At 72.6% G+C, this 42,781-nt stretch carries 37 protein-coding genes and 1 tRNA gene; 31 read left to right on the forward strand and 7 right to left on the reverse strand.

Annotation, left to right across the window (positions count from 1 at the left end; all coding sequences use genetic code 11):
• The first annotated feature begins 1,057 nt into the window (after positions 1-1,057).
• Positions 1,058-2,494, forward strand: a complete 1,437-nt coding sequence (locus tag KBX06_RS26420; protein ID WP_374225678.1) for an HAD-IIA family hydrolase — start codon at positions 1,058-1,060, stop codon at positions 2,492-2,494.
• Between the two features lie 22 nt (positions 2,495-2,516).
• On the opposite strand, the gene KBX06_RS26425 is transcribed toward KBX06_RS26420, so the two are convergent.
• The gene (locus KBX06_RS26425) at positions 2,517-2,855 is read right to left on the reverse strand and encodes an SCP2 sterol-binding domain-containing protein (protein ID WP_210839727.1); all 339 of its coding nucleotides are present in this window, start codon (positions 2,853-2,855) and stop codon (positions 2,517-2,519) included.
• Between the two features lie 113 nt (positions 2,856-2,968).
• Between KBX06_RS26425 and KBX06_RS26430 the strand changes: the two genes are divergently transcribed.
• The 13 genes from KBX06_RS26430 to KBX06_RS26490 all read left to right on the forward strand — a co-directional run bounded on the left by KBX06_RS26430 (position 2,969) and on the right by KBX06_RS26490 (position 18,709).
• Positions 2,969-3,604 carry a phasin family protein gene (locus KBX06_RS26430; protein WP_210839690.1) on the forward strand — a complete coding sequence of 212 codons (636 nt, stop codon included), beginning with the start codon at positions 2,969-2,971 and terminating at the stop codon, positions 3,602-3,604.
• A gap of 28 nt (positions 3,605-3,632) precedes the next feature.
• On the forward strand, positions 3,633-3,941 hold the full coding sequence (locus tag KBX06_RS28390; protein WP_210839691.1) for a hypothetical protein: 309 nt from the start codon (positions 3,633-3,635) through the stop codon (positions 3,939-3,941).
• 21 nt (positions 3,942-3,962) lie between these two features.
• Positions 3,963-4,823: a TlyA family RNA methyltransferase gene (locus KBX06_RS26440; protein ID WP_210839692.1), complete on the forward strand. Its 861-nt coding sequence runs from the start codon at positions 3,963-3,965 to the stop codon at positions 4,821-4,823.
• A gap of 73 nt (positions 4,824-4,896) precedes the next feature.
• The gene (locus tag KBX06_RS26445) at positions 4,897-5,781 is read left to right on the forward strand and encodes an NAD kinase (protein WP_210839693.1); all 885 of its coding nucleotides are present in this window, start codon (positions 4,897-4,899) and stop codon (positions 5,779-5,781) included.
• Positions 5,782-5,908: 127 nt separating this feature from the next.
• The gene (gene recN, locus KBX06_RS26450; RefSeq protein ID WP_210839694.1) at positions 5,909-7,666 is read left to right on the forward strand and encodes a DNA repair protein RecN; all 1,758 of its coding nucleotides are present in this window, start codon (positions 5,909-5,911) and stop codon (positions 7,664-7,666) included.
• A gap of 119 nt (positions 7,667-7,785) precedes the next feature.
• Positions 7,786-8,964, forward strand: a complete 1,179-nt coding sequence (steA, locus tag KBX06_RS26455) for a putative cytokinetic ring protein SteA (protein WP_210839695.1) — start codon at positions 7,786-7,788, stop codon at positions 8,962-8,964.
• 27 nt (positions 8,965-8,991) lie between these two features.
• Complete coding sequence (locus KBX06_RS26460) at positions 8,992-9,927, forward strand: copper transporter (RefSeq protein ID WP_210839696.1); 936 nt, start codon at positions 8,992-8,994, stop codon at positions 9,925-9,927.
• A 61-nt stretch (positions 9,928-9,988) separates the two neighbouring features.
• Complete coding sequence (locus tag KBX06_RS26465) at positions 9,989-10,855, forward strand: hypothetical protein (RefSeq protein WP_210839697.1); 867 nt, start codon at positions 9,989-9,991, stop codon at positions 10,853-10,855.
• A 1-nt stretch (position 10,856) separates the two neighbouring features.
• Positions 10,857-12,557: a murein biosynthesis integral membrane protein MurJ gene (gene murJ, locus KBX06_RS26470; protein WP_210839698.1), complete on the forward strand. Its 1,701-nt coding sequence runs from the start codon at positions 10,857-10,859 to the stop codon at positions 12,555-12,557.
• A gap of 55 nt (positions 12,558-12,612) precedes the next feature.
• A complete protein-coding gene (locus tag KBX06_RS26475; protein WP_210839699.1) occupies positions 12,613-13,773 on the forward strand; it encodes a glycosyltransferase family 4 protein in 1,161 nt (386 codons plus the stop codon).
• Entirely contained in the window at positions 13,773-16,145 is a 2,373-nt protein-coding gene (locus KBX06_RS26480) for a hypothetical protein (RefSeq protein WP_210839700.1), read from the forward strand. The genes KBX06_RS26475 and KBX06_RS26480 overlap by 1 nt, the downstream gene beginning before the upstream one ends.
• Before the next feature lie 150 nt (positions 16,146-16,295).
• Entirely contained in the window at positions 16,296-18,074 is a 1,779-nt protein-coding gene (locus tag KBX06_RS26485; RefSeq protein ID WP_210839701.1) for a CTP synthase, read from the forward strand.
• A complete protein-coding gene (locus KBX06_RS26490; protein ID WP_210839702.1) occupies positions 18,071-18,709 on the forward strand; it encodes an NUDIX hydrolase in 639 nt (212 codons plus the stop codon). Before KBX06_RS26485 ends, KBX06_RS26490 begins: the two co-directional genes overlap by 4 nt.
• A gap of 68 nt (positions 18,710-18,777) precedes the next feature.
• Here the strand turns inward: KBX06_RS26490 and KBX06_RS26495 are convergent, their stop codons facing one another.
• Positions 18,778-19,053: a TM2 domain-containing protein gene (locus KBX06_RS26495; RefSeq protein WP_210839704.1), complete on the reverse strand. Its 276-nt coding sequence runs from the start codon at positions 19,051-19,053 to the stop codon at positions 18,778-18,780.
• A 292-nt stretch (positions 19,054-19,345) separates the two neighbouring features.
• Here KBX06_RS26495 and ald point away from each other — a divergent pair, with 292 nt between their 5' ends.
• The 11 genes from ald (at position 19,346) to KBX06_RS26550 (ending at position 29,978) form a co-directional block, all read left to right on the forward strand.
• Positions 19,346-20,461 carry an alanine dehydrogenase gene (ald, locus tag KBX06_RS26500; protein ID WP_210839706.1) on the forward strand — a complete coding sequence of 372 codons (1,116 nt, stop codon included), beginning with the start codon at positions 19,346-19,348 and terminating at the stop codon, positions 20,459-20,461.
• A gap of 11 nt (positions 20,462-20,472) precedes the next feature.
• A complete protein-coding gene (locus KBX06_RS26505; RefSeq protein ID WP_210839729.1) occupies positions 20,473-21,465 on the forward strand; it encodes a site-specific tyrosine recombinase XerD in 993 nt (330 codons plus the stop codon).
• A gap of 311 nt (positions 21,466-21,776) precedes the next feature.
• A complete protein-coding gene (locus KBX06_RS26510; protein WP_121397670.1) occupies positions 21,777-22,700 on the forward strand; it encodes a ParA family protein in 924 nt (307 codons plus the stop codon).
• A 26-nt stretch (positions 22,701-22,726) separates the two neighbouring features.
• Positions 22,727-23,971 (forward strand): ScpA family protein, encoded by a 1,245-nt coding sequence (locus KBX06_RS26515; protein ID WP_374225679.1) that lies wholly within the window; start codon positions 22,727-22,729, stop codon positions 23,969-23,971.
• Positions 23,968-24,960, forward strand: a complete 993-nt coding sequence (scpB, locus tag KBX06_RS26520) for an SMC-Scp complex subunit ScpB (protein ID WP_210839711.1) — start codon at positions 23,968-23,970, stop codon at positions 24,958-24,960. Before KBX06_RS26515 ends, scpB begins: the two co-directional genes overlap by 4 nt.
• Positions 24,947-25,717, forward strand: a complete 771-nt coding sequence (locus KBX06_RS26525; RefSeq protein WP_210839712.1) for a pseudouridine synthase — start codon at positions 24,947-24,949, stop codon at positions 25,715-25,717. The genes scpB and KBX06_RS26525 overlap by 14 nt, the downstream gene beginning before the upstream one ends.
• 157 nt (positions 25,718-25,874) lie before the next feature.
• On the forward strand, positions 25,875-26,555 hold the full coding sequence (gene cmk, locus KBX06_RS26530; protein WP_210839713.1) for a (d)CMP kinase: 681 nt from the start codon (positions 25,875-25,877) through the stop codon (positions 26,553-26,555).
• Complete coding sequence (der, locus tag KBX06_RS26535) at positions 26,552-27,955, forward strand: ribosome biogenesis GTPase Der (RefSeq protein WP_210839714.1); 1,404 nt, start codon at positions 26,552-26,554, stop codon at positions 27,953-27,955. The genes cmk and der overlap by 4 nt, the downstream gene beginning before the upstream one ends.
• A gap of 196 nt (positions 27,956-28,151) precedes the next feature.
• A tRNA-Pro gene (locus KBX06_RS26540) sits at positions 28,152-28,225 on the forward strand.
• A 119-nt stretch (positions 28,226-28,344) separates the two neighbouring features.
• Positions 28,345-29,493: a tyrosine-type recombinase/integrase gene (locus tag KBX06_RS26545; RefSeq protein ID WP_210839715.1), complete on the forward strand. Its 1,149-nt coding sequence runs from the start codon at positions 28,345-28,347 to the stop codon at positions 29,491-29,493.
• 239 nt (positions 29,494-29,732) lie between these two features.
• On the forward strand, positions 29,733-29,978 hold the full coding sequence (locus KBX06_RS26550) for a helix-turn-helix domain-containing protein (protein ID WP_210839716.1): 246 nt from the start codon (positions 29,733-29,735) through the stop codon (positions 29,976-29,978).
• Between the two features lie 197 nt (positions 29,979-30,175).
• Here KBX06_RS26550 and KBX06_RS26555 read toward each other — a convergent pair whose 3' ends face one another.
• The 4 genes from KBX06_RS26555 to KBX06_RS26570 form a co-directional block, all read right to left on the reverse strand.
• Positions 30,176-30,829, reverse strand: a complete 654-nt coding sequence (locus tag KBX06_RS26555) for a nucleotidyl transferase AbiEii/AbiGii toxin family protein (protein ID WP_210839717.1) — start codon at positions 30,827-30,829, stop codon at positions 30,176-30,178.
• Complete coding sequence (locus KBX06_RS26560) at positions 30,829-31,179, reverse strand: hypothetical protein (RefSeq protein ID WP_210839718.1); 351 nt, start codon at positions 31,177-31,179, stop codon at positions 30,829-30,831. Before KBX06_RS26560 ends, KBX06_RS26555 begins: the two co-directional genes overlap by 1 nt.
• Before the next feature lie 447 nt (positions 31,180-31,626).
• Positions 31,627-32,115, reverse strand: coding sequence for a hypothetical protein (locus KBX06_RS26565; RefSeq protein ID WP_247686728.1), 489 nt, complete (start codon positions 32,113-32,115; stop codon positions 31,627-31,629).
• Positions 32,116-32,629: 514 nt separating this feature from the next.
• Positions 32,630-32,989, reverse strand: coding sequence for a hypothetical protein (locus KBX06_RS26570; protein ID WP_210839719.1), 360 nt, complete (start codon positions 32,987-32,989; stop codon positions 32,630-32,632).
• A gap of 564 nt (positions 32,990-33,553) precedes the next feature.
• Between KBX06_RS26570 and KBX06_RS26575 the strand changes: the two genes are divergently transcribed.
• The 6 genes from KBX06_RS26575 (at position 33,554) to KBX06_RS26600 (ending at position 41,629) form a co-directional block, all read left to right on the forward strand.
• Positions 33,554-33,805: a hypothetical protein gene (locus tag KBX06_RS26575; protein ID WP_210839720.1), complete on the forward strand. Its 252-nt coding sequence runs from the start codon at positions 33,554-33,556 to the stop codon at positions 33,803-33,805.
• Positions 33,802-35,262: a relaxase/mobilization nuclease domain-containing protein gene (locus KBX06_RS26580; protein ID WP_210839721.1), complete on the forward strand. Its 1,461-nt coding sequence runs from the start codon at positions 33,802-33,804 to the stop codon at positions 35,260-35,262. Before KBX06_RS26575 ends, KBX06_RS26580 begins: the two co-directional genes overlap by 4 nt.
• On the forward strand, positions 35,259-36,329 hold the full coding sequence (locus KBX06_RS26585) for a hypothetical protein (RefSeq protein WP_210839722.1): 1,071 nt from the start codon (positions 35,259-35,261) through the stop codon (positions 36,327-36,329). Before KBX06_RS26580 ends, KBX06_RS26585 begins: the two co-directional genes overlap by 4 nt.
• Entirely contained in the window at positions 36,326-36,841 is a 516-nt protein-coding gene (locus KBX06_RS26590; RefSeq protein WP_210839723.1) for a DUF4913 domain-containing protein, read from the forward strand. Before KBX06_RS26585 ends, KBX06_RS26590 begins: the two co-directional genes overlap by 4 nt.
• A gap of 147 nt (positions 36,842-36,988) precedes the next feature.
• Positions 36,989-37,384 carry an IS110 family transposase gene (locus KBX06_RS26595; protein ID WP_247686739.1) on the forward strand — a complete coding sequence of 132 codons (396 nt, stop codon included), beginning with the start codon at positions 36,989-36,991 and terminating at the stop codon, positions 37,382-37,384.
• Between the two features lie 699 nt (positions 37,385-38,083).
• Positions 38,084-41,629 (forward strand): ATP-binding protein, encoded by a 3,546-nt coding sequence (locus KBX06_RS26600; protein WP_210839725.1) that lies wholly within the window; start codon positions 38,084-38,086, stop codon positions 41,627-41,629.
• Positions 41,630-41,910: 281 nt separating this feature from the next.
• On the opposite strand, the gene KBX06_RS26605 is transcribed toward KBX06_RS26600, so the two are convergent.
• Positions 41,911-42,603 (reverse strand): hypothetical protein, encoded by a 693-nt coding sequence (locus tag KBX06_RS26605; protein ID WP_247686730.1) that lies wholly within the window; start codon positions 42,601-42,603, stop codon positions 41,911-41,913.
• Positions 42,604-42,781: the final 178 nt, after the last annotated feature.

Genomic DNA, 42,781 nt, shown 5'->3' on the forward strand with positions numbered 1-42,781 from the left:
GTGAGGGTGGTTTCCGTTCGGGTCCGCCGCGTGAGGGCGGTTTCCGTGGTGGTGACCGTCGTGAGGGTGGTTTCCGTTCGGGTCCGCCGCGTGAGGGCGGTTTCCGTGGTGGTGACCGTCGTGAGGGTGGTTTCCGTTCGGGTCCGCCGCGTGAGGGCGGTTTCCGTGGTGGTGACCGTCGTGAGGGCGGCGATCGCCAGGGTGGCTTCCGTGGTGGTGACCGCGAGGGCGGTTTCCGTGGCGGCGAGCGTCGCGAGGGTGGCGATCGCCAGGGTGGTTTCCGTTCGGGTCCGCCGCGTGAAGGTGGCTACCGCGGTGGTGACCGTCGTGAGGGCGGCGACCGTCCGGGTGGTTACCGGAGCGGTGGCGACAGGCAGGGCGGCTTCCGCGGTGGCGACCGTGAGGGCGGCTACCGTGGCTCAGAGCGTCGTGACGAGCGGCGGGAGCGCCCGGAGGCGGAGCGGGAGCGTGCGGCGTCCCCCGTGCTGCCCGACGAGATCGTCGCGACCGACCTCGACAAGGACGTCCGGGCTGAGCTGCTCTCGCTGGCGAAGCCGGTCGCCGAGACGGTCGCCCGGCACCTGGTGGCGACGGGTCAGCTGATCGACGAGGACCCCGCCGAGGCGCTGGCGCACGCGTTGGCGGCCCGTCGGCTGGCGTCCCGGATCGCCGCCGTCCGCGAGGCGGTCGGCCTGGCCGCGTACCACGCGGGGGAGTGGCAGACCGCGATCGCGGAGCTGCGCACATACCACCGGATGAGCGGGTTGCAGAGCCACCTGGCGGTGCTCGCGGACTGCGAGCGGGCGCTGGGTCGGCCGGAGCGGGCGATCGACCTGTTCCGTGGTGCGGACCGGGAGAAGCTGGACCAGGCCGTGGCGATCGAGCTGCTGATCGTGGCGGCCGGGGCGCGCGGTGACCTGGGCCAGAAGGACGCCGCCGTGGCCATGCTCCAGGTTCCCGAGCTGACGAGCGAGACGGCTGAGCCGTGGACGGCGCGGCTGCGTTACGCATACGCCGACGCGCTGCTGGCCGTCGGTCGTCGCGAGGAGGCTCGGGAGTGGTTCTCCCGGGCGGCCGATGTCGACGCCGAGAGCGAGACCGACGCCGCCGAGCGGCTGCTGGAGCTCGACGGTGTGGTGATCGAGGGCGACGAGGAGGACGAGGAGTCCGCCGAGGAGTCTGCCGCCGGCCCCGGCAACCCGGGTGCGGTATTGGCCCGGCCGGACACCGACACCGCCGACGCCGACGCCGAGGACACCGACACCGCCGACACCGACACCGCCGACACCGCCGACACCGACGCCGACAGCGACGGCGAGGACGACGAGCCGCAGGCCGCGGTCGCGGCGGGGCCGGCGGGCGACCTGACCGACGACGAGGCGGATGGCGGCGCCGCCGGACGGGTCGGCGACGACAACGGGGCCGGCGCCGGTGGTGGCGAGCCCACCGTCTCCGGCGGGTCGGACACCGCGAAGCGATGACGACGGATGCCGGGGAACGGCTGGTCGACGGGTACGCCCTGGTCGTCTTCGACCTGGATGGCGTGATCTACCTGATCGACCGGCCGATCCCCGGCGCGGTCGAGGCGGTGGGCCGGCTGCACGCCGAGGGCCGGTCGGTGGCGTACGCGACCAACAACGCCTCGCGCCGCTCCAGCGAGGTGGCCGACCTGCTCACCGGGATGGGCGTGCCCGCCCGGCCCGAAGAGGTGCTCACCTCCGCGGCGGCCGCCGCCGAGCTGCTTCGCGACCGGCTTCCGGCCGGCGCCGCGGTGCTGGTCGTCGGCACCGAGGCACTGCGGGCCGAGCTGGGCGCGGTGGGGCTCAGCCCGGTGTCCCGGGCCGACGAGTCCCCGCTCGCGGTGGTGCAGGGGTTCGGCCCGCAGGTCTGCTGGGCGGACCTGGCCGAGGCTTCGGTGGCCGTACGTGGCGGCGCGACCTGGGTCGCCACCAACGCCGACCCGACCCTGCCCAGTGGCCGGGGGCCACTGCCGGGCAACGGTTCCCTGGTCGCCGTGCTGCGCACGGCGCTCGGCCGGGATCCCGACGTGGTCGTCGGCAAGCCCGAGCCGGCCCTGTTCACCACGGCGGCCCGCCGGGCCGGGCAGGGCCGGACGTTGCTGGTCGGCGACCGGTTGGACACCGACATCGAGGGCGCCCGGCGGGCCGGCCTGGACAGCCTGCTGGTGCTCACCGGCGTGAGCGACGCGGCCGAACTGCTCGCCGCTCCGGCGCACCGCAGGCCGACGTACGTCTCGATGGACCTGGCGGGGCTCTTCGACCCGGCCGCCGTCGTGCGGGTCCCGGGCCCGGCGAACGCCGGCGGATGGTCGGTGGCCCCGCGGGGCGACACGCTGGAGCTGTCCGGGGCTGGCCGCCCGCTGGACGCCCTGGCGGTGCTCTGCACGGCCGCCTGGTCGGCGCGGTCGGCGCGGATCCGGCCCGGGTCGGCCGAGGCGGAGAAGGCACTGGCCGAACTCGGCCTGTCCGGCTGACCGCCTGCGGGCCGGCGACCGTTCAGAGCAGCTTGCGCAGCTTCATCAGGTCGAGCGGGTTCGCCTTGATCGACACCCGTCGGGACGTGACCGCGCGGGTGATGTCGAGTTCGCCGCGGACCAGCGCGAGCAGGTCGTCACTGCCGGTGCTCAGCGCGATCTTGGCTTTCGGGTCGTCGCCGTCGGCCAGGTCGACCAGCCGACCGCCGCAGAGCCGGCCGTGGAAGGCGGTCCCGATGTCGGTGACGCGGCAGGCCAGCGTCCGCTCGAAGTCGACCTTCTCCCGCACCGTCTCCGCGTCGCGGTCCAGCCTGGCCGCCAGATCCCGCAGCGCCTGCCGGCATTCGTCCACGCTGGCCACGACCGCCCCCTCACCGCTCACCACGCCGTCCCCGGCACCGTACCGCACGGGGCGTCGCGGGGTGCCCGGTAGCGTGGCACCTGCACACCCCCGCCCCGCGGAAGGAATCAGGCATGCAGGACGCGTGGCGCGCCTACCTCGAGCTGGCCATGGGCCTGACGGAGGCGCCCCGGAAGAAGGCCCAGGACGCGGTTCGCCGGGCTGTCGGCTCGGGCGGGGCGACCGCCGCCCAGTTGCAGACCCTCGCCGAGGAGTTGGTCTCCACCGGCGCGGCCAACCGTGAGTCGCTGACCAAGCTGGTGCGGTTCGAGGTGGATCGTGCCCTCGGCGCGGTGGGGCTCGCCACCGCCGACGAGGTCGCCGAGTTGACGCGCCGGGTGCACGAGCTGGAACGTCAGCTCCGCGACGCCAAGGCGACCCCCGGTGCCCCGCTGCCGGTGCCCGCCGATGGCGCGGAGTCGTCGAACCCCGGGGCAGCCGCTGCCGGGTCCTCGGTGGTCCCGGGCGCCGCCGAGCCGGCCGTGCCGACCTCGGCGGCCCCCGTGGCGGTCGCGGGGCCTGCCGTGGCGAAGAAGGCGCTGGCCGAGAAGGCCGTCGCCAAGAAGGCCGTCGCCAAGAAGGCCGTGGCCAAGAAGGCCGTCGCCAAGCGGGCGCCGTCCGCCCTCGCCCCCGCCGAGGGCGCGGCGGAGCCGGCCCGTCCGGCGAAGAAGGCGCCGGCCCGCAAGCGGCCGCCGCAGGGCGAGGCGTGACCCGCCCGGCCCTGGCCGGGGGCGGGTCGTGAGCGGTCCCTTCCGCCCCGGGCCGCCGCCCGGCGCCCGTCCCGGCCCGCCGGGTGCCGGCCACGGGCCCGCGTCCGGCTTCCCGCGGCCCGGGCCGGCGCCCACCGCCCGGCCGGGCCCGCGTCCCGGCCCGCCGCCGCTGCCGGAGCCCGCCGAGGATCTGGGCGACGACCGGCATCCCGCTGTGGACGCCGCAGTACGGGCGCTGGCCAACGCCGCCACGCTCGCCCCGGCGGACCAGATCGCGCAGTACGAGGCGGCGTACGAGACGCTGCGGGAGACCCTCGCGACCATCGACCAGGCCTGACCGACCGGAGAAGAACCACGCATGGCACGTCGTAACCGGCTGGACGCCGAACTCGTCCGCCGCGGCCTGGCCCGGTCCCGGGAACAGGCCGCCGCGCTGGTGGAGGCCGGCCGGGTCCAGCTGCGCGGCGTGCCGGCCCGCAAGCCCGCCGCGATGGTCGACCCCGCCGATCCGCTCCTGGTCACCGGCGAGGACCCCGGCTCGGAGTACGTCTCCCGGGGCGGGCACAAGCTGGCCGGCGCGCTGGCCGCCTTCGCGCCGGGTGGGCTGGCGGTGGCCGGCCGGCGCTGCCTCGACGCGGGCGCCTCCACCGGCGGCTTCACCGACGTGCTGCTGCGCGCCGACGCGGCGGAGGTGGTCGCGGTCGACGTCGGCTACGGGCAGCTCGCCTGGCCGCTGCGCAACGACCCCCGGGTACGGGTCTTCGAGCGCACCAACGTCCGTACGCTGACGCCGGAGGTCGTCGACGGGCCGGTCGACCTCACGGTCGCCGACCTGTCGTTCATCTCGCTGCGGCTGGTGCTGCCGGCGCTGGCCGGGTGCACCCGGCCCGACGGCGACCTGGCGCTGATGGTGAAGCCGCAGTTCGAGGTCGGCAAGGAGCGGGTGGGTGCCGGCGGGGTGGTCCGCGACCCGCTGCTGCGGGCGGAGGCCGTGCTCGACGTGGCCGCCGCGGCGGCCCGGCTCGACCTCGGCCTGGCCGACGTGGCCGCGAGCCCGTTGCCGGGGCCGAGCGGCAACGTCGAGTTCTTCGTATGGTTACGCCGGGACGCACCGCCGGCCGACCCGGAGCGGGTGCGCGCGGTGGTGACCGCCGGGCCGGGTGGCCCGGTGCGCTCCGGTGACCGGCCGGACGCGGCGACGGAGGAGGTGGCCGGGTGAGTGAGCTGGCGAGCCCCGCGGTCGCGGGCGTGCTGCGCGGACGCCGCGCGGATGTGACGGGGCGGCGGTCCCGGTGAGCCGCACGGCACTGCTGGTGACGCACACCGGTCGTCGGCGCAGCACGGAGCACGCCCGTGCCGTCGCCGCCGACCTGATCTCGGCCGGCTTCGAGGTGCGCGTCGTGGCCGAGGAGGCCGAGGACCTCGACCTGCCCGGGGTGGTCCCGACGACCGGCCTGGAGGCGGCCGAGGGCGCGGAGATCGTCTTCGCGCTCGGCGGGGACGGCACCTTCCTGCGCGCGGCGGAGCTGGCCCGCCCGGCGAAGGTGCCGCTGATCGGCATCAACCTGGGCAAGGTCGGCTTCCTCGCCGAGGCCGAGATCGACGACCTGGACAGCGCGGTGCGCGACGTGGTCGAGCGCAACTACACCGTCGACGAGCGGCTCACCCTCGACGTGACCGCCGAGTTCGACGGCGGCCCCACCATCGAGTCGTGGGCGCTCAACGAGATCAGCGTCGAGAAGGGCGAGCGCGCCCAGATGCTGGAGCTGCTCGTCGACGTCGACGGCCGACCGCTGTCCCGCTACGGCTGCGACGGGGTGGTCTGCGCGACCCCCACCGGCTCGACGGCGTACGCGTTCTCCGGCGGCGGGCCGGTGGTCTGGCCGGAGGTGGAGGCCCTGCTGCTGGTGCCGATCAGCGCGCACGCGCTGTTCAGCCGGCCGCTGGTCACCGCGCCCACGTCCACGTTCGTCATCACCGTCGACCCGTTCACCACCCTCGCGGTGCTGTCCTGCGACGGCCGGCGGGTCTACGACCTGCCGCCGGGGGCGCGGGTCACGGTGCGCCGCGGCGCGCTGCCGGTGCGCGTCGTGCGGCTGCGGGACCGCCCGTTCACCGACCGGCTGGTGGCGAAGTTCGACCTGCCCGTGCAGGGCTGGCGCGGCAACCGTCGGTGACCCTGCGGCGGGCCGCCGCCGGCCGTCCACGCCCGGGCGGCCCCGGCGGCGGTGTCGGCGGGCGGACGCACCGGCACGCCAACGCCGGCTGGTCAAGTGTCGGGGGCCGCGTCTACTGTCGGTTGCTGTGCTGGAAGAGCTGCGCATCACCGGACTGGGCGTCATCGAGGACACCACGCTGCCGCTGACCGGCGGCATGAACGTCATCACCGGCGAGACCGGTGCGGGCAAGACCATGGTGGTCACCGGTCTCGGCCTGCTCTTCGGCGGGCGTGCCGACGCCGGCCGGGTGCGCGCCCAGCCGGGCCGGGCGGTGGTCGAGGGCCGCCTGCGGCTCGCGGGCCGCGTCGCCGCCACCGTGCACGCGCGGATCACCGACGCGGGCGGCGAGCCCGACGAGGACGGCTCGGTGCTGCTGAGCCGCACGGTCACCGTGGAGGGGCGCTCCCGCGCGCATCTGGGCGGGCGGAGCATGCCGGTGTCGATGCTCGGTGAGGTGGGCGAGCAGGCGGTGGCCGTGCACGGCCAGTCCGACCAGCTGCGGCTGCTGCGGCCGGCCGAGCAGCGGGCCGCGCTCGACCGCTTCGCCGGCGCGGAGCACGAGAAGCTGCTCGACGCGCTGCGCGAGGCGTACGCCCGCTGGCGCGCGGTGGTCGACGACCTGACCGACCGGCGGCGCAACGCCCGCGAGCGCAACCAGGAGGCCGACCTGCTGCGCCTCGGCCTCGACGAGATCACCCGGGTCGACCCGCAGCCCGGAGAGGACGACGAGCTGAAGGCGGAGGCACAGCGGCTGGAGCATGCCGAGGGGCTGCGTACCGCGGCACAGGTGGCCCACCAGTGCGTGGCCGGCGGCGTGGAGGCGACCGACGAGACCCCGGACGCGGCAACGCTGCTCGGCACCGCCCGGCGCACCCTGGAGGCGCAGGCCGGCACGGACCCGGCGCTGGGCGAGCTGGCGGGGCGGCTGGAGGAGGCGGCGACGCTCGTCACGGACGTCTCGGCCGAGCTGTCGGCCTACCTCGCCGCGCTCGACGCCGACCCGGCGCGGTTGCAGACCGTCTACGAGCGGCGGGCGGCGCTGCGTGCGCTCACCCGCAAGTACGCCGACGACGTCGACGGGGTGATCGCCTGGGCCGAACGTGCCCGCACCCGCCTGTCCGACCTCGACACCTCCGACGACCTCCTGGACGAGCTGGACCGGGAGGCAGCCCGGCTGGCCGGCGAGGTGGCCGACCTGGCCGGCCGGGTGTCGACGTCGCGACAGGAGGCGGCGACCCGCTTCGCGGAGCAGGTCACCGTCGAGCTGGCGGGGCTGGCCATGCCGCACGCCCGGATCGAGGTGGCGGTGCTGCCCCGCGCCGCCGGCCGCGCCGAGCCGACCCTGCCGGTCAACGGCACCGAGGTCGGTGTCGGCCCGGACGGCGGCGACGAGGTGGAGCTGCGGCTGCTGGCCCATCCGGGCGCTCCCTCGCTGCCGTTGCAGCGCGGCGCCTCCGGCGGCGAGCTGTCCCGGGTGATGCTCGCCATCGAGGTGGTCTTCGCCGGCTCGGGTGGGCCGCCCACGTTGGTCTTCGACGAGGTCGACGCCGGGGTCGGCGGGCAGGCCGCGGTGGAGATCGGCCGGCGGCTGGCCCGGCTGGCCCGCAGCCACCAGGTGCTGGTCGTCACCCACCTGCCGCAGGTGGCCGCGTTCGCCGACCGGCATCTGGTGGTGGCGAAGGACACGGGCGGGGCGGTCACCACGAGCGGGGTGCGGGTGGTGGAGGACACCGAGCGCGCCCGGGAACTGGCCCGGATGCTCGCCGGTCTGCCCGACTCCGACCTGGGTATCGCGCACGCCGAGGAGCTGCTCGCCGTGGCGGCCAGGGAAAGGCGCCCGTGAGGTCGGCGATTGTGAGCACAGGCACACCGGCCTGCGCGGTAATGTGCTTCCCTGGGTAGGCGGCCCTGCTCAGGCATGTCGCGACAGATTTGCCTGCCTCACATGCCAGGATGGTCACGATGCGTCTACCCACGTTGCGCCGGACCCGGAACGCGGAACCGGGCAGGATCTTCGGCACCGCGCGCCTCGACCGCCGGACAAAACGCCTGGTCGGCCGGCTCCGCCCCGGTGACATCGCGGTCATCGACCATGTCGATCTCGACCGGGTCGCCGCCGACTCGCTCGTCGCCGTCGGTGTCGGCGCCGTGCTCAACGCGAAGCCGTCGGTCTCCGGCCGATATCCGAACCTTGGGCCGGAGGTGCTGGTCGCTGCCGGTATTCCTCTCCTGGACGACCTGGGGGAGGGGGTCTTCGAGCGGATCCGCGAGGGCGACACCGTCCGGATCGAGGGCAACACCGTCTTCGTCGGCGACGAGCCGATGGCGCACGGCAGCCTCCAGGACGCCGAGACCGTGGCCAAGGCCATGGCCGACGCCCGGGAGGGGCTCTCGGTGCAGTTGGAGGCGTTCGCCGCCAACACGATGGACTACCTCCGTCAGGAGCGCGACCTGCTCCTCGACGGCGTCGGCGTGCCCGAGATCCAGACCGAGATGCAGGGGCGGCACTGCCTGATCGTGGTGCGCGGCTACGACTACAAGGCCGACCTGGACGTGCTGCGCCCCTACATCCGCGAGTTCAAGCCGGTCCTGATCGGCGTCGACGGCGGCGCGGACGCGCTGGTCGAGGCCGGCTACCCGCCGGACATGATCATCGGAGACATGGACTCGGTCACCGACGACGTGCTGCGTTGCGGCGCCGAGGTGATCGTGCACGCCTACCCGGACGGTCGCGCGCCCGGCCTGGCCCGGGTCAACGGCCTCGGCGTACCGGCGGTGACCTTCCCCGCGGCGGCCACGAGCGAGGACCTTGCCATGCTGCTGGCCGACGAGAAGGGCGCCTCGCTGCTCGTCGCCGTCGGCACCCACGCCACGCTGGTCGAGTTCCTCGACAAGGGCCGCGGCGGGATGGCCTCCACGTTCCTGACCCGGCTCAAGGTCGGCGGCAAGCTGGTCGACGCCAAGGGCGTGAGCCGGCTCTACCGGCAGAGCATCTCCGGGTCGTCGCTGCTGCTGCTGGTGCTCTCCGCGATCGCGGCGATGGCGTCGGCCGTGGCGGTCTCCACCGTCGGCAAGGCGTATTTGGGCGTGGTCTCCGAGTGGTGGAACAATTTCGTGTTCCAGCTCGAACAGCTTTTCTAGCGTCCCACCGACCAAGAGGCGACAGGTGTGATCAACTTCCGGTACCACGTGGTTTCCCTGACCGCGGTCTTCCTCGCGTTGGCGATCGGTCTCGTGGTCGGCACCGCCGCCCTGAACGGCCCGGTGGCCGACTCGCTCAAGGAGAACGTCAACGCGCTGCGCAAGGACAACCAGCAGATGCGCCAGGCGGTCCAGAGCATGGAGAAGGAGCTGGAGCTCGAGGAGGAGTTCGCGGCCCAGACAGCGGAGTTGTTGTTGCCCGGCAAGCTGACCGACAAGCGGGTGCTGGTCGTCGGCCTGCCCACCGGGCGCGACCACACCGAGGGCGTGGTCAAGATGCTCCAGCTCGCCGGGGCCCAGGTGAGCCGCGTCGACCTGCAGGACAAGTTCATCAACCCGGACAACAACAACAACCTGCTGGAGCTGGCAGTCACCGCCGCGCGCCCCACCAGCGCGCCGACCGCCGACCTGCCGAGCAACAGCAACGGTGTCGAGACGTCCAGCGCGCTGCTGGCCAGCGTCCTGCTCGACCGGGCGGCCGGCGCCACCCCCGTCACCGAGGCCGACCGGCGGGCGGTGCTCGCCGCCTACGTCAACGCCAACTACCTGACCACCGAGAAGCCGGTCACCGCGTCGGCGGAGGCCGCCGTCCTGGTCAGCGGGCAGCCGTACGTGGACAAGGACTCGGCGAAGAAGGACGAGTCGGTGCTGAAGGTCGCCGAGCAGTTCGACCAGGCCGGGACGCTCGTCGTGGGCGGCAACGGCTCGGCCGGTGGAAACCTGGTGGCCGCCGTGCGCAGCGACCCCGTGCTGGTGCAGACCATCTCCACCGTCGACAACGCCAACACCGTCCAGGGCCAGCTGGTCACCGCCCTCGCGCTGGTGCAGCAGGTCACGGAGAAGAAGGCCGGGCAGTACGGCGTCGCCGACAACGCCACCCTGCTGCCTAGACTGCCCCAGTGACGCGACGACGTACCCCGGTGTCCGGATCCAGCCTCGCCGACGCACGGCGGGAGGGAGAGGCGTGAGTCTGCTCGGTCGACTGCTGATCGCCGGGGCGGGCGCCGCCGCCGCCCGGTACGCGCTGCGCGAGGTGCGCACCTCGCCGGCCGGGCCCGCGCTGGAGCGCACCAACTTCCGTGGCCGCACCGTGAGCCTGGCCGCCGGCCCCGCTCTCGCGGCCGGCGCCGCCGCGGCGGGCGCGTTCGGCGCCTCCAGCGGCCCGTCGGGCGCCGCCGCCCTGGTCGCGGGGGTGGGCGCCGGCACGGTCGGCCTCTACGACGACGTGGTCGGGGCACGGCCCGAGCAGAAGGCGGCCAAGGGCTTCGCCGGGCACCTGGCCGCGCTGCGCGAGGGTCGGGTCACCGCGGGAATGGTCAAGGTCGTCGGGGTTGGGGCCGCCGGCCTCGGCGCCGCCGCGTTGCTCGCCGCCGACCCCCGGGTCGCCGGGCACTGGCGCCGCCAGCGGCAGGGCCCGCTGGGCCGGGGCGTCGACGTGCTGCTCGGCGCCGGTGTCGTCGCCGGCACCGCGAACCTGCTCAACCTGCTCGACCTGCGTCCCGGCCGGGCGCTGAAGTCCGGCCTCCTGCTCGGTGCCCCGCTGGCCGGCGGCCCGCACGGCGGGATCGCCGCCGGTGCCGTCGGCGCCGCCGCCGGTCTGCTCCCCGCCGACCTCGGCGAGGACGTGATGCTCGGCGACAGCGGCGCGAACGCGCTCGGCGCGCTGCTCGGCGTGGCGCTGGCCGCGCGTACCGGGCCTCTCGGGCGGGCCGGGCTGCTCGCCGTGCTCGCCGGGCTCACCGCGGCCAGCGAGAGGGTGAGCTTCACCCAGGTCATCCAGCGCACCCCGGGGCTGCGCGAGCTCGACGCACTGGGTCGACGCGCCGACTGACGTGACGACCCCGGCACCCCTCGCCGGCGCCGGCCGCGTCGCCGGAGCTGCCGCGCTCATCGCCGTCCTCACCGTCCTCAGCCGGCTCGCCGGCTTCGGCCGTACCGCCGTCTTCACCTGGGTCGTGCAGAAGAGCGACCTCGGTGGCATGTACGTCATCGCCAACACCGCGCCGAACATCATCTTCGAGATCGTGGCCGGTGGCGCGCTGGCGAGCCTGGTCGTACCGCTGCTGGCCGGGCCGGTCGCGGCCGGTGACCGGCGCGCGGTGGCCGCCACCACCGGGGCCCTGCTCACCTGGACGGTCACCCTGCTGGTCCCGCTGGCTGTCCTGGTCGCGGTGGCGGCCGGCCCGATCGTGTCGCTGCTCAGCGAGGGGCGCTCCGAGGCCGAGCTGGCGGCCGGCGCGCGGATGCTGCGGGTCTTCGCTCCGCAACTGCCGCTCTACGGCATCGGGATCGTGCTGACCGGGGTGCTCCAGGCCCACCGCCGCTTCGCCTGGCCGGTGATCGCGCCGCTGCTGTCCAGCCTCACCGTGATCGTGGTTTACCTCGTCTTCGGCGGCGCCGAGGGACGAGGCGTCGGCGTGGCGCAGGTGAGCGGCGGCGGCGAACTGATCCTGTCGGCCGGCACCACGCTCGGCGTGGTGGTGCTGTCGCTGTCGCTGCTGATCCCACTGCGCCGGTTGGGCCTGCGGCCCCGCCCGGGGTACGCGTTCCCGCCCGACGCGCGGGCGCGGGTCGGCGGGCTGGCGGTTGCCGGGGCGGTCACCGTCACCGCGCAGCAGCTCGCGTTGCTGGTGCTGCTCAAGCGGGTCTCCGGCGGCCCGACCGGTTCGCCGCAGGTGTTCAACCTGGCCCAGACCATGTACCTGCTGCCCTGGGCGGTGCTGGCGGTGCCCCTGGCGGTGGCGGCGTACCCGACGCTGGCGACCGCCGCCACCGCGGGACGGGACGAGGACTACCGGCGCACGCTCTCCTCGACCGTGCGCGGTGTGCTGCTGTTCAGCTGCCTCGGCGCGGCGGCGCTGGTCGGCACGGCCGGGCCGGTCGCCGCGTTCTTCTACCCGGGCGACCCGGGCTCCACCGCCGCGGGCATCGTCGGCTTCGCCCCCGGGCTGCTCGGCTACGGCCTCTTCGCGGTGCTCTCCCGCGCCCTCTACGCCCGGGGGGCCACCCGCCCCGCCACCGTCGCCATCGGCGTCGGCTGGCTGGCCGTGCCGGTGGTGGCGGTGCCGTTGTCGGTCCTCCTGCCGGTGGCGGACCGGGTGCTCGCGGTCGCCCTGGCCAACTCGGCCGGGATGGTCCTGCTCGGCGGGCTGCTGCTCGTCGCGGTGCGCCGCGCTGCCGGGCCTCCCGCGCTCGCCGGCGCCGCCCGCGCCGGCGGCGCCGGGGTGCTCGCCGGCACCCTGGCCGCGCTCGCCGGAACGGCCGTCGCCCGGGGGCTCGACGCGGCGACCGGCGGCACCCCGACGACACCGGGCGCACTCGTGCAGGGCATGCTGTCCGGAGTCCTGGTCGGCGTCGTGTTCCTCGCCGTCGTCTGGCTGATCGACCGGCGGGACGTGAAGCCGCTGCTCGCCGTGGTGCTCCGGCGGCTGGGCAGGGCGGGCCGGCGCGGGCCGGCGGCCCCCGCCGAAGCAACGGGCGAGGGCGACATCCCCCCGGAACGGGGTGACGGGAAGGAGACGGTGTCCCGGTGAGCGGGTGCAGGACGGGTGACCGGCCGACGGCGACCGACGGGCGGGGGTGGTCGCGGTGACGGCAGCGGTTCCCGACCGGCGCGGCACGGTGGCGCTGCTGCTCGCCTCCAGCACCGGCGGCGTGGGGCAGCACGTCCGCTCGCTGGCCCGGGGCCTGACCGCCGCGGGCACCTCCGTGCTGGTCTGCGGGCCCGCCGCGACCCAGGAGCAGTTCGACTTCACGGGCGCCGGCGCCCGCTTCCTGCCGGTGGAGATCCCGGCCAGCCCGACCCCGGCCGACGCCCGGGCGGTCACCGCGCTACGCCGGGCGCTCGCCGACGAGGAGGTCGACGTGCTGCACGCCCACGGCCTGCGCGCCGGGCTCGTGGCCGTGCTCGCCCGCCCGGCCGCCCCGCTCGTGGTGAGCTGGCACAACGCGGTGCTCGCGGGCGGCCTGCGCGGCGCTGTGTCCCGCGTCGTCGAGCGGGTCGTGGCCCGGGGCGCCCGGGTGGCGCTCGGCGCGTCCGCCGACCTGGTCGAACGGGCCACCGCGCTGGGCGCGACGGACGCCCGGCTCGCCCCGGTCGCCGCGCCGGCACTGCCCGCGCCGCGCCGCCGCCGGGCCGCCGTCCGCGCCGAGTTCGGCGTCGCCCCGGACCAGCCGTTGATCCTCTCCGTCGGCCGGCTGCATCCCCAGAAGCGGTACGACGTGCTCATCGACGCGGCTGCCCGGTGGCGTACGCGGAAACCGGCGCCGGTGGTGGTCATCGCCGGCAGCGGTCCCGCCTACCTGCCGCTGGCCGCCCGGATCTCCGCCGCCCGGGCCCCGGTGACCCTGCTGGGGCACCGTACCGACGTGGGCGACCTGCTCGCCGGGGCCGACCTGGCGCTGGTGACCAGCGACTGGGAGGCCCGTCAGCTCTTCGCGCAGGAGGCGATGCGGGCCGGCGTACCGCTGGTGGCGACCGGGGTCGGCGGCCTGCCGGAGCTGGTCGGCGACGCCGCGGTGCTGGTGCCGCCGGGGGACGTGGACGCCGTCGACGCGGCCGTACGCGACCTGCTCGACGACGGGACCGGGCGGGCCGAGCTGGGGCGGCGCGGCGCTGCCCGGGCCGCCACCTGGCCCACCGAGGCCGACACCCTCGCCCAACTGGCGGCGCTCTACGCCGAGCTGGCCCCGGACACCGCCGGGCCGGGGGCCCCGGGCGCCGACGCCCCGTCGACGGGGCGCCGCTGATGCGGCGCAGAATCGCCCCGATCCTGCTGACCCTCGTCGTGGTGGCACTGGGCATCACCGCGCTGACCGCCCGCCCCGACCGGGAGGCCCCCGGGCGCACCGCCGACTTCGTGGTGCTGGCCGGGGTGGCTGGGCTGCGCTGGGAGGACGTCGACCCGCAGACCACGCCGACGTTGTGGCGGATGGCCCAGGACGGCTCGATCGGCTCGCTGTCGGTCCGTTCCGCGCACCGGCCGACCTGCCCCGTGGACGGCTGGCTGACCCTCGGCGCGGGCAGCTACGCCGCCTGGAACGGCAGCCGGCAGGCCGGCGGCTGCCCACCGGCCCAGGTGACGGTCGAGCAGCCCGACGGCATCGGCGCGAACCTGCCCGACCAGGAGAGCGTGGTCCTGCACAACCAGGAGCGGCTGCCCTGGGGCGCGGTGCCCGGCGCGCTGTCGGAGTCGGTGCGTTGCTCGGTGGCGGTCGGGCCCGGCGCGGCCGTCGCCGCCGCCCGGCCGTTCGGCCGCGTCGACCGGTACGCCCCGGCGCTTCCCGCGGACCCGGCCAACCTGCTCGGCTCCTGCGTGCTGAGCATCGTCGACCTCGGTACGGTGGCCGGTGAGGACCCGGCGGCCCGGGCCGCGGCCGCCCGCGAGGCCGACGCCCGCCTGGCCCGGGTGCTGGCCGCCCGGCCGCCCCGCTCGCTGGTGCTCGTCGCCGGGGTGTCCGACACCGACGCGCCGTCGCGGCTGCACGTCGTCGTGGCCGACGGGCCGGGCTGGGAACGCGGGTGGCTCACCTCCGCCAGCACCGGCCGGGAGGGCTACCTGCAACTGGTCGACCTCGCGCCGACCGCGCTCACCGCGCTGGGCCGGTCGATGCCGGAGCGGCTCTTCCTCGGTCGGCCGGCCGAGTCGGTCGGCGGGCGGCCGGCGGACCTCGCCGCCGCGATCGCCGAGCCCGCGGACGCCGACCGCGAGGCCGCCGCCCAGCGGCGGGTGGCGGACTGGTTCTTCACCCTGCTGGTCGGCGCCCAGGTGCTGTTGGCCGTGGCGGTGCTGCCGCTGCTGCGCCGGGCCCGCCGGCACGCCGGCCCGTACGGCCCGGAGCCGGTGTCGCCCCGGGTGGTGGCGGTCGTGGAGCTGCTGCTGATCGCGGCGGCCCTCGCCGTGCCGGCGGCCCTGCTCGCCGACGCCGTGCCCTGGTGGCGCGGGGACCACGCGGGCGTGTACTTCGCCGGGGTGACCGTACTGCTGATGGTCGCCGCGACCGCCGTGGTCCGGCTCGCGCCCGGGCACGCGGCCACCCTCGGCCCGCTCGGTGCGGTGGCCGGCCTGACCACGCTGACCGTGGGCATGGACGTGCTCACCGGCGCCCGCCTCCAGCTCAACGGGGTGGTCGGCTACTCCGCCCTGGAGGGCGGCCGGTACGCCGGGCTGGGCACCGTCGGGCTCGGCGTGTTCCTTGCCGGCGCCCTGCTGAGCGCGGGGTGGCTGGCCCAGCGGGTGCGCCGGTCCTGGCGGCCGCCCGTGATGGTGGCCGTCGGCGGCGCGGCCGTGCTGGTCGTCGGCAGCCCGTACCTGGGAGCCGATCCGATCGGTGCCATTGCGCTGACCGCCGGGCTGAGCGTCGCCGCGGCGATCAGCGCCGGCGGGTGGCTGACCGTCAGCCGGCTGGCCTGGGCCACCATGGCCGGGCTGGCGCTGACCATCGGTTTCGCGGTGCTCGACCTGCGCCGGCCCGCCGCCGAGCGGGGCAGCCTCGGCCGCTTCCTGGCCGCCGTGGGTGACGGCACCGGCGGGCTGACCGTGCACCGTTCCAGCACGGCGAACTTCGAGACGCTGGTGAACAGCCCGCTGACGGTGCTGGCACTGGCCGGCGGCCTGCTGGTCTGGTTCGCCCTGCTCCAGCCGTGGGGCGGGCTGAAGCGGCTGTTCGGCATCTACCCGGCGATGCGGGCGGCGATGGCCGGCACCGCCGTCGCCGCGGTGATCGGCGGGGTGCTGCGCGGCGACGCCCTGGACGTCGCCGGCGCGGCCGCCGCCCTGGTGGTGCCGATGGCGGCGCTGGCCGCGCTGCGGGTGCTGGACCACTCCACCGACCGGACGCTGCCCGACGCGGGCCGGCAGCGCGACGAGGGGCCCGGCGGGTCGGGCGGGGGCACCGGCGGGGGACGCGACGGCGACGGCCCGGACCGCCCGGCCCCGACCGGCGCGGGGGCGGGCACCGCCCGTACCCCGGAGCGGGGCGTGGAACCGGCCCCGGCGCCGACGGCCCCGGCCCCGCGCGCGCCGGGCCCGGCGACCGGGGCGCAGGGGCCACCGGCCGGCGCCGCCGCCGGAGAGCACGCGCCGGCCGGCCGGTCATCGACCGAGGTCACCGCCTCCTGAGTCCGCGCCCGACGTGCCGCGGCCCGGCCCGGGTGCGCCCGGCGGGCGGGCCGGGAGAGGTGTTACCGTGGAATCCCGTGGATCGCGTGATCACTTGGCTGATCGGCACGGCGGTCTGCACGACCGCGACGGACGACACGGGAGCAGGCCTTGGCCCCATCAGCACGGACGACCAGGCACATTTTCGTCACCGGGGGAGTCGCCTCCTCGCTGGGTAAGGGCCTCACCGCCTCCAGCCTCGGCAACCTGCTCACCGCGCGCGGCCTGCGCGTGGTGATGCAGAAGCTCGACCCCTACCTCAACGTCGACCCGGGGACGATGAACCCGTTCCAGCACGGCGAGGTCTTCGTCACCGAGGACGGCGCGGAGACCGACCTCGACGTCGGGCACTACGAGCGGTTCCTGGACCGGGCGCTCTCCGGCAAGGCGAACGTCACCACCGGCCAGATCTACTCGGAGGTGATCGCCAAGGAGCGGCGCGGCGAGTACCTGGGCGACACCGTCCAGGTCATCCCGCACATCACCAACGAGATCAAGTCGCGGATCCTGGCGATGGCCGACCCGGACGACGACGGCCAGGTCCCGGACGTGGTGATCACCGAGGTCGGCGGCACCGTCGGCGACATCGAGTCGCTGCCGTTCCTGGAGGCGATCCGCCAGGTCCGTCACGACCTGGGCCGGGACAACTGCTTCTACCTGCACGTCTCGCTGGTGCCGTACCTGGCGCCGTCGGGGGAGCTGAAGACGAAGCCGACCCAGCACTCGGTGGCCCAGCTGCGCAGCATCGGCATCCAGCCCGACGCGCTGGTGCTGCGCTGCGACCGGGAGATCCCCGACAAGGTCAAGCAGAAGCTGTCGCTCTACTGCGACGTCGACCGCGAGGCCGTCACCGCCGCCCCGGACGCGCCGAGCATCTACGACATCCCCAAGGTGCTGCACCGCGAGGGTCTCGACGCGTACGTGGTGCGCCGGCTCGGTCTGTCCTTCCGCGACGTCGACTGGACCAGCTGGGACGACCTGCTGGACCGGGTGCACCAGCCCCGGCACACCGTCACCGTCGCCGTGGTCGGCAAGTACGTCGACCTGCCCGACGCTTACCTGTCGGTGAGCGAGGCGATCCGGGCCGCCGGCTTCGGCCACCGCTCCCGGGTGCAGTTGCGCTGGGTGCCGAGCGACGAGTGCGTCACCCCGTCCGGCGCCGCGGCCGCCCTGTCCGGCGTGGACGGCGTCGTCATCCCGGGTGGCTTCGGGGTGCGCGGCATCGAGGGCAAGATCGGCACCGCCCGCTACGCCCGGGAGAACGGCATCCCGCTGCTCGGCCTCTGCCTCGGCCTGCAGTGCATGACCATCGAGGTGGCCCGGCACCTGGCCGGCCTGGAGGGCGCCAACTCGCTGGAGTTCGACGCCGAGGCCGCGCACCCGGTCATCGCCACGATGGCCGACCAGGAGGACATCGTCGCCGGCAGGGGCGACCTGGGCGGCACCATGCGGCTGGGGGCGTACCCGGCGGCGCTCGCCGAGGGCTCGCTCGTCGCCGAGGCGTACGGCGACACCGAGGCCAGCGAGCGGCACCGGCACCGCTACGAGGTGAACAACGCCTACCGCGACGCGCTGACCAAGGCGGGCCTGCACATCTCCGGCACCTCGCCCGACGGGCGGCTGGTCGAGTTCATCGAGCTGGACCGGGGCCTGCACCCGTTCTTCGTCGCCACCCAGGCGCACCCGGAGCTGAAGAGCCGGCCGACCCGGCCGCACCCGCTGTTCGCCTCCTTCGTCAAGGCGGCGGTGGCCTACTCGGAGGCCGACCAGCTCCCGGTCGACCTCGACGCGGCTGGAAGCGCGGCGAAGCTGGACGCGACCGGGAGCGCGGCGGCGACGAACGCCGCCCGCAACGGCGGCGCTGCCGCGAAGGCGACGTCAGCCTCGTGAGCGACCGCACCGTCGAGCCCGACAGCGGGGCGAGTGCCGTGGCGCACCGCTACGAGGTGCGCTCGCGCACCGAGCGCTACCGGGGCCGCATCTTCGACGTGGTCAGCGAGGAGGTGACCATGCCGGGCGGCGGGACGGGCGTGCGCGACTTCGTCCGGCACGTCGGCGCGGTCGCCGTGGTGGCGCTCGACTCCGCCGGCCAGGTGGTGCTGATCCGCCAGTACCGGCACCCGGTCGGGCGGCACCTGTGGGAGCTGCCCGCCGGGTTGACCGACGTCTCCGGCGAGGACCTGGCCGCCGCCGCGGTCCGGGAGCTGGCCGAGGAGGTCGACCTCACCGCCGGGCGGATCGACGTCCTGGTGGACCTGCACAGCTCGCCCGGCTTCACCAACGAGCTGGTCCGGGTCTTCCTGGCCCGGGACCTGACCGACGTGCCGGCGGAGCGGCGGCACGAGCGCCGCGAGGAGGAGGCCGACCTCCAGGTCGTCCGCATCGACCTGGACGAGGCGGTCGGTATGGTCCTCGCGGGCGAGATCACCAACGCCTCCTGCGTGGCCGGGCTGCTCGCCGCCGCCCGGGCCCGCGACACCGGCTGGTCGGCGCTGCGGCGGGTCGACGCGCCCCTGCCGGGCTGAGCCGGGCAGAGAGAACGTGAAGGGGCCGTGCGCTACGCCGCACGGCCCCTTTCGTCGTTCCGGGTCGGTCAGTCGCGCAGCGGCCGGCCCTGCCCGTCGACGCCACCGTTGATCAGGATCAGGATGCCGTCGACGAGGCCCCAGATGCCGCCGATGCCGCACGTCACGAGGGACACGACGAGCTGGATGACGCCGGTCTTGGTGTCGCCCATGTAGAAGCGGCCGACGCCGAAGGTGCCCAGCACGATCTGCAGGACGCCGGCGACGACCTTGCTCTTGTCGGACACGCCCGACGGGTACCCGGGCTGGTTGGGGTAACCGGGCTGGTAAGGAGGTGTGGTCATGAGGCGACACCCTAGTGATCCACTCGGGTCCTGTCCGCAGCGGCATCCGAAGAGTGGGACGATTTTGGCTGAACACTGTCCTGACGGCTGAGGTGCGGGCCTCGCCGCCGGTGCCGTTCACGCCTGACACTTCGTCAGCGTGTGCCGGCACCGGATGTCAGTGTGCTGCCTCCCCGGAGGTGGCGACGCGCCTAGACTGCCGCCGGCGGGACCGGTGGACCGCGGCGGCAAAGGGGCCGCCGTGGCACCGAGCAGTCGGGGGAGCGCAGCCCCGAAGAGAGGTGTCTGCATCGTGAAGGTCGGAATCCCACGCGAGGTCAAGAACCACGAGTACCGCGTGGCGATCACGCCGGCGGGCGTCAACGAGTTCGTCCGCAGCGGTCACCAGGTCTTCGTCGAGTCCGGCGCCGGGGTCGGGTCCAGCATCGGCGACGACGAGTTCGCCGCCGCCGGGGCCAAGATCCTGGCCACCGCCGACGAGGTGTGGGAGACCGCCGAGCTGGTGCTCAAGGTCAAGGAGCCGATCGCCGAGGAGTACCACCGGATGCGCGAGGGGCAGGTGCTCTTCACCTACCTGCACCTGGCCGCCTCGAAGGCGTGCACCGACGCGCTGGTCGACCGCAAGGTCACCGGCATCGCGTACGAGACCGTCGAGCTGCCCGACCGGTCGCTGCCGCTGCTCGCCCCGATGTCCGAGGTGGCCGGTCGGCTCGCCCCGCAGGTGGGCGCCTACCACCTCCAGCGTCAGGGCGGCGGGCGCGGCATCCTGATGGGCGGCGTCTCCGGCGTGTACGCCGCGAAGACGGTGGTCATCGGCGCCGGCGTCTCCGGCATGAACGCCGCCGCGATCGCGCTCGGCCTGCAGGCCGAGGTGCTGCTGCTGGACAAGAACGTGGCCCGGCTGCGCCAGGCCGACGCCATCTACCGCGGTCACCTGCAGACGGTGGCCTCCAACGCGTACGAGATCGAGCGGGCCGTGCTGGACGCGGACCTGGTCATCGGCGCGGTGCTGGTGCCCGGGGCGAAGGCCCCGACCCTGATCTCCAACGAGCTGGTCGCCCGGATGAAGCCCGGCAGCGTGCTGGTCGACATCTCCATCGACCAGGGCGGCTGCTTCGAGGACTCGCGTCCCACCACCCACGCCGAGCCGACCTACCAGGTGCACGACTCGATCTTCTACTGCGTGGCGAACATGCCGGGCGCGGTGCCGCACACCAGCACCTACGCGCTGACCAACGTCACCCTGCCGTACGCCCTGGAACTGGCCAACCACGGCTGGCGCGAGGCGCTGCGTCGCGACCCGGCGCTGGCGCTGGGCCTGAACACCCACGACGGCCAGGTCACCTACGGCCCGGTCGCCGAGGCGCACGGCATGCCGGCCCTCGCGTTGGCCGACGCGCTGGTCTGAGGGGTGGCGGGCTGACCGGCACACCGGACGGGGCCGGCGCGGGCACAGAACCCGCGCCGGCCCTGCGTCGTGCCGTGCGCGGCTACCTCGACCACCTCACCGTCGAGCGGGGACTGTCGGCGAACACGCTCTCGTCGTACCGTCGGGACCTGGAGCGCTACCTGGCCACCCTGGCGGTGGCCGGCGTGCCGGACCTGGCCGCCGTCGGCCCGGGGCAGGTCGAGGCGCACCTGGCCCGGCTGCGCGCCGGCGACGAGGAGCATCCGCCGCTCGCGGTCTCCTCCGCCGCGCGGGCGGCCAGCGCGGTGCGCGGGCTGCACCGGTTCGCGCTGCGCGAGGGGCTGGCCGGCGCCGACCCGAGCCGGGACGTCCGCCCGCCCACACCGCCGCGCCGGCTGCCCCGCGCGCTGCCGGTCGACGCCGTGGCCCGGCTGCTGGAGACGGCCGGGTCGCTGACGGCCGCCGGCGACCAGGCGCCGCTCGCGCTGCGCGACCGGGCGCTGCTGGAGTTCCTGTACGGCACCGGGGCGCGGATCTCGGAGGCGGTCGGCGCCGCCGTGGACGACCTGGACGTCGGCGAGGGCACGGTGCTGCTGCGCGGCAAGGGCGGCCGCACCCGGCTGGTCCCGATCGGCGGGTACGCGGTCGAGGCGGTGCGGGCCTGGCTGGTGCGGGCCCGGCCCGCGCTGGCCGCCGCCGGCCGGGGTACCCCGGCGGTCTTCCTAAACGCCCGCGGCGGCCCGCTGACCCGGCAGGGCGCCTGGACGATCCTGCGCCGTGCCGCCGAGCGGGCCGGTCTGTCGGTGGACGGTGCGCAGGCGGTCTCCCCGCACACCCTGCGTCACTCCTACGCCACCCACCTGCTCGACGGCGGCGCGGACGTGCGGGTGGTGCAGGAACTGCTCGGCCACGCCTCGGTGACCACCACCCAGGTCTACACCCTGGTCACCGTCGAGCGGCTGCGCGAGGTGTACGCCACCGCCCACCCCCGGGCGCGGGGTTGATCCCGCCCGGCCCCGGCCCGGGGGCGGGATCGACCGCCGGGCGGCCCGCCCGGGGTGGCCGCCGCCGGCCGGCACGGGTGGCGCGACGGTCCACGCAGCGGTGCGGGGTGGACGTTGCCGGTGGCTGGCCTGGTCGGCGGGGCGGCGACACGCCGAACGGGTGCGACCGGGCCGCGGGCCGGTGGCGTACAGTCGGCATCGGCGCGGACCTCCTGGGGCGACGGTGATGCAGACCGGGGTGCGCAGCGGCGCCGCGAAGGACGTCGGACGGCTCCGACGCCGGGTGGTCGTCGGGAGGGGGCAACGAGCACATGGCTGGCAACGGTGACCGTGCCGAGACCTGGACGTCGGAGCTCCGCGAGCAGCAGGCCACGCTCGGAGCGGATCTCGGTCCGGCGGATCCGGCGGCATACACGATGCGCAAGCCGATCCCCGAGCCGATGCCGACCGACCGGCACGGCCCGGCCCGGATCATCGCGATGGCCAACCAGAAGGGCGGCGTTGGCAAGACCACTACGACCATCAACCTGGGCGCCGCGCTGGCCGAGTACGGCCGCAAGGTGCTGCTGGTCGACTTCGACCCGCAGGGCGCCCTCTCGGTCGGGCTGGGGGTCAACCCACACAACCTCGACCTGTCGGTCTACAACCTGTTGATGCAGGACGACGTCACCGCAGAGGACGTCCTGATCAAGACCGACGTGGCGGGGCTGCACCTGCTGCCGGCCAACATCGACCTCTCCGCGGCCGAGATCCAGCTGGTCAACGAGGTGGCCCGGGAGATGGCCCTGGCCCGGGTGCTCCGGTCGGTCCGCAAGGAGTACGACTACATCCTGATCGACTGCCAGCCCTCGCTGGGCCTGCTGGCGATCAACGCGCTGACCGTGGCGCACGGCGTGCTCATCCCGCTGGAGTGCGAGTTCTTCAGCCTGCGTGGGGTGGCCCTGCTGCTCGACACCATCGACAAGGTGCGCGAGCGGCTCAACTTCGACCTGGAGCTCGAGGGCATTCTCGCCACCATGTACGACAGCCGCACCACCCACTGCCGGCAGGTGCTCCAGCGGGTGGTGGAGGCGTTCGGCGACAAGGTCTACCAGACGGTGATCACCAAGACCGTCAAGTTCCCCGAGTCCACCGTCGCCGGTGCCCCGATCACCACGCTCGACCCGGCCTCGTCCGGTGCCCGCAACTACCGTCAGCTGGCCCGCGAGGTGATCGCCGCCCAGGCCGAACGGTAGGCCGGGATGCACCTTCGCACCCGGTCCTGCGGGGCGTGGACTACGGTCTCCCGGTGACCGCGCCGTCCCTCGACCCTCCGACGACGCCGGAGCAGCCCCCCGTACGGGCCGCCGAGGCCGTCACCGAGGTGCCGACGGATCCGACGGGCGGGGCCCTCGCCGAGGCGCCGACGGAGCCGGCCGAGATGTCCGAGGCGGCGGCGGAGAGCGGCGGGTTCACCGTCCGGCTGGCGAACTTCACCGGGCCGTTCGACCTGCTGCTCCAGCTGATCGGCAAGCACAAACTGGACGTGACCGAGGTGGCGCTGCACCGGGTCACCGACGAGTTCATCGCCTACATCCGCGCGATGGGCGACGAGTGGGACCTGGACGAGGCCAGCGAGTTCCTGCTCATCGCCGCGACGCTGCTCGACCTGAAGGCGGCCCGGCTGCTGCCCGCCGCCGAGGTCGAGGACGAGGAGGACCTGGCGCTGCTGGAGGCGCGGGACCTGCTCTTCGCCCGGCTGTTGCAGTACAAGGCGTACAAGGAGGCGGCGGCGCACATCGCCGCGCTGGAGGAGGTTGGCGGCCGGCGCTACCCCCGCGCGGTGACCCTGGAGCCCCGCTACGCCGAGGCGCTGCCCGACCTGGTCCTCGGCATCGGGCCGCAGCGGCTGTTGAAGCTGGCGGTGCGGGCGATGACGCCGAAGCCGGTACCCGAGGTGTCCATCGCCCACGTGCACATGGTCCGCGTCAGCGTCCGGGAGCACGCGGGGATCCTCACCGAGCGGCTGCGCCGGGTCGGGACCGCCACCTTCTCGCTGCTCTGCGCCGACTGCGAGGCCACCCTGGAGGTGGTGGCCCGGTTCCTGGCCCTGCTGGAGCTCTACCGGGAGGGCCTGGTCGCCTTCGTGCAGGAGCAGGCGCTGGAGGAGTTGACCGTACGCTGGACCGGTCCCGCCGAGGGCGGCCCCGACCTGCACGTCGACGAGTACGCGGGCACCCCGGCCGAGCCGGCCCCGACGGCGCCCGAGCCGGCGGGCTCCGGCCCGCTGCCGGCGGCGTCGGCCGAGCGGCGGCCGGTGCCGGACGGTACGCCGGACGAGGCCGGCCCCGGCGCGGTGGCGGCCAGCGGGACGGCTGTGGACGAGGCCGGCTCGGCCCCCGTGCCCAGCGGGGCGGCGGCAGGTGCGGCGCCTGCCAACGGCTCGGTGGCGGAGGGCAGCGGGCCGGCGCGTGGTGTGCCGGCGGACGGGAACGGGACGGCGACGACGGAGGGACGAGCGGGATGAGCAGCGACGAGCGTCGGGACTCCCTGGCCGACCAGGCCGCCGCCTGGGTACCGCCCTGGCAGCGCCCCACGGTCCCCTCCGCAGCCCTCGAACCCGAAGATCTTGGTAACTCCGCGCCCCCAAAGGGGCCGGAACCTACCAAGATCTCGGGAGATCCTGCCCGTGCGGCGGAGTCCGCAGCGGCGGCCGCAGCCCTGGAGGTCAGCGGGTCCGGGACGGCCGGCGGGGCGGGGGCGGCCGGCGGGGCGGGGGAGAGCGGCGGGCCGGGAGAGGCCGGCGGGCCGGGAGAGGCCGGCGGGGCGGGAGAGGGCGGCGGGCCGGGGGCGGCCGGTGGGTCCGGGGAGGCGGGCGGCGGGGAGGGTCGGGGTGGTCGGGGCCTGCCGGCGAAGGGTGCGGCGGGGCGGCGGCGGGCGGCCCCGGTGCCCGAGCCGGCCCCGGAACTAGACGACGCGGAGCTGCGCGGGGCGCTGGAGGCGATCCTGCTGGTGGTGGACGAGCCGGTCAGCGAGTTGGTCCTCGCGCAGGTGCTGGAGCAGCCCGCCGAGCGGATCGGGCCGATGCTGGACGAGATCGCCGCCGGCTACACGGCCGCCGGACACGGCTTCGAGCTGCGTCGGGCCGCGGGTGGCTGGCGGCTCTACACCCGCCCGGAATACGCCACCTACGTGGAACGGTTCGTACTGGACGGGCAGTCCGCGCGGCTGACCCAGGCCGCGCTGGAGACACTGGCCGTGATCGCGTACAAGCAGCCCGTCACCCGGTCGCGGATCTCCGCCATCCGGGGTGTCAACTGCGACGGGGTGATCCGTACCCTGGTCTCCCGCGGGTTGGTCGAGGAGTGCGGCACCGAACCGGACAGCGGGGCGTTCCTCTACCGGACCACCACGATGTTCCTGGAGAAGCTCGGGCTGAACAGCGTCGACGACCTCCCGCCGCTGGCCCCGTTCCTTCCCGACGACGTAGAAGAGCTTGCCGATGCCACGCGATGACCGCACGCCCCGCCCCGACGCGCCCGCCTTCGAGGGGGCCGAGCGCCTGCAGAAGGTGCTGGCCGCCGCCGGCGTGGGCTCCCGGCGCGCCTGCGAGGATCTGATCTTCCGCCGCCGGGTCACCGTCGACGGCCGGGTCGCCCAGCTCGGCGACAAGGTCGATCCCGCCACCGCCGTGATCCACGTCGACGGCGAGCGCCTCGTCGCCGACACCCGACTGGTCTATCTGGCCATGAACAAGCCCCGCGGGGTCGTCTCGACCATGGCCGACGAGAAGGGGCGCAGCGCGCTCGCCGACTTCCTCGGCAACCGCGTCGAGCAGCGGGTCTACCACGTCGGGCGGCTCGACGCCGACAGCGAGGGCCTGCTGCTGCTCACCAACGACGGCACCCTGGCGCACAAGCTCATGCACCCGTCGTACGGGGTGCAGAAGACCTACCTGTGCGAGGTCTCCGGGCCGATCCCGCGCAACCTCGGCAAGCGGCTGATGGCCGGCGTGGAACTGGAGGACGGGCCGGCGAAGGTCGACTCCTTCCGGGTGGTGGACACGCTGGGACGCAACGCCCAGGTCGAGCTGAGCCTGCACGAGGGGCGCAAGCACATCGTCCGCCGGATCCTCGGCGAGGCGGGCCATCCGGTGAGCCGGCTGGTGCGTACCGCGATCGGGCCGATCCGGCTTGGCGACCTGCGCGCGGGGCGGACGCGGCGATTGACCAACGCGGAGGTCGCCGCCCTGTTCAAGGCCGTGGGTGACTGACCCCCGAGTTCGGGGTACGGCTGCCGGTAGGCTCCGGGGCGCCCGGCGCCGGCGGCGCACCACCGCGCGACGCGACGCCGGGCATCATTGAGAACGTTTGGACAACCGCTCGCGGAACATGTGGTGTTTCGTGAGGTACGGGCTGAGGAGGACGACGGTGGAGGAAAACGAACGGGCCGGGCGATGCGTGGTCGCTGTGGACGGGCCGTCCGGTTCGGGTAAGTCCACCGTCTCCCGGCGGCTCGCCGTCGGCATCGGTGCCCGCTATCTCGACACCGGCGCCATGTACCGCGCCGTCACCTGGGCGGTGCTGCGCTCGGGCGTCGACCTGACCGATGCCGAGTCGGTGGCCAAGGTCGCCGGCGAGGTCGACCTGCGCATCGGCACCGACCCCCAGGGGTACGGCGTGACCGCCGACGGCGTCACCGTGGACGCGGAGATCCGCGGCCCGGAGGTGACCGGGGCGGTCTCCGCCGTGGCCGCCGTGCCGGCGGTGCGCGTGCTGTTGGTAACCCGGCAGCGCGAGATGATCGCGGACGCCGGCCGGATCGTGGTCGAGGGCCGCGACATCGGCTCGGTGGTGGCCCCGGACGCCGACCTGAAGGTCTACCTCACGGCCTCCGAGGCGGCCCGGGCCGCCCGGCGCAGTGCCGAGGACGCCACCGACGTGGCGGCGACGGCCGCCGACCTGGCCCGCAGGGACCGGCTCGACTCGACCCGCAAGGCCGATCCGCTGACCCAGGCCGCCGACGCCGTGGTGCTGGACACCACCGAGCTGGGCATCGACGAGGTCGTCGCGCGTCTGCGTGACCTGCTGATCGATCGGGGAGTGGCATGACCGACACCGACGGGTGGATCGAGCTGCGGGAACCGGACGCCGACACCGAGGAGCCGACCGGCCCGCAGCCGGTCGTGGCCGTGGTCGGCCGCCCCAACGTCGGCAAGTCGACCCTGGTCAACCGGCTCATCGGCCGCCGCCAGGCGGTCGTCGAGGACGTCCCCGGGGTCACCCGCGACCGCGTCCCCTACGACGCGCAGTGGGCCGGCCGGCAGTTCACCGTGGTGGACACCGGCGGTTGGGAGCCCGACGCCAAGGACCGGGCGGCCGCGATCGCGGCGCAGGCCGAGACGGCGGTCGCCACCGCCGACGTGGTGCTGTTCGTGGTCGACGCGATGGTCGGCTCGACCGACGTGGACGAGGCGGCCGTACGCATGCTGCGCCGTAGCGCCAAGCCGGTGATCCTGGTCGCGAACAAGGCCGACAACACCTCCATCGAGATGGAGGCGACCTCGCTGTGGTCGCTGGGCCTCGGCGAGCCGTACCCGGTGTCGGCGCTGCACGGACGCGGCTCGGGCGATCTGCTCGACGCCATCATGGACGCGCTGCCGGAGGCGCCGAAGATCGTCGAGAACCGGCCGCGCGGCCCGCGTCGGGTGGCCCTCGTCGGCCGGCCGAACGTCGGCAAGTCCAGCCTGCTGAACCGCTTCTCGGGCGAGGAGCGGGCGGTCGTCGACTCGGTCGCCGGCACCACCGTGGACCCGGTCGACAGCCTGGTCGAGATCGGTGGGGAGACCTGGCAGCTCGTCGACACGGCGGGCCTGCGCAAGCGGGTCGGCAAGGCCAGCGGCACCGAGTACTACGCCAGCCTGCGGACCGCGTCGGCGATCGAGGCCGCCGAGGTCGCCGTGGTGCTGCTGGACTCCAGCGAGCCGATCAGCGAGCAGGACCAGCGGATCCTGTCCATGGTCACCGAGACCGGCCGGGCGTTGGTGATCGCCTTCAACAAGTGGGACCTGGTCGACGCCGACCGCCGGTACTACCTGGACAAGGAGATCGAGCGCGAGCTGCGCCGCATCCCGTGGGCGATCCGGCTCAACCTGTCGGCGCAGACCGGCCGGGCGGTCGACAAGCTCGCGCCGGCGCTGCGCAAGGCCCTGGCGAGCTGGGAGACCCGCATCCCGACCGCGCAGCTCAACTCGTGGCTGACCGCGCTGGTGCAGGCGACCCCGCACCCGGTGCGCGGCGGGCGGGCGCCGAAGATCCTCTTCGCCACCCAGGCGGGCGTGGCGCCGCCGCGCTTCGTGCTGTTCACCACCGCGCCGCTGGACGCCGGCTACCAGCGGTTCGTCGAGCGCAAGCTGCGCGAGGAGTTCGGCTACGAGGGCAGCCCGATCGAGATCTCGGTACGCCCTCGCAAGAAGCTCGGCCCCGGCGGCCGGGGCAAGGCGCACGGCTGATCCGCTCGATCTGAGGCCGGGTGGGGAGGGCCCTCCCCACCCGGCTTTCCGTTACCCCCAACTTCCCTACCCTCCTAGGACGCCTTGGAGGGTGTGGGGTGGGACGACGTGTTCCGGCACCGGAGGGGGCAGTGCGGACGGCGCGAAGATCCTGCGCTAAGCTGTACCGGCTGTCGCGGGAGATCCGCGGGAGCATCGGGACGTGGCGCAGCTTGGTAGCGCACTTGACTGGGGGTCAAGGGGTCGTCGGTTCGAATCCGGCCGTCCCGACTGGTATTCACCAGCGGATATAGAAGATCATATGTGATCTTGCGGTAACGCTGGCGGTAACGGAGATCGCTTAACGTGGGTTGCATCCCCCGATCCCGTTACTGCGGAGGTGCAGCCTCATGGCTGTCTACAACTACCGCCTCGCCAACGGCCAGACCCGCTGGTTCTTCATCATCGACCTCCCGTCTGACGCGGATGGTCGTCGCCGCCAACACAAGCGGCAAGGGTTTCCCAACCAGACTGCTGCTCTGAAGGCGGAGGAGCAGGCGCGCGCCGCCTACGGCGGAGCGGACCTCGGCGCCGACGGCAGCGTTGCTGCCGAGCTGGAGAGTTGGCTCAACGAGCGCGAGCTGGACGTCCAGGAGACGACCCTCAGCAACTACCGGGACGTCATCCGCTGCTACGTAGTCCCGCACATTGGCGGGCGACAGCTCTACGCCCTCGACAAGCGGGTCATTCACGACCTCTACAAGAAACTGCTGAAGAGCGGCGGCAAGAACGGCGGGCCGCTGTCGCCGACCACCGTCCGCATCGTGCACCGGATCATGATGAAGGCGCTGGCCGACCTCGGGGTCAACGTCGAGGGCGTACGGCAGCCCCGGCAGGCCGAGCGGGAGACGATGGGGCGCAAGGGCGTCTGGACGCCGGCGCAGTCGGCGAAGTTCCTCAAGCACCACGCCGACCACCGACTGCGTGCGGCGTGGGTGCTGGCGATCGTCGTCGGTGCCAGGCGTGGGGAGCTGGCCGGCCTCAAGTGGCCGCGCGTCGATTTCGACCGGGGAGTGCTGCTGCTGCACTGGCAACGCACCACGACCAGCAACGGGGTGGTGGAGAAGGCGCCCAAGGGCAAGAGTAAGCGGGTGGTAGCGCTCGGGCCGGCCCTGGTAGCGGAACTGCGCGCCCACCGGGAGCGTCAGGCCGTGGAGAAGGCCGACGCCGGCGTCCTGTACCACGACGGTGGTTACCTGTTCTGCCGCGAGGACGGGGAGCCGTACTACCCGAAGTACTTCACCGACCAGTGGGCGAAGGCGTGCGCGGATTCTGGGGTGCCCGTGATCGCGTTGCACGACGCTCGGCACACCTCCGCTACCACGGGCGCTGACGCCGGTGTTCCCGAGCACGTGATGCAGCGGCGGCTTGGTCACGCTGACAGCCGGACGACGCGTGAGGTCTACACCCACGTGCTGCCGGAGAGCGAGCGCAAGGCCGCGGAGCTCATGGAGGCAGTACTCGGCGACGCAGCGACCTGGTCGCCGCGGAATAGCTAGACCGAAGACGCTGGGTCACGCCCGACTGCAGTACTTCTGGCTGCGGAGGTTTCCGGTGAGGGAGCCCGATGTCCAGACCGTCAGCTCGGGCATCGACACGGTAGCCGGCGGCTGTGGCCGTTGCCGTTACCCGTGGCGATTGTTCTCACTTGGCAACGCGCCGAGTAACCGGATGATCGCATCGTGAGGGTTGACGCCGGTACCGGCGTGCTCACGACCTCAGGGGAGGGCGGCAGACGATGTCAACCACCACAACTGGCGGACGCAAACCGGGCCAGGCGCTGGACCAGGTCTGGACGATCGAGGCGGTGCGGGAGCTCGGCGTCACCACCGACGTGGAGACCGCTGGAGCGATCCTGGGAATCGGGCGTACCAAGGCCTACGAGCTGGCCAAGACCAACGAATTCCCGGTACGCCTTCTGCGCGTCGGCCGGCGGTACCTCGTGCCCGTACCGGCGATCCTCAAGCTGCTTGCCATCGAGTAGCCGCCCTGCCGCTAGCCAGGCTCAGAGCCTGAGACAGGGAATCCCGGGACCGACCGGGCTGGTGCGCCGACAAAACAAAAGGACCGACGGCGGGCACGGTGTGAGCCGGCGCGCCGTCGGTCAGCCGTGTGAGTCGTTACGGTCCAGAGCGCTGGGACAGCGCCAATGAACTCCTGCAGCTCGGTGCGCCCGATCGATCAGCGGGGCCAGGCTGCGAAGCGTCGCCGTAGCTGTACCACGTCGGTGCGAGTCAGCTGGTACGGCACGAACGCCTCGTCGGGCATCCTGTCCAGGCGCCGACCCACCACTGGAACGTCCTCTGCCTCAAGTCCGGGGTCAACGCGGCGGGCCATGGCCAGCAGCTGGGCCGGTGTGTACTGGTCGAGCACTGCGGCCACATCGACGTAGTCACGCTCGCGGGCGCGTCCCACGAGCGCGGTGACTTTCCAGGCGAGCAGGTCGGCCAGGTCCATGACCGGGCCGACATCCATCACCACCGGAGCATGGAGTCGCGCCTGACAGGACAGGCTCAGCCGGACCACCTTGTTGCCCCGTTGGATCTCCCATTCCGTCATGTGGTCGTCAATGCCGTAGATCATTGCCGACAGCTCGCTGTCGTCGGCGACCCGTGTTACCTGGAAACCAGCTTCGAGCAATGCTGTCTCCACGGCCTCGGTCGCTGGGGCGACTCCGTCGGCGCGGTCGGTGAAGGCGTCGACGTCCTCTGTCGGCCGGTCGACGACTCCGTGCAGGAGCAAGGCCAGTCCACCGCCGAGGGCAAGTCCGTGCTGCTTGGCTACGGAGAGCGCGACCCGCGCGACCTCGACGTGCTCTGGGTCAGGGTGAGGCATCAGGCTGCGGCCGAGATCTGGCGCAGTACCGCATGCCGGTCCTCCCATGCGTGGCGCACACCCCGCGGCAGGTAGAGGTCGTTCCATACCCGGATCAGGGTCGGACCGTCGAGCCAGGCGCAGAGTTCATCAACCCGCACCGCTTCGGTCAGCACGACCTCGTACAGGGCGTTGCGCGCCCATTCCTGGTCCAGGTTGACGCTGCGGTCTGGCCGCCAGAGCAGCCGGTGTGGCAGCTCCACGACACCGCTGGTCGGTCCGTGCAGGGCGGCAAGATCGTCTACGACCACAACGGAACGGCCCGGCCGGGCTAGATACCGCCGGGCGGAACGAGTCGAAGTGGCGCCCATGCGTCGAGGGTAGCGCCTCGAACGGGTAAAGGCGGGATGCTACCGATGCCAACCGGAACGCCGTCAACGGCGGTCGGTCATTGGCTCCGCCTCGGCTCGTCGGCATCGCGACCGCCGTCACGGCACCGACTCGCTAATCATGGCCGCGCAGCCTCTGCCATAGGGACAGCGAGGGACCGGTCAGCCAGCGCTGCTGTCGTGGCACGATCAACCCTCAGCGCTGCCCGTCGACGCCACGGAGCCTGCGGGCGGCGGTGAACAGGAAGAACTGATCCTTGAACCCCGGATCCGTGTTGAGACGGCTTTCAACCGAGTGGCAGCGGTGCGACCGGACCAACCGTCGTGCACTGGGCGTGCTCGTACCGGGTGGCGGAGAGCAGCAGCCACTCGTCGCAGCCCTGCCATGGGTAGCCGTTGGCGGCTCCGCCACGTACGGTCCGGGACCCGTCACCGGTCCGTGGCCTTGCGTCTGCCAACCCGCAGATCCACAGGTCGGCGCAGAGCTCGTTCGCCGATCCCACCGCCGCCAGCCCGAACGCGTTCTCCCCGGCGGCCGTCCGCGTCTCGTCGCCAAAGTCGTCGAGCAGATAGTCCTCGCCGGGTTCCCGTCACCGCGGAAGGCCAGCGTGGTGGTGCCGGCCCGAGCCTCGTATCCCACTGCGCCTCGCTGGGCAGCCGGATCGGCAACAGCTTGAGCAGGTCGTCTTCGAGCCGCGCCGTGCAAGTGTCCGCCTCGGCGTACGGGTCCTCGTGCTCGGGCAGCCAATACCGGACCTGCGCCACTGTCAGCGGGTGCCGGGCGATCAGGAACCGCTCGACCCGCACCTCGCGTATCGGCTGTGCGTCCCCGGCGCCAGCGACGGACGGCTCGACGGTGTCCTCGACCTCGCCGCTGCGCTTGATGGCGCGTACCGCGTCCAGCTCTGCGTGGGCCAACCACCACCCCGCCGGGTGTCCTCGACCGCGCTCGGTCGAGATTGGCGGCCAATGGCCATATCTTGCTCCCTGTCGCGGGCCATTCCGGTTCGCCGGCCGCTGCGGACCCACAGGGGCGTTACCGACCAGGCGTCACGACCACCTGGTCGACCAGCGTGCCCTCTCCACAGCACTTGACAATGACCGACGGTCGGATGAATTGCTCCCACCGGGGCCAGCCGGCGGCCAGCATCTCGTACCCAGCGCCGATGCCGGCGAGGGTCCCCGATTGTGGCCCGCCTCCCCTACGGCAGGACGCTGCACGAGGCTGCGCCGAATCCGAAACTGCGACCGTGGCCGCTTGCCCTCACTGTGGACCTGGTTAAGCGCCAAGTGTGCCTTGGTGTACCGGTTGGCGTACCGTGATCGAGCGCTTCGGTCAGTCCGCCGTTGGGGCTGTCGACGGAGTTGCCGAAAGCCGGACGAGTATGTGCCTTGATCTCGCCAACCCGCCTCAGTCGCCCTTCACCGGCGGTCACGCCGCCTGCCGCGACCGCCTCAGCCGGCTCAGGTCGACGCCGTAGGCGAGCGCGATGGTGAAGGTCAGCGCCGCGCCGGCCCAGGCGGCCCACCAGAACAGGAAGCCGCGCAGGTCGAGTCCGTTGCCGTTGGCGAGCATCGGGTCGTACGGCGGAGGAAACAGCCGGTGGAAAGCAGGACCGCCGAAGAGGAAGATTGCCCCGGACACGATTATGCCGCTGGCCACGAAGAGCCGCAGGGACCGCCTGCCAAACTCTTGCTGCCGCCGGATCAGGTTGGCGACCAGGCTCAGGCCGATTGGTCCGCCGAGGACGAGAGCCCCGCAACCGATGAGCGTCGCTGTCCCGTACGTCACGGGCCGATGCTACTTCCGTACCTGACCGTGATCGGATGCAGGATGGCCGGCGGGTCACGCTCGTGCAGGGTGGCGGTAGGCCAAGGTGGACCCTGCAGCCCTGCCGGTGCGGCCGGACATCGATGTGCTGGGGTGATCTTCCGACCTCGGAACCCCTGCAGGGGACGTAGAGCAGCGGCGAGGCAGCAGGAGGGCAGCACCAACGTCGGTCGGGTCTGGTCCATGACGTCAAGCAGTGCTTACCAGCGCCTGCTTGTCGACCCAGCATGGTACGGCCCAACACCGGTCGGTAGGTTCAGACCGCATCCCCTCGACGGTGGCCGCTGAAGCGCTGGCCGGTGCCGGTAACGGTTCCGCTCACCGGGGCGTTAACGGCCAGGCGTAAGGCTCGTTGCCGTGAGTACCGAAGGCAATGTCAGCGCTTCTGGTCAGGCTCGGCACCGTGAGCACCTCAGCCCCGGCCGCCCCCACCGGACCTATCCTCGGTTCTCCGACGAGGAGAGCGCGCTGGTCGTTGAGGCGGCCCGGCGAGCTGGTCTCACGCCAGCGGGATACACGGCGCAGGTGGTGGTCGGCGCAGCGCGCGGAGTAGAGCCGGTCACGGGCCTGACCGGTGACCTGCGGGAGTTGCAGCGAGAACTGTTCGCCGCCCGCCGCGCGGTGAACATGTTCGGCTCCAACGTCAACCAGGCTGCTGCAGCCGCGAACGCGACCGGGGAGCTACCCGGCTGGGCCGTCGAGGCGGTGCAACTGTGCGTGTACGCCGTCGCCCGCCTCGACCAGGTGACGGCACTGATCGACCGGCGGCTGCGGTGATCTCGCGCGTCCACCGTCGCGGCTGCCGCGTCGGTGGGCTGCTGCGCTACCTGTACGGGCCGGGGAAGCAGGAGGAGCACGTCAACCCGCGGTTGGTCGCGGCGTGGGACGGTGCCGGGGAGCTGGCCGATCTGGAGCCGGAGATCACCGCCTCAGGTAAGCGGGACTTCCGGAGGTTGACCGCTCTCCTGGAGGAGCCGGTACGAGCCGGGAACAGACCGCCGGCGAAACCTGTGTGGCACTGCTCGATGCGCTTGGCGCCGGAGGACCGCGACCGGGTTCTCACCGACGGCACCTGGGGGCGCATGGCCCGGGAGATGCTCACCGAAGCGGGACTCGCCACGGAGGCGGACGACCCGGGCCTGCGGTGGGTGGTGGTGCGGCACAACGATGACCATGTCCACATCGTCGCCACCCTCGTGCGTGAAGACGGCCGCACGAACTGGGCCTGCAACGACTATCGCAAGTGCGTGAAGGCCACCTACAACGTCGCCCGCCGCTACGGCCTTCGCAGGCAGGTGCCCCCGGCCGACCGCACCGCACACCGCAGGCCACACCCCGTGGAGGTCAACAAGGCCCGCCGCAAAGGCTGGAGCGACACCCCTCGCGACGAGTTGCGACGGCGGGTCCGCACCGCCGTCGCCGCCGCCGGCAGCGAGCTGGAGTTCCTCGACCGGCTGCGGCAGGCAGGGGTGCTGATTAGAGTGCGTCGCAGCACCGTCAACGCCGATGAGATCACCGGCTACGCCGTCGCTCTGCCTGGCGCGGGCACCGGTGACGGGCAATCGGTGTGGTTCTCCGGTGGGCGCCTCGCCCCCGATCTGACCCTGCCGAAGCTGCGCCGCCGGTGGGGCGACCCGCCGCCGGCCGCCGGCCTACCGTCGAGAGGTCGGGTCACGGCCCGCGCCCAAGCCCTACGCGACGCCGCCAGCGTCACCCAGGTCGCGGCGGAAGAGATCCGCCGCAGCGCCCGCGAGGATCCCGCGGCCGCCCAGGCCGCCGCTACCGCCGCAGCCGACGTGCTCACGAGCCTGGCGTACGCGAGGGAAGGCAGCCTGCGTGGGCCGTTACACCGGGCGGCGGAGGTGCTCGACCGCGCCGCACGCGACATGTACGCACGGACCGCGCGCACGACGTCCCTGTCGTACGAACTGAGAGCGATGTCGCGGCTGGTAGCGCTCATGGGCCGCATCGCCGGCGACGAGGACTCGGTCGCCGCGATGGCGCTGGTGCTCGACATGGCCCGGCTTGCCGACGCGCTTGAGTACCTTCGCACCGCTCAGCAACGGCTGCACCAGGCAGAGGCAGCCCGGGACGCAGCCCAGCAACTCCGGACCCTCGCCGCTGGCGGGCAGCGGCCGGTAACGACGCCGCTCACGGTGGCGGTAACGCCCAGCCCGACAGTGGACAGTGCCCGCCGCGCGATGCGGGCCGGTAACGGAAGGAGCCCAGCATGATGCAACCGCAGCACGAAGACCCGGTCGACGAGGCCAGACAGAAGGCGATGCAGTTCCTCGGCGTCGTTTCCACCCTCAGCGAAGCCGTCGCCCGCTTCGCCGCGGTGGGTATCCAGCGCAAGGCCGCCGAGGAGGAACGCGTTGCCGGCCGGGAGCGGGCCGCCGAGGCGGCCAGCCGCGCCGCCGACCGGCTCGGCGACTCCGTCCGCGCCGACCGGGAGCGACTCGCCCGCCGGGTCGACGGCTCGTGGCTGAAGGACGCCACCCTCACCGAGGTGGCCGAGGTATGGCGTACCGCGACGGTGCACGCCGCCGCCGGCGACCCCGTCGCACAGAAGCTCGCGGGGCTCGCCCTGGATCGCCTGGGCGAGCTGCACCCGCAGTGGCGGGCCGCGTACGACCGGCAGCGAGCGGCTGGAAAGTCCGCTCCCGACGCCGCCCGCGCCGCGGCCCACGAGGTCTGGGAGGACGAAGCGACGAGGGCCGGCGCCAGCGGCAGAGCGGCGCGACCGCACGGTGGCCCCGAGGGCCCGAAGCTGCGCGCCGGCGCGAACGGGAAGGCGCTACCCGCTGGTGGGCAGGCGCTCAACGACCTGGACGCCGCCGTACGTTCTGAAGCAGGACGGCTGCTCGCCGACGTCAGTCCCGAGGCGCTGGACCGGCTACAGCGTGACCTGCGCGCCAGCGGCCGAGCGCCAGCGGCGGACAGCCTCGGACTTGTACGCCAGTACGTGAGTGAGGCCCGCAAGGCAGGCGTCCTGACGCCGGTGGTCGCCGATGCCGTTGACCGCGACCTGCTGGCACGCGCGGACGAGGATCGGGCGCAGGCCCGCGCCGTCGCCGGGACGCCTGATCACCCGCGCACCGCAGTTGACGAGCATACCGAGGGGCTCGTTGTGGCCACGGGGCATTTCGGATCGGCCAGCCACGACGAAGTCGTGGCCCAGCAGCGCCGCCTCGGCAGTACGTTCGCTCCGCTGGTCGTCGGCGGGAAGGTGGACCCCCTCGTGTCCGCCAAGCGGCCGGCGACGGTGGTACCGGAGCGGGTCCGGGCGGTGACGCGATGACCAGCGTGAAAACCTCAAGTCCTTTCGGCGAGGTGGACGGGACGACAGAGGATTTCGCAGCCCAGGTGGCGCTGTTGACCAGGCAGGTCGCCGAACTTGAGCAGGTTGTCGCCGACCGCGCGGCCAGCGGCGGTGGGCAGGGGCAGCCACCGGTGTACGCGACTGTCGAGGAGTGGGTCCGCGACTACCTCCTGCCGGGATTTCCCCGACCGGTCGGCGAGGTCGGGCTGGTGCGGTGGCACTGGTGCGAGCAGTGGTGGCGCCACGACGAAGCCGTGACCCGGCTGACCGCCTTGTGGTACGGCTGGGAACACGCCCGGCTCGAGATGACCGGCATGCTCGGCTGGCTGCGCGAACTGGACCACCACCTGCCGATGCTGCTCGGCCCCGACGGGCCATTCCGCTCCTGCGCCCCTGGCATCGACGGCAGCACTGCCCGACACAAAGCACCCACCGTGGCCGTCGTTGAGCAAGCGCCAGAGCGGTGGTGGGACTGGTGGGATACCGAGTAGGCACGCCGGGCGTTCCCCTACCCGCTGGTCCTGACCGTCTGCCGAGCCGAGGCCATCCGCCTGGCCCGACACATCCGCGCCCTCGTCGCCGAACTCGTTACCAACCACACCACCCTGCACCAAGCAGTCACCACACACGCACCACAACTGCTCGACCTACTCGGCGTCGTCGCCGCTACCGTCTTACTAGCCTGGTCACACCCTGGACGCATCCGCTCCGAGGTCGAGTTTGCCGCCCTGGCCGGCGCATCACCGCTACCAGCCTCATCAGGCAACACCACCCGACACCGACTCAACCGCGGCGGCGACCGCTGCCTCAACCGAGCCCTCTGCACCGTCGCCTTGATCCGCATGGGCCACGACCCCCGCACCCGCGCCTACGTCACCCGCTGCACCGCCGAAGGCCGCACCAAACGCGAGGTCATGCGCAGCCTCAAGCGCTACTGTCGGCAACGCAAGTCAACTGCAGGCGTGCATACTCCCACATGGTTCGCATGGCCATGGAGCCTAGCGACAGGACCGCCCCGGGACCATCAGCGCTAAGGAGGGTGGATGCGGGACGACCGGCGCCCTGATGCACGTACAAGGTGGCCGTCTGTGGACCCGGCGTCAGCGTGACGGCCTGATTCCCATCGACTGGATCCCACCGGCCCGCCGGCTTCTGGCCCAAGGCCGCCCGATCGACGCGTTCGCCCACGTTCTCCATCGCCACCGGTCCGAGCGCGGCGCGCCGCAACCCCCGTTGGCTGATTGCCGCCATCCTCCGGCTGGCCTCTGGCGGAAAAAACGGGCGAAGCTCGTCGAGCTGCTCGAATCGGCCCTGCACGAGCATGCGGAGGTTGGCCGGCTCGACGACAGCTTCCCCCCAATACCGCGAGGTCTCCGCCGACGTGCTGCTGATGACCGGCGGCCGGAGCGACCTGGCGCACGTCGGCCCCTCCGCCGCCCGGCTCGCCGAGGTGCTCCCCTCGTCGCGGGTACCCACCTTCCCGAAACTGAATCACTTCGGACCGCACCACCGAGGCACGACCGAGGTCTCCGCGGCACTCACCACGGTTGAGTCAGAGCCACCTTGAACGTCCGCGAGCACCTCGAACTGTCGCGATCGAACGCACTACCTTCGGCACGACCGCAAGCCGTCATGATCGGCCGGCGGTGACGCTACGCGCCGATCGGTCTGCGGCATGAGCTGACGCCGTCCCAGACGCCACGGACGAGAGCCAGGGGTAGGATGTAGCGCTTGTGGATCTCGTAGCCCGCCTGCTGAATACACTGGCGAACCAGCCGGTGCATCCGGCCGAGTTCGAGCGATGCGCGTGTGCACTCCTGCAACCGCGTTATCCGGGCCTTTCTGCCGTCGAGGGCGGCCACGACTTCGGGCGTGACGCCGACATCTACTTTCCGTTCGGTAGTGGGGACACGTGTAGCCGGGGACGACTTCTCGTTACGACCGGTGATCCGGCCGCGAATCTTCGGACTGGACTGCGGCGGATGCGGGAGGAGGGCCTGTCCGTCGCCTTGGTGGTCATCGCCTGTATCCGGGCAGTCAGTGCCCGTGAGCGGGCCACCTTGGACGACATCTGCGCGGAGTACGATCTGGACCCACCGCATGTCTACGCCCGCGATTGGCTCGTGGCCGCACTCGTCCGCGATCCGGTGTGGCGGCAACGGCTGCTCGGCATTGCTGGCGAGCTCGGTGCGCTCGTCGACCGGCCGTTGGAGATGCTGGAGCAGGCGACGGTCTCGGTCGCTCTGGTGGGTCGGGATATTGAGCTGTCGATGCTTCGCAACGTGATCGCGGACGGCAAGGACGCAGTCGTGTCCGGCGTCCCGGGCGTCGGGAAGACCCGGGTTCTGGCTGAACTCGATCGATCGGTGGTGTTCTTGGAGCAGGCGGAGCCGGGCCGAGTTATTGATCATTTGCTGCTGCGGTCCCCGTCCGCTGTGGTAATAGATGACGCGCACACCCGTGTCGACGAGTTGCGGGTCTTGCGGCGTGCGCGGCTGCAGGAGGGCCTTTCCTATTCGATCATCGCGTCTACCTGGCCCACGATGTTCGACGCCGTCGGCGAAGAGCTGCCCGGAGCCGAGACCGTCCCGATCGAGCTGCTGGAATTGGCGGATATGAACTCGCTCGTCGAGTCGGTCGGCGTCACCGCGTATCGGGCGAGGCAGATCGTTCTGCGCCAGGCGGAGGGGCGCCCAGGCTGGGCACTTGCGCTGTGTGAACTCTTCGCGAAAGGCGCTGGCTACGATGTTGTGAGCGGCGTAGCACACTTGGCGAACGTGGAGCGCTTCCTCCGGCGGGCCACTGAGTCCGAGATTGCCCTTGACGCTCTCGCATGCATGGCGGCTCTGGGCCACATCCCTGTTGAGATGTTGCACAAACTTGCACCGCTGCTGGGCGTTCCGCCCGCTGAGCTGGTGGGGCTGATGAACCGGCTCAGCCGTAACGGGTTGGTCGACCAGGCTGGGGGCGGCTGGTCTGTTCAGGCGAGCCTGCGGGCGCCGTTGGTCGCCCGATGGTTCTTCACCGATCCGCCTGGACGTCCGTGGTCAACGCTGCACGCGGCGTTCCCCGACCGGTCGCTCAACTTAGCCGGTGCGGTTGTGGCGGCAGCGCACACTGGGTCTGCGGCCGCTCGGAGTGCGGCGGAAACCTGGGTGACATCGCTGCCAGAGTCGGCGAGCTGGGACACGGCGATCTTCAGGGTTGTATCGGAGTACTCGACGTTGGACGAGAGCGCCGCCCTATGCGCGGTCAAGCACGCCCGAACGGCGCTAGCCGCGCCGCGCGAGACCGTCCGGATCGGGGAGGTCAGCCTCGACCCGGTGGGGGACGCCGCCGCCACATTGCTGACCCGGGCCGCCCGTGGGTGGCTATTGCCCGAGGCCGTAGCAGGGCTGCTCGATCTGGCCGTCGGCGACAATCGCCTGCGCCACCAGACGCCAGCGCACCCGCTGCGCGTGCTCGGCGACCTGGCCCGACATGTTGACCCTGACTACGGCACGGCGGTCGAAATCCGGGAACGTCTGCTCGACGGCGCGCTCGGTTGGCTGACCGAGAATGCCGAACCTCACCGGTGGACCGTCGCGGCGGAGCTTCTCGCCGCCGTCTTCTCGGTCGAGGCGTCGGGAAGCTGGACCGAGCTCGGCGCCCCGTACACGATTACCGTCTCCCAGGGGATCGAAAACGCGCGACACCTCGCGCGGCTGAGGGCGATGTGGGAACGCGTCGCAGAAGCCGTCAGCGCCGACCAGAAGTCGGAGCTGCCTCGCTGCCCGCCGGAGGCCCTTCGATCCCTGCTCGACTTGGCTGGCGAGTGGCTGCGTCTCGGTATGGGCTTCTCGTTCGGCCAGACCGAGCCGACAGATAAACAGAAGCAGATTGCCGCCGACGGTGGCCGCGAGATCCTTGAATCGCTTCGGCCAGCCCTGCAGCGAGTACCAGGACTCGCGCTGCGCGCTCAGCGTTTAGTCTTCGACCTTGAGCAGCGCGGTCAGACCACTGGCGACCTGATCCAAGCCTTCGAGCTTGATTCTGATTTAGAAGATCTTGTCGGACGACACGACCCCTACCTGGCCGACGATCTCGAGGCCGCGTTGCAGGAGCGGGGCGCCGCTACTGACGCTCTCGCCCGCCGGCTTGCCGCCCTCGGGCCAGCCCTTGGCACGGCCAGGTTCATTGGGCTACTCCAGCAGGAAGGGTTGGCAGTTGAGCATCCCAGTGGAGGATGGATCGCGGAACGAATAAAACAGCACATGGGCGACCCGGCGGCCTGGTATCATGCCGCAGCCGCGGCCGGTGAACCCTCGCTTCTGCGCGCCGCCACGGAGCGCTGCTTGGCAGAAAACCCGGACACGCTGCCTGAGGCTGCAATTGCCGGGGCCCTCCGCGACTCGAAGCTGCGCCCCGCGGTGATATCCGCGATGCTCGCACGTTCGGAGGTCGATGACCTCGCTGAACTTGTAATCGGAGATCTGCGGGCAGAGGACGCCCCGATGCTCCGCCGGCTGTTCACCCGCGACGCGCCAGACGATGTCCTGCACCAGTTGCTCTTGCACCCCATCCCGGCGATTGCCGGCGCCACAGCAATGAGTTTCGGCGTCGGCCAGAAGCACGGCCCGGCCTTACCGGAGCAATGGCGGCCTGAGTGGGAGGAAGCCATCCGCCACCTGAGAGCCGAAGATCTTGACACGCACGGCAAGTGGCGTACCGGCGAGCTGCTCAAGCACCTCGCGGAACACGAACCGGACCTGTTCGAGGCATGGTTTGAGCGCCAGTTCGACGAAGCGGACGAGAAGCGGTTCATCTCGGCGCCCGAACCCCGTGGATGCGAAAGACTCCTTGGGAAGCTGCCCCAGCCGCACCGCGAGCGCCTCGCTCGTCGATGTGCAGGTCGGCCCTGGATTGGCAAGAGCCTGCTGACCTACCTCGTCGGACGGGACCAGGAACTCGCAGAGCGACTCCTCGATGACAGGACCGTTACGCTCGACGGGCTCCTCGAAGTGGTCTTGGGTGAACGGAACCAGACCCTCGAAGAGATCGGGCCACTGCTGTTGGAGCGCGGTGTCGCACCCCAGCGGATCGCCGCAACTGCTGGCGGCCTCGTGTCAGGTTGGGGGCCGGAGTCGGCAAAGCATCAGGAAATTTTCGAGTACTTCAGCGGATTGGGTGAGCGTGTACCCGCCCTTGCACCGGTCGGCGAGGCGGGCTGCATCCAGCAGGCCACGCTGCGTGAGCGGGCTGAAGCCCGCGAGCGGCAAGAGCGTGTTCGCGGCTGGTGACGCCAATACCTGCATCACCAGCAAGTTCCCGTCGATGCTGGTCCAGCCCGACGTGTTGTGGCCCACCGGCTCCGTCTTCGAGGCTGCGGTCGTCGGGTTTACGTCGAACGTCCAGTCGAGGGACTACTCGCAACCTGCGATCTCGTGTCGTCGCACCGACTCGCGCCAGATGCAGCAAGCCCGTCCTCGTGCAGGGCGCACGGGATCCCTAACAGAGGAGGGTGTCACAGCCACTGTCACCGGCGCCAGGACCCCCTAGTCTCGTCGTTCGTGCCGTATGCTCAGCCCGGCGACAAGCCACCCTCAGCTTCCGGTCCCTTTCCAAGCTGAGCGCCGTCGACGTCGTCGCTCCCAGGGGCCGCCAGCACCAACTCCCCGCCGTCAGGCTCGCGTCCACCTGTCCTGCGGAATCGTCCATGAACGCCGAGAAAATCGATCATCACCTGCACCGCGTTGCCGGCTTCCCAGTGGCCTGGTGCCGCACCACGATGAGCGGCATCGTTGCGACGCTTGTTAAGCCAGCGCAGCCGATCGACTGGAACAGCGAGCTGAAGGCCGGAGTGCTCGGCGATCGAGATGTAGTCGCCGAGAGCTGTACGCTCGCTGATGCGTCCTCGCTGCCTTTCGGGCAGTTGGTCGACGTGACTGCGGACGTGCCGGCCAAGGGCAATCTCGAGGGCGGTAGCTGCGTCGATGATTGCGCGCCGGTAAGCGTTGCGTCTGTGCGCGGCTCGTGCGTCACGACTGAGCACCTCTTCGAGCGGCGGTTCCTTGCCGTCACGGACGAACCCGAGGATGTCAGCCCATTCCCGCGCGCGGAGTGGAAGGACGCGAGGTGTAGTGATCGTGAAACCCAAGGCGCCGTCGTGCGGCGGCTCGATAAACGTGAGCCCTGCGCCTACCGACTCTGCGTCGTAGACACGGTGATTGGGGTCGAGGTCCTGGCCGGTCAGGACCTCAGTCCAGGTGCGCACGTCGTTGAACCACCTGTTGATGTATGCAGCGAGCTGATGCTCGGGGGTAAAGGGTCTGCTGCACCGATAGGTGACAGTTCAGTCACGCGGCCTGACTGGCCGGTCGGGTCATGATGGTCTCGTACTCGATAGGGGTCAACCGGGACAGGGATCGTTGGCGTCGACGGCGGTGGTAGGT

Origin of the sequence: Micromonospora sp. C31 (assembly GCF_018070575.1) — a bacterium.
Classification (GTDB): Bacteria; Actinomycetota; Actinomycetes; order Mycobacteriales; family Micromonosporaceae; genus Micromonospora.

What these genes read in the sequence shown, in the direction of transcription:
- KBX06_RS26430 (WP_210839690.1), top strand. Translation starts at nt 2,969, where the DNA reads ATGCAGGACGCGTGGCGCGCCTACCTCGAGCTGGCCATGGGCCTGACG.
- KBX06_RS26440 (WP_210839692.1), top strand. Translation starts at nt 3,963, where the DNA reads ATGGCACGTCGTAACCGGCTGGACGCCGAACTCGTCCGCCGCGGCCTG.
- steA (WP_210839695.1), top strand. Translation starts at nt 7,786, where the DNA reads ATGCGTCTACCCACGTTGCGCCGGACCCGGAACGCGGAACCGGGCAGG.
- KBX06_RS26480 (WP_210839700.1), top strand. Translation starts at nt 13,773, where the DNA reads ATGCGGCGCAGAATCGCCCCGATCCTGCTGACCCTCGTCGTGGTGGCA.
- KBX06_RS26495 (WP_210839704.1), bottom strand. Translation starts at nt 19,053, where the DNA reads ATGACCACACCTCCTTACCAGCCCGGTTACCCCAACCAGCCCGGGTAC.
- KBX06_RS26510 (WP_121397670.1), top strand. Translation starts at nt 21,777, where the DNA reads ATGGCTGGCAACGGTGACCGTGCCGAGACCTGGACGTCGGAGCTCCGC.
- scpB (WP_210839711.1), top strand. Translation starts at nt 23,968, where the DNA reads ATGAGCAGCGACGAGCGTCGGGACTCCCTGGCCGACCAGGCCGCCGCC.
- KBX06_RS26525 (WP_210839712.1), top strand. Translation starts at nt 24,947, where the DNA reads ATGCCACGCGATGACCGCACGCCCCGCCCCGACGCGCCCGCCTTCGAG.
- der (WP_210839714.1), top strand. Translation starts at nt 26,552, where the DNA reads ATGACCGACACCGACGGGTGGATCGAGCTGCGGGAACCGGACGCCGAC.
- KBX06_RS26545 (WP_210839715.1), top strand. Translation starts at nt 28,345, where the DNA reads ATGGCTGTCTACAACTACCGCCTCGCCAACGGCCAGACCCGCTGGTTC.
- KBX06_RS26550 (WP_210839716.1), top strand. Translation starts at nt 29,733, where the DNA reads ATGTCAACCACCACAACTGGCGGACGCAAACCGGGCCAGGCGCTGGAC.
- KBX06_RS26555 (WP_210839717.1), bottom strand. Translation starts at nt 30,829, where the DNA reads ATGCCTCACCCTGACCCAGAGCACGTCGAGGTCGCGCGGGTCGCGCTC.
- KBX06_RS26560 (WP_210839718.1), bottom strand. Translation starts at nt 31,179, where the DNA reads ATGGGCGCCACTTCGACTCGTTCCGCCCGGCGGTATCTAGCCCGGCCG.
- KBX06_RS26585 (WP_210839722.1), top strand. Translation starts at nt 35,259, where the DNA reads ATGATGCAACCGCAGCACGAAGACCCGGTCGACGAGGCCAGACAGAAG.
- KBX06_RS26590 (WP_210839723.1), top strand. Translation starts at nt 36,326, where the DNA reads ATGACCAGCGTGAAAACCTCAAGTCCTTTCGGCGAGGTGGACGGGACG.